Consider the following 54,599-nt stretch of genomic DNA (forward strand, 5'->3'; position numbering starts at 1 on the left):
GGCTTGGCCGAGGGGTTCGTGCCGATGTAGACGGCTTCTTTCACAAAGGTCCTCCGAGGTCGGGCTTTTCCGCTGGTAATCCGGTCCCCGGAGGGCGGCGGATTGGTCCCAGTCGTACACCAACCGCGGACGGCCACGGGTGGGGTACGAGGAGGCGGGCAGGAGGACGGCGGCGAGCCCACCGGGCACTCCTCCGGCCGCCACGTCCTCGACATCCTCAGGACCGCAAGGACGACCTGCCGGACGACGACCACCGGCACATGCGCGAGGCCGTCGGCTACGTCCGCCGCCACCTGGCGCAGCGTCCGTCCGGGGACGTTCGCGATACGCGCCGGCGCCACTCGCTCGAGAACCGGGGCCACGACCCGCTCGCGGGCGGGGGCGACGCGTAGGACCGGCGTCGCGCGACGGGCGGCCCGGCGCCATGGAGGACGAGCTCCGTGGAGGACCGGCGTCGCGCGGCCGGCCGTCACGTCCTAGGGCCTCTCGTCTGGATCAGGCCGGATCAGGGAGCGGGGCCTGGTGCCGTTCATCGCAAGGCGAAGGAGGGCGCCATGGCGGAGCCATGGCAACCGACGACAACGCCGCGAGGGACGGCACCAGGCCCCGCGAGCCCGGCATGATCCAGACGAGAGGCCCTAGTCGTCGCCGCCGCTCGTCGTGGTGCGCTTCTTCCCCGAGGCGCTGCTCAGCAGTTCGCCCGCGGTGAGCGTCACCGTCGCCACGACGCGGACCCAACGGGGCCCGCCGCGGGCCGCCCACACCACACAGACGCACCCTCCGACGGCGAGCGCCAGGACGCCCAGCAGCACCACGACGGCCATGTTCCCCACCCCTGCCTCGTTCCTGCGGTCCGGTGATCATCCCAGGCCGAGGAACGGTCCCTCAAGGGAATGCCGCGCCTTCCCGCGCCCGCGGCACGACCCGCGAGGCCGGATCGGCGCACCGGTACCGCCTTTCTCCACCCCCCTGCAACCTTTCGCGCCCTATGTCCTGAATACGGGGACGAGAGGGAGCGGCGCCGGGCTCAGCGACCCGGCGGCCCACCGTCTTCCCGGCCGGAAAGGAAACGCCATGAGGCTTAGCGACGAGCTTCCCGTCGATCACAAGCTCGCCACGGTCTACCGCTACGGAGCCGCGTTCTGCGGCGTGGTCCTGCTCGTCTTCGGCGTACTGGGCTTCGCGAACCAGCTCGCGCCGTTCAACACCGACGGCGAGAGCCTCGCCGGGCTGACCACCAACGGCGTCCTCAGCCTCGTCTCCGTCGTCGTCGGTCTCGCCCTCGTCGCGGGCGGCGTCATCGGCGGCAACTTCGCCTCCACGCTCAACATGACCGTGGGCACTCTCTTCCTGCTCAGCGGCTTCGTCCACATCTTCATCCTGGACCGGCCCGCCAACGTCCTCGACTTCGGCATGACCAACGTGATGTTCAGCTTCATCATGGGCCTGGTCATCCTGACCTTCGGCATGTACGGCCGCGTCTCCAGCAAGCTGTCCCACGACAACCCCTACTGGCGCCGCCGCCACCCGCGCGAGGCGGCCCGGGAGTCCCTCGCACGCCGGCGGGCGGTCACCGCCGCCGCAAGCCTTCCCGGGGGCCATGCCGACGCCGCGGCGGGCCCCGTCCTGACCGGCCGTGTCAGCCATGCCGAGTGACACCCCGCCCCGGGCCGCCCGGCGGCGCCTGCCGCCGGGCGGCCGTGGAGCGGTGGAGCACCGCTGCGCGCCCGGCCGTCACGGCGACCGGGCGCGCACCGCCCTGCCGCCGGGTTCCCGCTTCGACGGCGAGCGGTTACCGCGACACGCGGGCGGGCACCGCCGCGCGCACGGTGGTGCCCGGCCGGGACGCCGACTCCTCCCCCAGGGCTGCCGACGGCACGGGGACAGCGACTGTCCGCCGACGCCGCGGCGCCGCGACACCGGCAGACCGCCGGCACCGAGCACTTACCGGCCGAACCCCCCGAGGGAAGCGGTCATGACCATCACCCCACCGACGGCGACCCCCATGCGACGCCTCACCGTCTTCCTCCCCTATGATCCGCACGCCCCGCGTACCGCGCGCCGCTACACCACCAGGTGGCTCGCCGCCGAAGCCGGGGGGACGCCCCGCGCCTCGGACGCGGTGCTCATCGTCTCCGAACTGGTCACCAACGCCGTCCACCACGCGCGCGGCCCGTGCGTGCTGACCCTCACCATGCGGGGAACGCTGCTGGACATCGGCGTCGCCGACGAGAGCGAGGACCTCCCCGAGCGGCAGAGCGTGCCCGGGGAGCGGGGCGGCTTCGGGCTGACGCTCGTCGCGCTCCTCGGTGACACCGTCACGGTCGTCCCCGCCCTGGGCGGCAAGACCGTGCACGTGACGCTCGACACGGATGCGGCTACTCCTTGACGAAGGCCAGCAGGTCGGGGTTGAGGACGTCGGGGTGCGTGGTCAGCATGCCGTGCGGCAGCCCTTCGTAGCTCTTGAGCCGGCCGTGCTGCAGGAGTTCGACCGACAGGGGTGCCGAGTCGTCGTACGGCACGATCTGGTCGTCGGTGCCGTGGGCGACGAGGACCGGGACGTCGATCCGCTTGAGGTCCTCGGTGAAGTCCGTCTCCGAGAAGGCCTTGATGCACTCGTAGTGGGCGTTGGCCGCGCCCTGCATGCCCTGCCGCCACCAGTTGTCGACGACGCCCTGCGACACCTGTGCGCCGGGCCGGTTGAAGCCGTAGAACGGACCGGACGGCACGTCGCGGTAGAACTGCGCGCGGTTGGCGACGAGGGCGGCGCGGAAGCCGTCGAAGACCTCCATCGGCAGCCCCCCGGGATTGTCCGGTGTCCGCAGCATGATCGGGGGCACGGCGCCGACGAGGACGGCCTTGGCCACCTTGCCGGGCTCGGCGCGCGCGACGTAGCGGGCGACCTCGCCGCCACCGGTGGAGTGGCCGATGTGGACGGCTCTCCGGAGGTCGAGGGCGTCGATCAGGGCTGCGACGTCGGCGGCATAGGTGTCCATCTCGTGGCCGGTCGGGCTCTGGGACGAGCGGCCGTGGCCCCGCCGGTCGTGGGCGATCACGCGATATCCCTCGTTGAGGAAGAACATCATCTGACCGTCCCAGTCGTCGGCGCTGAGCGGCCAGCCGTGGTGGAAGACGATCGGCTGGGCGTCGCGCGGACCCCAGTCCTTGTAGAAGATGCTGGTGCCGTCGTTCGTGGTGATCGTGCCCATGGCAGATCCTTCCCACTTGTCTTTCCCGATCGGGGGGTTCACGAGAAGCGGCAGTCGCACAGGGCGGTCGGGGCACGTCGACCTGCCGACCGGGACTGTCACGATTGCGGGCAACTCAGGACATTACCCCCTCACCGGAGGGTGTGCTCCCGGGAGCACGGCGCGGGGCGGTGCGCGGTGCTCCCGGAAGCCCGCCCTCAGGCGTCACCCGCGTCGTCGGCGCGACGCGGTCGGACGTCAGCCGGCGGGCGGTGGGACGAGGACGTTGTCACCGGTCCGGCCCGACAGGTGGTCGGCGACGTTGGCGATCGTGGTCCGGGCGATCTGGCCGACGGCGTCCTCGGTGAAGTACGCCTGGTGCGAGGTGATCAGGACGTTGCTGAACGTCATGAGCCTGGCGAGGCGTTCGTCCGTCATCACCTCCAACGACTTGTCCAGGAAGAACACCCCGGCCTCCTCCTCGTACACGTCCAGCCCGACCCCGCTCAGCCGTCCGGCCCGCAGCGTCTCCAGCAGGGCGTCCGTGTCGACGAGGCCGCCGCGGCTGGAGTTGACCAGGATGGCGTCGCTCTTCATCAGGCCCAGGGCCTTCGCGTCGAGAAGGTGGTGCGTCTCGGGCAGCAGCGGCACGTGCAGGCTCACCAGGTCCGCCTCGGCGAACAGCTGCTCCCGCTCCACGTATTCCATGCCGAGGGCCAGGCAGTCGGGGTTCTCGGCGATGTCCCAGCCCAGCAGGCGCATGCCGAACCCGTGGGCGATCCTCGCGAACGCGGCACCGATCTTGCCGGTGCCCACCACCCCGGCCGTCCGGCCGCGCAGGTCACGGCCCATCAGACCGTCGAGCCGGAAGTCGAACTCACGGGTGCGGTGCGCGGCGCGCACGATCCGGCGGTTGACCGCCAGGGCCAGCGTCCAGGCGAACTCGGCGACGGAGTAGGGCGAGTAGTACGACACCCGGGCCACGGTGAGCCCCAGCTCGCGCGCCACGGTCAGGTCGATGTTGTTGTAGCCGGTGGCCCGTTGGGCGATCATCCGCGTGCCGCCGGCGGCCAGGGCGCGCAGCACCTCGGCGTCCAGCGTGTCGTTGACACTGCTGAGGACGATCTCGTGCCCGGCCGCGGTCGGGACGGTGTCCCGGTTCAGGAAGAGCCCCAGGCAGCGCAGGTCGTGACGGTCGGCGAGCACCCGCTCGAACTCCGCCTGCAGCAGCGGCTGCTCGTCCGCCAGGACTCCGTACGCAACGATCTCCACGTGCACTCCTCGGTAGCGGCTGTCGGCCTTCCACCTTAGGCAAGGCGGGCGGCGGCCGGGGACCGGCGCACGTTTCGCCGAGGGGGTCACCGGTGAGCCGCTCACGCGGTCACCGTCCGTGCGTGGCGCTGGTGCCCCGTCGTACGGCTAGTGTGGTCGAACCGGTGACGGAGGCGGTGGTGACGGTGGAGTGGCGTGAGTACGCCGAACAGATGGCCGTGCTCGCGCGGGATCTGCTGGCCCAGGACTCCGTCCAGGCGACCCTGGACGAGATCGCCGCGGCGGCCGTGAAGCTGGTGGACGGCTGCGACGCGGCGGGGATCCTCGCGGTCCGCAAGGGACGGGCCGTGACCCTGGCGGCCTGCGGTGACATGGTCGAGGAGTGCGACCGTCTGCAGGGCCGGCTGGGCGAGGGCCCCTGTTTCGATCTCGCCCGCGGCACGGACGGCGAGCGCGTGTACCGGATCGCCGACCTGAGCCGGCCTCAGCCGGCCTGGCGGCGGTTCGCCACGGAGGCCCACGGGCTGGGTGTGAGCAGCATGACCGGTGTCCTCCTCTACACCGACGACGAGGACTTCGGCGCGCTGAACCTGTACGCCCGCCGCCCCGGAGCCTTCCGCGAGGAGGTGGAGACCGCCGGCTGGCTGCTCGCCTCGCACGCCGCCGTCGCCCTGGCCGGCGCCCGCACCGTGGACCAGCTGGAGCACGCCATGGAGGCCCGGCACGCCATCGGTGAGGCCATGGGCATGCTCAGGGAGCGCCACAAGCTGAGCGAGGCCGACGCCTTCGGCGTGCTGCGCCGGTTCTCCCAGCACCACAACGTCAAGCTGCGTGACGTCGCCCAGCAGATCCGGGCCGAGGGCCCCGAGGACTCCTGATCGCCGGTACCGGCCGGAGCCGGTACCGGCCGGGCGCGGCCTGTCACAGCAGGTCTTCGTCCGGTGTGACCTGGGCACGGAGCCGGTCGGCGAGGCCGCGCAGGCCCACCCGGTGGTGCGGGGTGTCGACCTGGAGGTCCTGGCTCGGCGCCGACAGCCGCGCCACGGACGGGTGCGGTGGCGGAAGCCACGCGTACGGTCCGATCGGCAGCCGGTGCGGGTGCAGTTCCCGCAGACTGTCCACCGCGGGGGTGGCCTCCAGGTCCTCCGGCAGCAGGAGTGCGGCGTCCAGGGCGAGGGTCGTGGGGCGGGAGCCCGCCACGTCGGAGACGTCCCGGATCCGGACGGTGGATTCGACGTGCAGGTGCCTGATCCGCGGACGTCCCTTCAGCAACGACAGGCCGCTCAGGGCGGGGTCGCCGGTGATGACGAGCCGGTCGAGCGCGGTGCGCGGCAGGTGCCGGTCGAGCTGCTCGGCGGTGAACGGTCCGTCCAGGACGACCTCCCAGGGGGCGAACGTACCGGGGGCGGCGCTTCGAAGTGAGCGGACCGGGAAGGGAGTTCGGCGCCGGTGCGTCCGCCGGGGCGGGCCGGTGCGTCCGCCGGGGCGGGCCGGTGCGTCCGCGGTCGGGGGCCGCCCGGCCCCGGGGGTCCGGACCGGACGGCGGTACCGCTCTGTTCTCCCGCTCCTCAGCCGGTCGCGAGTTCCGGGCGGACGAGGGTGCCCGAGCGGCCGTGCACGATCTCGTACGCCGCGTCCAGCGCCCCGATGGCGGCCAGTCCCCCGGTGCGTTCCACGAACCGGGCGGCGGCCTCGGCCTTCGGTCCCATGGAGCCGTCCGGCAACCTCTTGCGGCGCAGCTCCGCGGGGGTGGCGTCGAGGACGGGCTGCTGTGCGGGGGTGCCGTGGTCGTCGTAGACGCAGGGGACGTCGGTGAGGATGAGCAGGAAGTCGGCCTTCAGGCCCTCGGCGAGCGAGGCGGCCGTGAGGTCCTTGTCGACGACCGCCTCCACACCGGTCAGCGCGCCGGTGTCCCGGTCCTCGACGACCGGAACGCCTCCGCCGCCGGCGCAGATCACCAGGGTGCCGCCGTTCAGCAGCTCGTGGACGGTGTCGGTCTCCAGGATCCGTTCCGGTGACGGCGAGGGCACGACGCGGCGCCAGCCGGCGGTGTCCGGGGCGATGTGCCAGCCGCGCTCGCGCGCCAGGGCGCGGGCCGTGTCGCGGGAGTGGACCTGGCCCACGAACCTGGTGGGCCGGTGGAAGGCCGGATCGTCGGCCCGGACGAGGGTGTGGGTGACCAGGGCGGCGACGCGGCGGCCCGGCAGGGCGTCGTGCAGGGCGGTGACCAGCAGGGAGCCGATCATGCCCTGGGTCTGGGCCCCGAGCAGCTGCAGGGGGCAGGGGGCGCCGAGGGCGGGACCGGCGGCGCTCTCCACGGCGAGCGGGCCGGTCCGGGGGCCGTCGCCGTGGGTGAGGACGAGTTCGTGTTCGCGGGCGAGCGCGGCCAGGGCGATGGCGACCCGGTCGATGTTCGACTGCTGGACAGCGGCGTCGGGGCGTTCGCCGCGGCGCAGCAGAGCGTTGCCGCCGAGGGCGACGACTATGCGCATGGCTTCGGTCCTCCAGAGTGGCGACGAGTACGGCCTTGATGGTGTGCGGTCGGTCCGGGGCCCGCTCCTCGCGCGGGGTGACAGCGGCGGGGGCCGCCGGTGCCGTGCCGCCGTACGTCCCCCGCCCCCGTTCCGGCGGCGGTGGCGTCGCGGACGAGGCGTCGCGGGCCGGGGCCTCCGGGGCCGGGCGCAGGCGGTCCGGGCTCTCCCCTCGCTGTGGTGGCGGGCGTCCCTGTGGTCCTGGGCATCCCTGTGGTCCTGGGCATCCCTGTGCTCCTCGGGAACTCGCCGCGGATGATGCGTTCCGTGATCGATGTTCGTCCGCCGCGGTCCGTCGGGGCAGCGGCCGCACGGACCTGCGGCGGTGCCGATGGTCCCTGCCACACGGCCCGTGCGGTCCGGCCGGGGCCGTGCTCGGGGCGAGCGGCGTCCTCGTGGCGCCGCGGGGCCGGAGAGCGGCGGCCGTGCGCCGCGGGGCCGGTTCCCCACGGGTCGGCCCCTGTCCTCCTCCGCCTTCACGGCCCCGTCCCGTCGTCCTCGTCCCCGGCGTCGTCCCCGGCACCGCGTCCTCGGCACCGCCGTCGGCCCCGTGGCCGTCCTAGGAGATGTCCGGTTCGAGGGCCGGGCGGTGCGGGGGCCCGGTGAGCGCGCACCGCACGTCGACCACGCCTTCCACGGACCGCACCAGCCGCACCGCCAGCGGTACGACGGACAGGTCCCGAACGCGGCCGGTGAGCGTGACGACGCCCTCGTGCACTTCCACGCCGACCGACTCGATCGGGTCCGGGAACCGGCCGAGGACCACCTCGCGCCGCACCTCCTCGGCGATGTCCCGGTCGGAGCGGAGGAAGACCCTGAGCAGGTCCGAGCGGCTGACGATGCCCTTCAGCACGCCGTCGCCGTCGACCACGGGCAGGCGTTTCACCCCGTGCCGGGCCATGGCGCGGGCGGCCTGCGCGAGGGTGGCGTCGGGGCGGACGGTGACGGCCGGAGAGGTCATCAGGTCCGCCGCGGTCACGGCCTGTGCCTTCTCGAGGCCGGCCGGGGGCCGGGCCCGCGGTCCCCGGTCGGGGGCGCTGTCCCGGAACTCCTCCTTGCGCAGCAGGTCGGCCTCGGACACGACGCCGAGCACCCGGTTCCCGCTGTCGAGAACGGGCAGGGCGCTGATCCGCTGCACCTCGACGGTCCTCACGATGTCCTTGAACGTCGCCCCGGCGGCGAGTGCGACGACCGTTCGGGTCATGACATCGCTCACGCGGTACTCGGAGCCGGTCATGGTGTCCTCCCACCTGTACGGGCAGCCTGTCGCGACACCTCCAGCCTGTGTCGTCCGGCGGGCGCGGGCATGGGCCGAACGGCCCGCTTCGAGGGGTCGCCCGCCCCTGCCCGCCCGCGGACCGCACCGCCGCGACGACTGCGGGCCCCGGCGGTTCGCCGCCCACCTGGCCCAGTCGGGACCCGGCAGGTGCGCGCCGTGCCCGGCCTGCCGCGTCCCGGCACCGGTGAGGCGCCGTACGACCGTCCCCCGCCCGGCCCGTCCGCGCCGGCCGGACCGCCGAACGGCTCCCCGGCTGGCGCGGTGGCGCGCGGCCCGGCAGCGTGGATACGCGGATACGCAGATACGTAGATACGTAGATACGTAGACAACGACGGCTGAGCGAGGTGACCATGGAATCTGAGCCGGTACCACGGGTGGTCGTGGGTGTGGACGGATCTCCGACGTCGTATGCGGCGCTGCGGTGGGCGGACCGGTACGCACGGGCCGTCGGCGGTGTCGTGGAGGCGGTCCACGTCTGGGACACGCCGTCCTCCGCGGGCTGGAGCGGGCCGGCGATCGATCCCGACTTCGACCTGCAGCAGGCACGGGAGCGCTTCGCGGCGGAGTTGCGCTCCGTCTTCCCCGGGGAGCGTCCGGCGCGGCTGAGGGAGCACCTCGTCGAGGGCGACCCGTCCGAGGCCCTGATCCAGGCCTCGGAGGGGGCCGAACTCCTCGTCGTCGGCCGCCGGGGCCGGGGCGGCTTCGCCCGGGCGATGCTGGGATCGGTGGGCCAGCGCTGCGCCCAGCACGCGGCCTGCCCGGTCGTCGTCGTCCCCCGGGAAGGGGACACGGCTCACTGAGCGCCCGGCGGGAAACCGTCGGGCCCCGGCCTCCTGTGCTCCGTCCTCCCGCCCCTGCTCCGTCCTCCCGCCCCGCGCGGGACGGTCAGCGGGGCGGGAGGGGTACGCCGCCCGCACGAGCCGGCACCGCCCGCCGGGAACCTCGACGCACCTTCCCGGCGGGACGCCGCCGGTTCACCCGCGGGTGCTCGTGCGGGGGCCCGCCTCGGCACCGCGGTCGGCCTCGTCGGCGTCGGCGTCGGCGCAGCGGACCTCGAGCCGTACCTCGGGGGCCTGGGCCAGCGTGTTCGTCACCGTGCAGTGCGAGACCACCGCGCGCAGCGCGGCCAGCCGGTGCGGCGGCAGGCCCGGGGCCAGGACGGTGAGGGAGATCCCGGCCACCCGGGGCGGCCGGTCGTCCGCCATGCGGAACTCCGCACGGACGGACAGGCCGTCCCGGTCGGCGCCGTGGCGGTCGAGGAAGCGACCCGCGTAGTGCGCCGCGCAGGAGGCGACGGCGGCCACGAGGAGTTCCACCGGGGTGGGGGCGGTGTCCTTGCCTCCGTCGGACAGCGGCTGGTCGACCGTCAGGACGTGTCCGCGCACCCGGACCTCGTACGCGTCGCCGGTGATGGGCACCACCTCTGCCGCTCCGGGCCGGCCGCCGGGTCCGGGGTCCACCGCGGCGGCCTGGAACAGCAGCAGTCCGGCGAGCCGCCGGGCTTCCTCGGCCGTGAGCGACGCCCACAGTTCACCGCCCTCGTCGTGGGACTCGAAGGAGGTGTCCAGGACGACGCGGCCCATCGGGGCCGGCAGTCCCTCCGGCGCGAAGCGGGTGACGTTGAGGGTGCGGCCACAGCGCGTCTGCATCTTCATTTCGGCTCCCTGTCGGCTGGTGCCGCCGCGGCGGCCGGGCACTGCGCTTCCCAGTGCACCGCCCGGGTGCGGAGCTGTCCGGGGTCGAACGGTCCCCGCGGGGTCCCCGGACGTCCCGAAGTCGCCGGGAGGCTCCGGGCCGCCTGCCGCCTGCCGCCTAGGGTGTTCAGGCGTCGTCGGCGGAGGTGATGCGGCGGCCGGTCAGCCGTCCGACGGTGATGACCACCCACAGCGTGCGCCGTCCTCCGGCCCAGGGGGCGCTGTGGGCCCGCTCGTCGAGCCCGCGTACCGCGGCAGGATCGGTGACGGCCCGCGCGGGCCCCACCGCCAGGACGCTCCAGCCCTGGCTCATGGCCTCGTCGATGTGGTCGGCCTCGAAGGCCACCTCGTGGCCGACCGCGGCGGCGAGGGTGGTGTCGGGTGCCGTACGGAAGGCGATCGTCCCGTCCACCACCTCGTAGTTGACGGGGAACACGGCAGGGCCGTGCCGCGTGGTCAGCGAGACGCGCCCGACGCCGTGCGTCGACAGCAGGGCCCGGCACTCCTCCTCGTCCAGCTCCCGCAGGCGGGGGTGGTAGAGCGCCTGCCCCTGTCCGGGAGGCCGCTCCTGGCCGCCGCCCTGGAGTTCGCGGAGCGTGGTTTCCATCGCGTCGGCCAGACGCATGAGGGTCCCGGGGCTCGGATCGGCCGGGTGCGTCTCCAGGTAGTCCAGGTAGGCGGGTGAGATACGGGCGCGGTCGGCGGTCTCCGCCAGGCCGAGGCCCCGCCGCCGGCGCGCCTCCGCCACCCGCCGGCCCACGTCGCCGGGGCCGGCGGCGGCCGTCCCACCGCCCCCGGTCTCCGCGTCCGCGTCTCCGGACGCCGGTGCGCCCGGCGCCGCCTCGTCGTGGCCGGGGTGGCCGGGGTGGCCGGGGTGATGGACGTGGGCGTCCGGCCCGGGGAAGACGAGCGTGATGTCGCCCGTGTCCGACCACTGCACGTCGTACGGCGGGGTCCCGTCCTCGTGGTGGAGGCCGACGATCTCCCCGTCGCGCCGGACGATGCCCGTGGCCGGACTCTCGACGATCAGCCGGTCCCCAACATGTGCGTGCATGACCGTGCCCTCTCGCTGCGGATCCCCTTCCAGCATCGCTCCGCGGCGCCGACCGCACCACAGGGCCGATGGTCCCGTCCCGCCCGGGCGCTCGCGGGCGGCGCGGGGCTCAGCGGCTGCGCAGAGCGGCGAGCGCCGCGTCCAGGTCGGCCGCGCGCGGGCGGTTGTGGGGCAGCTTGCCGAGCAGGGCCGCCATGCCGCAGGTGTTCGTCAGGGCGGAGAAGACCAGGCCGCCCGCGATGCCGGCGGAGACGAGCAGGAGGGCCGGGTGCACGAGCAGGCCGAGGAGGAGGCCGAGCAGGACCAGGCTGCCGGCGGTGAAACGGACCTGGCGTTCCATGCTCCAGCCCGCCCGCGTGTCGCATGCGGCCGGTGTCTGCAGGTCGTGCCCCTCGGCGGCCCAGGCGCCGGTGCCGCCGACCAGGGTGGCGGTGTCGATGCCCTGCTCGGCCAGGAGCTTGCAGGCGTTCTCGGAGCGGGCGCCGGAGGCGCACACCACGAGGACGTCGCCGCGCTCGGCGGCGTGCCGGATCTCCGGCAGCGCGCGCCGGATGTGGTCGAGGGGGATGTTCACCGCGCCGGGCAGGTGGCCGGAGACGTACTCGGCGGGCGTGCGCACGTCGATCACGGTGAACTCGTGCAGCCGGGTGCGGGCCTCGTCGGTGCGGAGGGCGGAGGGGGTGGAGGGACTGGTCATGGCAGAGGGGGTCCTTGAGGGTCGGTACCGGGCGGTGATCCGGCGAATCGGACGTACAATACCCCTAGGGGTATTGATCGAGGGGTACGCACCGAGGAGTGGCCGTGGAACTGGAGCTTGCGGGCGCGGACCTGGCGGCCGTGCTGAACCGGCTGCGCCGTGCGCAGGGTCAGATATCCGGTGTGATCCGGATGATCGAGGAGGGACGCGACTGCGAGGACGTCGTCACGCAGCTCTCCGCGGCCTCCCGCGCCCTCGACCGGGCCGGTTTCGCGATCATCGCGACCGGCCTGCAGCAGTGCGTGGCGGACATCGACTCGGGGCGCGGGGGCGGAGAGGACCCGCACGCGGTGCGCACCCGGCTGGAGAAACTGTTCCTGTCGCTGGCGTGAGCCGGCGTGCCGCGGCGGCCGTCACAGCAGCGCGTCGATCAGCATGAACGCCGCCACGGCCAGCAGCACTCCGGCGAAGATCCGCTGAAGCGTGTCGCCGGTGACCTTCGCGGCCAGCCGTTTCGCGTCCCACGCGCCGAGGACCGCGGCCCCGACGAACGGGCCGACGACCGCCCAGTCCAGCTGCTGGACGGTAGCCGCGCGCGTCGCCAGCGCCGCCACCGAGTTGACGGTGATGACCAGCAGGCTGGTGCCCACCGCGTTGCGCATCCGCAGCCCGACCACGCCCACCAGTGCCGGTACGGCGAGGAAGCCGCCGCCCACGCCGAGGACGCCGGTGACCGCGCCGAGCCCGGCACCGGCCCCCGCGGCGCGCGCCTGCCGGACCGGCACGGCGCCCGCCTCGGCCGGCGCGGACCGCATCATGCGCAGGGCGGCCACCGCCGCGACGAGGGCGAAGGCCCCCGTCAGCACGGCGGCCGGCACCCGGGCGGCGAGCGCGCCGCCCAGCATGGCCGGGCCGATCCCGGCCGCCGCGAACAGCAGCCCCGTACGCCAGCGCACCTGACCGTCGCGGGCGTGCGCGAGCAGCGCGGTGGCCGAGGTCAGGGTGACGATGACCAGGCCGGCGGTCGTGGCCCCGACCGGGCTGAAGCCGAGCAGGTAGATCAGGGCGGGCACGGCGAGCACACTCCCGCCGCCCCCGAGCGCGCCCAGCGCCACACCGATCACGGCGCCGGCGACGAGGGCGAGGACGACCGCGCTCACGCGACGGTGCCGTTTCCGCCGCCCGCGTCCACCACCGGCAGCCCCTCCTCCGCCCAGGAACGCATCCCGCCGATCACGTCCACGGCCACCGCGCCGCGGGCCGCCAGCAGGTCGGCGGCCTGCCGGGAGCGGTTGCCGGAGCGGCAGATCACGACCAGGGGCCGCGCCTGCGCGTGAGAGGGCAGCGCCGCCCCGGCGGCCAGCGCGGACAGCGGCAGGTGCAGGGCGCGGGGGGCGTGCCCCGACTGCCACTCGTACGGCTCGCGCACGTCCAGCAGCACGGCGTCACCCGCGCTGTCGGCGGTGCCGTGGCCGGTGCGCGCGGCCGCTTCCCGCGCGGTCACCCGGCCAGGACCCCCCTGGTCCCGTCGGAAGATGCTCATGTGGTTTCTCGCTCCTGTTTCCCGTGTCGGTACGGTCGGCTCGGTACAGCTCGGCTCGGTACGGACGGTCGGCTCGGTACGGACGGTCGGCGGGGGCCGGTGCGGCGCCCGGCGCCGTCAGGGGTTGCGGATGGTGAGTCCCGCGGCCGCCGCGGCGTCGAAGGAGTCGTCCACGGCGACGACGTCGCGGCCGGCGGCGTCCAGCAGGGAGGCGGCGATGGCGGCCCGCGCGCCGCCCGCGCAGTGCACCCACACCTCACCGTCGGGGACCTCCGCCAGGCGGCGGTGCAGGGTGTGGACCGGAATGTGGACCGAGCCCTCGATGTACCCGCCCGCCCGCTCCGCGCCACGCCGGACGTCGAGGACGACGACTCCCTCCGCCGGGTGCCGGCCCGCGAGGTCGGCGAAGTCCGCCCGCGGGAAGGAGACCGGCGCCTCGCCCTCGCGCACCCACCGGGCGGGCTCGCCGGTGGCGGCGGCGGCCGGCCTGTCGATGCCGACCCGGACCAGCTCGCGCTGGGCCGCGGCGAGTTGGGCGGGTGATTCGGCGAGCAGGGTCACCGGCTTGCCCCACGGAATCAGCCAGGCCAGGTAGGTGGCGAGTTGACCGTCGGCCTCGAAGTTGAACGAGCCGGACACATGCCCGGCGGCGAAGGCGACACGGTTGCGCAGGTCGACCACCCACTCCCCCGCGGCCAGCCGGGCGGCGATCTCCTCGGCGTCGGCCACCGCGGGCAGGGTGAGGTCGACGGGAGCCGGTCCGGCGGCGTTGGCCGGACCCATGTGCGCGTAGTAGGCGGGAATGTCGTCCAGGCCGGCCAGCAGCTCGGCGACGAAGGTGTCCACGTCCCGGACGAGGGCCTCGTTGGACGCCTTCTCCTTGCCGATGGTGGTGGCACCGCCCTCCGCCTGGGAGGAGGAGCAGAAGCTGCCGAACCCGTGGGTGGGGAGCACCGCCGCCTCCTCCGGCAGTTCGGCGGCCAGCCTGTGCACGGAGGCGTGCTGCGCACGCGCGAGGTGCTCGGTCAGCCGCGGTTCGACGAGGTCGGGGCGGCCGACGGTGCCGATCAGCAGCGAACCGCCGGTGAACACCGCGACCGCCGTCCCGCCCTCCTCCAGCGCGTAGGAGGTGTGGTGCGGCGTGTGGCCGGGCGTGGCGAGCGCGCGCAGGGTCAGGCCGGCGTCGACCTCGGCACGGTCGCCGTCGTGCACCGGCACCCGCGCGAAGGAGACCCGGGCCCCGGCGGGGACGTGGTAGGCCGCCCCGGTGATCCGGGCCAGCTCCAGGCCGCCGGTCACGTAGTCGTTGTGCACGTGCGTCTCCACGACGTGGGAGATCCGCACCCCACGCCGTACGGCCGCCGCGATCACCTGGTCGACGTCGCGCGGCGGGTCGACGGCCACCGCCGTCCGCTCGCCGCCGGCGAGATAGCTCCGGTTGCCGAGACCCTGCACCTCGATCGTGTCGACGAAGAACACGCGGTACTCCCTTCCAGTGGAAAATTACCCCGGGGGGTATACATACGAAGGTAACACGAGTACCCCGGGGGGTATTTTGGAGAGCGGGGAGAGTCCCGGGAAACACCCCACGGACCGCTCGCCCGCACCGGACACCCGTCCGCTGCCGCGCCAGCCACGAGAAGGGCCGTCCTCATGCGCTACGACCGCACCGTCCACCTCGACACCGACTTCGCCACCGCCGTCGCCCGCACCCGCGACGCCCTCGCCGCCCAGGGCTTCGGCATCCTCACCGAGATCGACGTCACCGCCACCCTCAAGGCCAAGCTCGGCCACGCCGCGGAGGGCATGGAGGACTACCTCATCCTCGGCGCCTGCAACCCGCCCCTCGCCCACCGGGCCCTGGAGACCGACCGCAGCATCGGCCTGCTCCTGCCCTGCAACGTCGTCGTCCGCCGCGACGGCGACCGCACCGCCGTACAGGCCCTCGACCCGGACACCATGGTGACCCTGACCGGCAGCGACGCCCTCCGCCCGATCGCCGAGGAGGCCGGGCGGCGCCTCGACGCCGCCCTCGCCGACCTCACCGCGACGGACCGGGAAAGCTGACGGCGGGCCGGATCAGGCTCCGGCTCCGCCCGGGACCCGCCGACGGAAGCTGACGGCACGTCGATCGAAACCCGGTGGAACAGCGCCCCCGCGCGACCGGTCGCCCGACCGGCGGGCCCGTCCTGTCGCCACACGCGTTTGCCCACCGTCGGCAGCGGCAACCCGTACCCCTACGATCCGCCCCGCCGCCGTCGGCACCCGCGTCACGTGCGACGGCCGGCGGACGAGCCGGGGCGGTACACACGGGTCCGACAAGGGGTTGGGTGATGACGGTAGCGGCACAACAGGGTGGCGGCGGAGGTTCCAGCGGGCTCTACGACGTACTGGAACTGATCCTCGACCGCGGGCTGGTGATCGACGCCTTCGTGCGGGTCTCCCTCGTGGGCATCGAGATACTCAAGATCGACATTCGGATCGTGGTCGCCAGCGTCGACACGTACCTGCGGTTCGCCGAGGCGTGCAACCGTCTCGATCTCGAGGCCGGGCCGCGCAAGCCGGCGGGCCTCACGGAGCTGCCCGGAAAGATGATGGAGTCCGGCGCCAAGGGCAAGACGAAGGGCGTGCTGTCCGGCGCCGCGGAGACGGTCGCCGAAGCCTTCCAGCAGGGCCGCGGCCAGAGCCGGAGCCAGGCGGGACGGTCCGGCACGCGCAGGAGTGCCGACTGAGCGACGACCTCTGACCGACCCCCGCCGTCGTCGCGTGCCGTCCCGGGGCGACGACCCGTTCGCCTCGCGCCACCCCCGCCTCCGCGCCCCCGGCCGTGCCCCCGGTCCGGGGGCACGGCCATGTCCGCACGCCGGTTCCACCAGGCCGCGCCCACCGCCGGTGGATCACTCGTGCGGACGACGCCCCTGATCGGCCAGGGATGTCTCGACCGGTTGCGGAAAGACGTAGGGGCGACCAGTCAGGAGGTTGTCATGGCCGATGAGTTCGCGTTGGGAGAAGTCCTGGCGGCTGCCGAGGACGCCGCGCCGATGGATTCCGTCGACGTCGTCGCCCGCAACGTGCAGAAGCGCTTCGGGGCAGTCTCCGTCTCCTTCCTGTTCCTGGACTTCGTCGGCCAGGAACTGGTGCGGCTCACCGCTGCCGACGACGCCGAGGCCGGTGGGACCAGCCCCGTGCGCATCCCCGTGCAGGGCAGCGTCTACCAACGGGTCCTCCACGAGCAGCGACTGCACCGGCAGCGGGACACCGAGGGCCGGCACCGGGTCATCGCGCCGGTCACCAACCGTGGCGACTGCATCGGCGTCCTCGAGATGACACTCCCCCACACCGACGGGGACGTGCTGCGGCACGTGGCGGAGGCGGCCCACGCCCTCGCGTACATCATCGTCACCGACCGCCGCTTCACGGACGCCTACCAGTGGGGGCAGCGCACCAAGCCCCTGACGCTCGCCGCGGAGATCCAGCACCAGCTGCTGCCCTCCGCCTCCTGCTGCGAAGCGCCGCAGTTCACCGTGGCCTGCGCGCTCGTCCCCGCGGACGACATCGGTGGGGACACCTACGACTACAGCCTGGACCGCGACACCCTGCACCTGTCGCTGACCGACGCCATGGGCCACGACGTGGACTCCGCCCTGCTGGCCACCCTGCTGCTCGGCGCCCTGCGCGGCGCCCGGCGCGCGGGGTGCAACGTCGGCGAACAGGCACGTCAGGCCCACCAGGCACTGCTGTCCCACGGACGCGGCACCATGGCGACCGGGCAGCTGCTCTGCGTCGACCTCGTGCAGGAGCGCGTGGAGCTGATCAACGCCGGCCATCCCTGGCCCCTGCGCCTGCGTGACGGCGTCGTGGAGGAGATCCCCCTCACCATCAACCTGCCCTTCGGCGTCCCCTCGCCCATCCCCTACCGCGTGCAGAAGCTCGACCTGCGCCCCGGCGACCGGCTCATACTGCTCACCGACGGCATGCAGGACCGGGAAGCGGCGGCGGTCGACCTGCCCGCGCTGCTCCGCCGGACCCGCCGTCTGCATCCCAGACAGGTGGTGCAGACGCTGACGGAGGCGGTGAAGAACGCCTGCCACGGCCGCCCTCAGGACGACGCCAGCGTCATGTGCCTGGACTGGCACGGCCGGATGGGCACCGCCTGAGGCGGCGCGGCCGGCGCATCCCACCGCGCGTCCCTCTCGTTTCGACGGCAGGCTGGCCGTATGAACGGCACACGGCCCATCGTGATCTACCCGCCCGCCGAGGACGGCGGCAGACGCGTCCGCGTCGATGAGCATTTCGTCGGGCTGGCGTACGGGCTGCTGGACGTCGTCGATTTCCTGCGCCTCGTCGGCCTGGACGACGTCGACGACGCCTGGGTGCGGCAGTCGGAGACGGTCGAGTGGCGCGGTGGCGGCCCGGAGGCTTGGACGCACTGACGCACCGTCCGGCCGAGGGACCACGGACGCCGAGATGCCCCCACCCCACCCCCACCCACCGAGGCCGTCCGGCGGCGAAGGCTCCGATCGCCGGGGGGGAGGCCGCCGCGCCGGTCCGCTTCCCTCGGCGGCCCGGCCACCGAGGGGAGCGCTTCGGTTCCCCGGGGCACCGGGTCGTAGGATCCTGAGTGCCGGGACGACCGTGCGCGGCACGTGCGTTCGCGTGCGGAAAGGGCTGCTCCGGCATCATGCGGAAGGTGCCGCCGGCGCCTTCCGGGAGGGAGCGGGAATGGCGGAGACTCCGGCGCGGGAGGGCAGGCCGACGGCGCCCCACCTGAGGCTGGACGAGCTGCTGGACGGGCTCCAGGCGCAGGTCGCGCAGGTGCGCGCCACCCGGGACCGGGTGTCCACGCTGCTGGACGCGGTCCTCGCCATCGGCTCCGACCTGGATCTCGACGTGGTGCTGCGGCGGATCGCCGAGTCGGCCGTGACCCTGGTGGACGCCCGGTACGGGGCGCTGGGGGTGCTGGGTGACGAGGGCCGGATCAGGCAGTTCATCACGGTCGGCATGGACGAGGAGACCGTCGGCGCGATCGGCCACCGCCCCGAGGGCCGGGGCATCCTGGGGCTGCTGGTCAGGAACCCGGAGCCACTGCGCCTGGCCGATCTGGGCGGCCATCCCGAAGCGGTGGGCTTCCCGGAGGGGCATCCGGCGATGACCACGTTCCTGGGGGCGCCGGTCCGGGTGCGCGAGAAGGTCTTCGGGAACCTGTACCTCACCGACAAGCGCGGTGGCGCGGAATTCGACGAGGAGGACGAGGCGGTGCTGCGCACGCTCGCGGCCGCGGCCGGTGTGGCGATCGACAACGCCCGCCTGTACGAGGACACGCGGCGCAGGGAGCAGTGGCTGGAGGCGAGCAGCGAACTGACCCGCAGCCTGCTGTCGGGCACCGACCCCGACCTCGTCCTGCACCAGGTCGCCGCCACCGTCAGGGCGCTGTCCGGGGCGGATCTGGTGACGGTGGCGGTGCCGTTCGACGGCGGCGACGGGCTGGTGGTCGAGGCCGCCGAGGGAGAGGGCGCCGAGCGGGTGCGCGGGCTGGTGCTGTCCCCGGCCACGCGGGCCGCCGGGGTGTACCGCACCGATGAGCGCGTCACCAGCGGCGCGCTGTCCGACGAGCAGCGGGGAGACGGCGGCTGCGCGGCGAAGGTCGACCTGGGGCCCGGCTTCCTGCTCCCGCTGGGAGGCGGCGAGCACGTGCGCGGCGTGCTGGAGGTCGCCAACCGTCCGGGCGGCCCGGAGTTCTCCGAGGCCGCCATGACCATGATCAGCGGTTTCGCCGACCAGGCCGCGCTGGCCCTGGAGATCGCCGAGCACCGGCGCGAGGCCGAGCACCTCCTGGTCCTGACCGACCGCGACCGCATCGCCCGCGACCTGCACGACCTGGCCATCCAGCGGCTGTTCGCCTCCGGACTGACCCTGAACTCGGTGCTCGGCCGCGTCTGTGACCGGCCCCAGGTCGCCGAGCGGATCCAACGGGTCGTCGAGGACCTCGACGACACCATCAAGACCGTGCGGGGCACCATCTACGCCCTGGGCGAGCGGGACCGCCCCGGATCCCGCGGCGGGCTGCGCGCCAAGCTGCTCGCCGAGACCGACCGGGCCGCCGGCGTCCTCGGTTTCAGCCCCGCGCTGCGCATGACCGGTCTGTTGGACACCGACGTGCCCGCCGGTCATGCCGGGCACCTGCTCGCGGTCCTGCGCGAGACGCTGTCGAACGCCGCCCGCCACGCGCGGGCCACCGCGGTCGAGGTGACCGCCGAGACCGACGGCACCCGGCTGCGGCTGCGCGTCGCCGACAACGGACGCGGGGTCGACCCGGCCGTCACCCGCCGCAGCGGCCTGGACAACCTGCGCCGGCGCGCCGCCGACCTCGGCGGCACCTTCACGCTGACGCCGAACGAGCCGACCGGCACCGTCGCGGAGTGGACGGTCCCCCTCCCCGCACCGGCACCGTCGTGAGCCGGAGCCGGAGCCGGAGCCGGAGCCGGACGGTGGGCCGGTCCGTCGCTCACGATCCCGTGCGTTCCCAGCCACGGCGCGGGGTCCGGGCGCCGAGGCGGCTCTCGTCGCGGCTGCGGTAGACGATGTAGGGGCGGGTCAGGTAGCCCAGCGGCGCGGTGAGCATGTGGACGAGCCGGGTGAAGGGCCAGAACGCGAAGAGCAGGAGCGCGCTGAGGGCGTGCAGCCGGAACAGGATCGGGGTGCCGGCCATCAGGTCCGGGTCGGGCTGGAGGGAGAAGACCGACCGGAACCAGGGAGAGATGGTCTCGCGGTAGTTGTAGCCGCCGCCGACGAGGTTGGCGGCCACGGTGGCGGCGAGCCCCAGGCCGATGGTCAGGGTCAGGGAGACGTACATGGCCTTGTCGTTGCGGGTGGTGGCCGAGAACACCGGCCCGACGGTACGACGCCGGTAGACCAGGATGGCGAGTCCGCCCACGGTGGCGACGCCCGCGAGGGTGCCGAGCACGACGGCGGACACGTGGTAGGTGTGCTCGCTGATCCCCGCGGCGTCGGTCCAGCTCTCGGGGACGACGAGGCCGCCGATGTGGCCGATCAGGACGACGAGGATGCCGAAGTGGAACAGCGGGCTGCCGATGCGCAGCAGGCGCCGTTCGTAGAGCTGGGAGGATCGGGTCGTCCAGCCGAACTTGTCGTAGCGGTAACGCCAGACGTGGCCGAGGACGAACACCGCCAGCACGACGTACGGCAGGGCGACCCACAGCAGGATGTCGCCGGTGCCGGTCTCGGCCGCGAGGGTGGCGTACTGCGCCGAGGCGGTCATCGGGGTCCTCCTACGACGGGGTCCGGCAGGAACACCGGGGAGGCGTACGGGTCGAGGCCCACCTGCTCCTCGGGCGGGCCCTGGGCGGCGAGGCGCAGGACGGCCTCGCGGTCGTCTCCGGCCAGTGGGGGCAGGGTGGCCGACACGGAGGCCAGGACGTCCGCCCAGGGTGAGTCCTCGTCGGCCAGGGCCAGGCGCAGCAGTTCCAGACCGGCGCGGTGTTCGGTGAGCAGCGTCGCGCCGGTGTCCGGGACGGTGGCGGCGAACTCGAGGACGACGGCGAGGTGGTCGGGGAGTTCGTCGTCGGCGAGGCGCCATCCGGCCGCGGTGTAGGTCTGCTTCAGCCGCAGCAGCGCGAGGCCGCGTTTGCGGGTGTCGCCGTGGGCGTAGTACGTCAGGTACGGGCAGCAGCGTCTGCGGTGGTCGAAGGTCTCCACGTAGGCGGTCGCCAGTTCGTCGGCGGGGGTGCGCCCGGCGTGCCGGGTGAAGCGGATCAGGGGGTCCCCGACCTCGGGGGGCAGTGCGGCGGCGGCCCGGTGCGCCAGGTCGAGGCGGGGGCGGAACCGGTCGTCGGGATAGGCGAGCAGCAGGGACTGGGTCTGCCAGGCCAGGGGGAGCCAGGGCTTCGTGCGCGGGGTGCGTTCGGTCTTCCTTCTCATGGTTTCGGCTCCGTCTCTCCGCCGCCGTCCCCGTCGGCGGTGCCGGTGTCGGTGCCGCCGGTTCGTCTGTCCGGGAACAGGCCGGGCGGGGAGCTCTTGCCGTCCCAGTTGAGGAGGTTGACCCGGGTCGCCTTGTCGGTGGGCGCCGCGGGGGTGTCGGAGGTCTGCCGGTCGCGCAGGGCGTGGAAGTTCTCCACCGCGATCGGAGCGGCGCCGCCGGAGGTCTCACCGAAGGGGCCGGAGCCTCCCATGCCGGGGCCGCCCTCGTAGTCCAGGCTGCACTCGGTGGCCAGTTCCTCCAGCTTGTGCGCCTGTTCGGCGTGGGCGGGCGGGATGACGTAGCGCTCGTCGTACTTCGCCAGGGCCAGCAGCCGGTACATGTCGTAGACCTGCTCGCCGCTCATGCCGACCGACTCCGGGATGGTGTCGTCCGGCTCGCGGCCGAGGTTGATGTCGCGCATGTACGCACGCATGGCGGCCAGCCTGCGCAGTACCGCGTCGACGGGCGCCGGGTCGCCGGCGGTGAAGAGTTGCGCGAGGTAGTCCACGGGGATGCGCAGGGTGTCGACCGCGGCGAAGAGGTTGCGGTGGTCCTCGGCGTCGCGGCCGGTGTCGCGGACGGCGTCGACCACCGGGGAGAGCGGCGGGATGTACCAGACCATCGGCATCGTCCGGTACTCCGGGTGCAGGGGCAGGGCCACCTTGTAGGTGTTGATCAGGGCGTGGATCGGGGAGCGCTGGGCGGCCTCGATCCAGTCCCGGGGGATGCCGGCCCGCTCCGCCCCGGCGACGACCCGCGGGTCGTTCGGGTCGAGGAAGACGCCGCGCTGGGCCTCGTACAGTCCGGTGTCGTCGGGGGTGGAGGCGGCTTCCAGGACGCGGTCCGCGTCGTAGAGGACGAGGCCGATGTAGCGCAGCCGTCCGACGCAGGTCTCGGAGCAGACGGTGGGCAGGCCGACCTCGACGCGCGGGAAGCAGAAGGTGCACTTCTCGGCCTTGCCGGTGCGGTGGTTGAAGTAGACCTTCTTGTACGGGCAGCCCGTGACGCACATCCGCCAGCCGCGGCAGCGGTCCTGGTCGACCAGGACGATGCCGTCCTCCTCCCGCTTGTAGATGGCGCCGGAGGGGCAGGAGGCCGCGCAGGAGGGATTGAGGCAGTGCTCGCAGATGCGCGGCAGGTAGAACATGAAGGTCTGCTCGAACTCGAACCTGATCTTCTCGGACACCTCGTTCAGCAGCACGTCCTTCTCGCTGGTCGCGGCCGAGCCGCCGAGGTCGTCGTCCCAGTTCGCCGACCACTTGATCTTCATGTCCTTGCCCGTGATGAGGGACTTGGGGCGGGCGACCGGGGTGTGCTCCTGCAGCGGGGCGTTGGTCAGCGTCTCGTAGTCGTACGTCCAGGGCTCGTAGTAGTCGTCGAGGGACGGCAGTTTGGGATTGGAGAAGATCTGGATCAGTTTCTTGAACCGGCCGCCGGCCTTGAGTTCGAGGCGGCCGCGGCGGTTGACCTCCCAGCCGCCCTTCCAGGTGTCCTGGTCCTCGTACCGGCGGGGGTAGCCCTGGCCGGGCCGGGTCTCGACGTTGTTGAACCACACGTACTCGACGCCGGTGCGGTTGGTCCACGCCTGCTTGCAGGTGACCGAGCAGGTGTGACAGCCGATGCACTTGTCGAGGTTCATCACCATCGCCATCTGTGCCATGACGCGTCCGATGGCGGCTTCGCCGCGGGGCATCAGTACGTCACCTCCTGGTTCGTACGGCGACGGATGACGGTGACCTCGTCGCGCTGGTTGCCGGTCGGACCGAGGTAGTTGAAGGCGTAGGAGAGCTGGGCGTAGCCGCCGATGAGGTGGCTGGGTTTGATCAGCAGACGGGTCAGGGAGTTGTGGATGCCGCCGCGCCGGCCGGTGGTCTCGGTGCGGGGCACGTCGATGAGGCGGTCCTGGGCGTGGTGCATGTAGACGGTGCCCTCGGGCATGCGGTGCGAGACGACCGCGCGGGCGGCGACCACACCGTTGCGGTTGACCGCCTCCACCCAGTCGTTGTCCCCCACCCCGACCTTGGCCGCGTCCTGCGTGCTCATCCAGATCGTCGGGCCGCCCCGGGACAGCGAGAGCATGAACAGGTTGTCCTGGTACTCGGAGTGGATGGACCACTTGTTGTGCGGGGTCAGGTAGCGCACGGTCACGCCGAGCTCGCCCGTCTCCCCGACGCGGGGCTCGTCGAAGAGCGCATGCATGTTCAACGGGGGCCGGTACACGGGAAGTTGCTCACCGAGCGCGGTCATCCAGTCGTGGTCGAGGTAGAAGTGCTGGCGGCCGGTGAGGGTGTGCCAGGGTTTGAGGCGCTCGACGTTGACGGTGAACGGGGAGTAGCGGCGGCCGCCGGTCTCCGAGCCGGACCACTCGGGTGAGGTGATGACGGGGACCGGCGCGGCCTGGGTGTCGGCGAAGGTGATCTGCTTGCCCTCGTGTTCGGCGGCCAGGTCGGCGAGTCGGGTGCCGGTGCGGGCTTCGAGGGTGTGGAAACCCTGCGTGGCGAGATGGCCGTTGGTGGTGCCGGACAGGGCGAGGATCGCCTCGCAGGCGTGCGTGTCGCGGGCGATCGAGGGCCGCCCGTCGGCCGCGCCGCCGCGCACGGTGCCGTTCTTGTGGCGCAGGTACTCCAGTTCGCGGTCGACCTTGAAGGTGATGCCCTTGGTGGTCGCGCCCAGGGTGTCGAGCAGGGGGCCGAGGGCGGCCATCCTGTCGGCGACGGCCGCGTAGTCGCGCTCCACCGTCACGAGTTTCGGCATGGTGCGGCCGGGGACCGGCTCGCACTCTCCCGCCTTCCAGTCGAGCACCCGGCCGTGCGGGTTGGCCATCTCGTCCGGGGTGTCGTGCAGCAGGGGCGCGGCGACGACGTCCGTGCGGACGCCGAGGTGGCCGGCGGCCTGGCGGCTGAACTCCTTGGCGAGGGTGTGGAAGGCGTCCCAGTCGGTGCGGGTCTGCCAGGGCGGGGCGATCGCCGGGTTGAAGGCGTGCACGAAGGGGTGCATGTCCGTGCTGGACAGGTCGTGCTTCTCGTACCAGGTGGCGGCGGGCAGGACGACGTCGGAGAAGACGGTCGTGCTGGTCATGCGGAAGTCCAGGGTGAGCAGCAGGTCGAGCTTGCCCTCGGGGGCGTCCTCCCGCCACACCACGTCCCGTGGGCGGGCGTCCGGCGGCGCCTCGGCCGCCCGGACCGCGTGGTCGGTGCCGAGCAGGTGTCTGAGGAAGTACTCGTTGCCCTTGGCCGAGGAGCCCAGCAGGTTGGCCCGCCAGATGGTCAGCACCCGGGGGAAGTTCTCCGGTGCGTCCGGGTCCTCACCGGCGAACCGGAGCCGTCCCGCCTTCAGTTCGTCCACGATGTGCTCGGCGACCGGACGGCCCGCGGCGCCGGCCTCGTCGGCCAGGTCGAGGGGGTTGCGGTCGAAGGTCGGGTACGACGGCATCCAGCCCATCCGCGCCGACTGCGCGATGACGTCCGCCGTGGTCCTCCCGGCGAACGGGCCGCCCGTGCCCGGGCCGGCCGCCGCGAGGGTGTCGGCGGAGAACGGGTCGTAGCGGAACTGGTCGGCGTGCAGGTACCAGTAGGCGGTCTGGATCATCAGCCGGGCCGGCCGGTTCCAGTCGGCGGCGGTCGCGATCGCCGAGTAGCCGGTGATCGGGCGGACCTTCTCCTGGCCGACGTAGTGGGCCCAGCCGCCGCCGTTGACGCCCTGGCAGCCGGTCAGCGTCGTCAGGGTCAGGAAGGCGCGGTAGATGGTGTCGGAGTGGAACCAGTGGTTGGTGCCCGCCCCCATGATGATCATCGAACGGCCGCGGGACTCCTCGGCGTTCGCGGCGAACTCGCGCGCGATCCGCGCCGCCCGGTCCGCGTCCACTCCGGTGATCGCCGCCTGCCAGGCCGGGGTGTACGGCTCGGCCGCGTCGTCGTACGAGGAGGGCCACCGGCCGGGCAGGCCCGCACGGGCCACCCCGTACTGCGCCAGCATCAGGTCGTACACCGTGGTCACCAGGCGTCCGGCCACCCGGCGCACCGGCACGCCGCGCAGCAGCCGTCCCGCGCCGCCGTCGGGGGCGTCGAAGCGCGGCAGGCCGACCGCGACCGGTGTCTCGCCGCCGCCCTCGGCGGACAGCAGCGGGTCGGTGTCCCCCAGGTCGAGGTTCCACTTCCCGGCGCCGGCCTCGCCGTAGCGGTCGCCGAGCGTGCCGTTGGGGACCACCGGCAGCCCGGTGGCGGCGTCCAGCAGCACCGTGCGGAACTCGGCGTGCTCCGCGGTGGCCGCGGCCCCGCCGAGGTCGGCGGCGGTGAGGAACTTGCCGGGGGTGTAGGTGCCCGGTTCGCCGGCCGCCTCGTCGAGGGTGACCAGGAACGGCAGGTCGGTGTACCGCTTGACGTAGGAGGTGAAGTACTCCGTCTCCCGGTCGACGAAGAACTCCTTGAGGACGACGTGGCCCATGGCCATCGCCAGCGCGCCGTCGGTGCCCGGCTGGGCGGGCAGCCACTCGTCGGCGAACTTGACGTTGTCCGCGTAGTCCGGGGACACCGCGACGACCTTCTGGCCGCGGTAGCGGGCCTCGGCCATCCAGTGCGCGTCGGGCGTGCGGGTGACCGGGATGTTGGAACCCCACATGATCAGGTAGCCGGCGTCCCACCAGTCCCCCGACTCGGGTACGTCGGTCTGGTCGCCGAACACCTGCGGCGAGGCCACCGGCAGGTCCGCGTACCAGTCGTAGAACGACAGCATGGCGCCGCCGAGCAGCGAGTAGAAGCGGGCACCGGCGGCGTGCGAGACCATCGACATGGCCGGGATCGGCGAGAAGCCGGCGAGCCGGTCGGGACCGTGGGCCTTGATCGTGTGCACGTGCGCGGCCGCGACCATCTCCACCGCCTCGTCCCAGCTCGCCCGCACCAGGCCGCCCTTGCCGCGGGCCCGCTTGTAGCGGCGGGCGCGTTCCGGGTCGGTGACGATGTCCGCCCAGGCCGCCACCGGGTCGCCGAGGCGGGCCTTGGCCTCGCGGTACATCTGCAGCAGCACGCCGCGTACGTACGGGTAGCGCACCCGGGTGGGCGAGTAGGTGTACCAGGAAAAGGCCGCCCCGCGCGGGCAGCCGCGCGGCTCGTACTCGGGGCGGTCGGGTCCCACCGACGGGTAGTCGGTCTGCTGGGCCTCCCAGGTGATGATGCCGTCCTTGACGTACACCTTCCACGAGCACGAGCCGGTGCAGTTCACCCCGTGGGTGGAACGCACCACCTTGTCGTGCGACCAGCGGTCCCGGTAGAACTCGTCGGCCTGCCGGCCGCCCTTTCTGTGCAGGGTGCGCAGGTCGTCGGAGACCTCCGCCCTGGTGAAGAACCGGCGGCTGCGCACCAGCGCCTCCGCCAGATCGCCGTCCATGCCCGCCCGCTGCTGCTCCCGGCTGGTCTCCTTGCTCACCGCGCCACTCCGCCCCGAACGCCATGAGCGTCCGTTCGAATCGTGATCGGTTCCGGCCGCAGTCGACTCTACGAGGGTGATCCCCCAGAAGGTCAACACCACGCCACGGAACAACACGCGTCACACAGGAGACCGTCCGCGGACGGGGGCACGCCGGCTCCGTGCGGTCGGGGCCGGACCGGCGGAGCCGGCGTGCCCCGCCCGGAACGAGCGGGGCACAGGGCTCCGGGGAGTCGTCGCCGCGCCGGGAACGGCGGGCGGGACCCGTCAGGCCGCCGGCCGGGACAGGGTGCTGCCCGCCCTGGTCCGGGCGGCCTCGACCGCCTCCCATTCCTCGGTGCTCAGGTTGGCGAGCGCGGCCGGGAAGACGCCGTCCTGTTCCTTGAGGATGTGGTCGCGCAGCACGGCCATGGCGTCCATCAGCCGGTCCGGCCAGTCCGGGTCCGAGGGAGTCGCACCGTCGGCGGCCTCGGCCAGAACCGACTCGACACGGCGGTGCTCGGCCTCCAGGGCGGCGATCTGGTCGGGGAAGTCCCCGGCCAGCGCCGGGAACAGGCCTCCCTCCTCGACCTGGGTGTGCGGGCCGAGCACCCGCGCGATCTCACGGGCGGTCTGCGCCATCCGGGTCGTCTCGCCGCTCCGGTGGGCCGGGCGGAGGTGACTGATCAGTCGCAGGACCTCCTCGTGCTCCTGGGTCAGTTCGTCGATGGTCTCCAGGGCCTGGCAGCCGCAGTACTCGCACATCGGTCTTCTCCGTAATTCCTCGGTCCGTGGGTTCTTCGGCCTGTCGGTCCTGGGCCGGACAGTTCCGGGTCCGTCCGTCCTGAGGCCGTCCGTTCTGGGCCTGTCCGTCGTCGGACCGTCGCTTCCGGTCCGCCGGTCCGCCTGTCCGCCTGTCCGCCTGTCCGCCTGTCCGGCGGTCCGGCGGTCCGGCGGTCCGGCGGTCTGCCGGTCTGCCGGTCTGCCGGTCCTCAGGCGGTGGTGTCCGCGGGGCGGTGGCCGCGACGGCGGCCGGTGTTCCGCTTCCGCTCGTCGCCGCCCGCGGCCGCGCGGATCCCGGTGAGGGTGTAGGCGAGCGCCGCGGCGGCCACGACGGCGAGCAGGGCGAGACCGGCGGCATAGGTGCCGTACGCGCCGTACAGCGAGCCCATCACCAGCGGCGGCAGGAATCCGCCCAGGCCGCCCGCGGCGCCGACCACACCGGTGACGGAACCGACCTGGCTGGCCGGGGTGAGGAGGGCCACCAGGGCGAAGGTGGCGCCGCTGGCCGCGCCGAGCGCGGCGCCCATGGCCAGGAAGGCGACGGTGCCGACCGGTGCCAGTGGCGGGGTGAACGACTGGGTGACCGCGCCGGCCACCACCACGGCCAGTGAGCCGGCCAGGACCCGGACCGGGCCCGTGCGGTCCGACAGCCAGCCGCCGACCGGACGCATCGCCACCGCCAGCAGCACGAACCCGGCCATCCGGTTCGCGGCGTCGGCCTGGGTGAGCCCGTAGCCGGTCTTGAGGTAGGTGGGAAGGTAGACGGAGAAGGCGACGTAACCGCCGAACGCGACCGCGTACAGCGCCGACGCCTGCCAGGTGATGGGCAGCCGGGCGGTGGCGGCCAGCCGGCGGGCCAGCGGCTCGGTCGGCACGGTGCGGCCGGGCGCGTCGCGCAGCAGCAGCGCGGCGGTCACCGCGTACACGGCCAGCACCGCGGCGGTGATCAGGAACGGGGTGGACATGCTGTTCGCGTCGACCAGCTTCACCGTGGTCAGGGCGCTGATGGCGGTGCCGCCCATGCCGGCGCCGAAGACGCCGATGGCGAGACCCCGCCGCTCGGGCGGGAACCAGGCGTTGACGAGCGGCACGCCGACGGCGAAGGCGGTGCCGCCGATGCCGAGGAAGAACCCTCCGACCAGGAGGGCCGCGAGGGAGGAGTGACCGGCCAGGCCGAGGTAGAGCACGGGCACGATGGTGGCCGCCGACACGATCGGGAACATGACCCGTCCGCCGAACCGGTCGGTCAGGGCACCGACCGGGATGCGGCCCAGCGACCCGACCACGACCGGGACCGCCACCAGCAGCGACTGCTCGAAGGACGACAGGTCGAGGCTGTCCTTGAACCGCGGGCCGAGAGGGCTGAGCAGCGCCCAGGCCCAGAAATTCACCGCGAAACCCACGGTGGACAGCGCCAGCATCAGCCATGCCCGGCGGGACACCGGCGCTGGCGATGCCGAGCTGCCGCTCTTCGACTTCGACGGCTGGACCATGTCGTCCATCCCTTCCCTCTCCAAGGTGGTGCTGCGCACCGGGAATCGCACACGCCCCGCGGGCCTCTTGCCCGGGAAACGGAATCCCGTCACCACTGTCCGCGCCGGGGCACGTCGAAGGCATGGGCCAAGGGTCCCTGTGGAAGGACGGACGGTCCTCACCTTCGGGGCCGGCCGTCCCCCTACGGCTCCGTCCCACCGGCTCGCCCTCACGGCTCCCGTGGAACGACGGCCGGGTCCGGCGGTCCGGACGGTGGGGGGGTAGGGTCTTTCGGCCCTACCCCCGCACCACGGGCGCGGGGACGATGGACGGATGTCCCAGAACGATGCCTTTCGCGCACTCGACCGGCAGGAGTGCCTGCGCCTGCTCTCCAAGGTCCCGGTCGGTCGCGTGGTCTACACACGGCAGGCACTGCCCGCGGTCCTCCCCATCAACTTCTCCCTGGACACCGACAACTCCGTGCTGCTGCGCACCTCGCCGGACTCCGACCTCGTCCGCGCCATCGACGGCGTCGTGATCGCCTTCGAGGCCGACGAGTTCGACGCGGCGACCCAGTCCGGCTGGAGTGTCGTCGTCACGGGACGGGCCACCGTGGTGACCGACCCCGCCGAGCACGAACGGCTGTCACAGTCGGGCCCCGTCTCCTGGATGCCCCTGCGCGACGGGGTGTTCGTACGGATCGACTCCGAGATCATCAGCGGACGCGAGCTCAAGGGAACGCCCGCCGTCCTGTGACGGGCGGCCCGCGGGGTCCCTGGACACGCCGAGCGTGAGGGCCGGGCCGACGGTACGGAACCGTCGGCCCGGCCCTCGTGCGGCACCCGGTGCGGGAAGCCCCGGCCGCGAGGCCGCCGGCCCCGTCCGGTGCTGCGGGGTCAGGGGTGCGGCGTGCCCGCGCGGGGGGTGCGGCCGCCCTCGGGGCCGTACCCGAAGCGGATCAGCAACTGCGGGCAGCAGCGCCGCCTCGGGCCGGCGATCGCGGCCCGCAGGTCCGGCCATTCCATCGCCTGGTGCAGCATCGACGTGCGCAGCCCGTGCCGGGTCGCCGTGAGCAGCACGCGTTCCAGCGCCTGGCCCGCCCGCACCCAGTCCTCCCGCCGGTCCCGGGGCGTCCACAGCAGCGCCACCTGGGCGTGGCGCTCGAACCGCAGGGCGGGCAGCAGGCGGGCGGGCAGCGCCCCGGTGAAGTCCCGCACCGGCATCCGCCCGGAGGCGTCCAGCGGCCCCAGCGCCGTGGCCGGGATGCCGTAGGAGGCGTCCGTTCCCGGCGCGGTGATCCAGCCGCGTGCCTCGGCCACCCGGTCCCGGTGGAGGGCGTTGCGCATCTCCGCCGCCTGGGTCAGGCGCAGCAGGCGGCGGGTTCCCAGGATGTCGGGCACCTCCAGGTGCGCGCCCTCGGCGCGGGCGGCGCCGATCATCTCGGTCACGACCGGCTCCGGGACCGGGCGTCCGGTGAACGGCATCCGGCTCGTGTGGCGTCGCTCGACCGCGTCGTACAGATCGAGCAGGGGCAGCGGCGGGTCCGCGCGGTGCCCGGCCAGCTGCACCGTGGCCAGCAGGTCGGGGTCGTCCACCGCGGGCAGCAGCCGGACCAGGGGGTCCCAGCCCAGGTGCGCGGCGGCCACCCGGAGGTTGAGGACGGCCGCGCCCACCGACAGGTGCAGGGCGCGCAGATCGGGGTCGGCCATCGGCAGTCGCCTCCGCCGGTCCACCCGGACCTCGATCGACCGGCTCTCCGGGTCCAGGCCGAACCGCCAGGGCTGCGTGTTGTGGATCGAGGGCGCGGCCACCGCCGCGGCCAGCAGGGCCTGAACGGCTGCGGCGTCGACGATTTCCCTGGTCTGCATCACGGCTCCTTCACACGCTTTCCTCTGTACCCCCGAGCCTGCGTCGCCGCGCCCGGCCCGCGGGAGGGTTGACCGGCCCCGTTCCGGGGGCCGTACGTCCCCGGCGTCCGGCGGCGCCCGTGGCTCCCCGCCCCCGCCGTGGCCGCCGCTCAGGTGGCGGGCAGGGCCGTGGCGAGCAGGACGACGCCGAGCGAGCCGACGAGGGAGACGACCGCCAGGGCGCGGGCCAGGGCGGCGCGGCCCCTGGCGTGGGCGATGCCGTGTCCCGCCGCGGCGAGCATCACGACCGCGAAGAGGGCGAGTTTGGTCGCCAGGGTGCGGCCGTAACCGGGTTCGGCGAGCGAGGCCCAGGTGACTCCCCGGTGCCAGGCCATGGCCCAGCCCGTGCCCAGTTGCACGGGCAGGAACACGGCGCCGGTCAGGAGGCCGAACCGGCGGCCCGCCGCGGCGGTGAAACGGTCCTTGGCGTCCGGGGCGAGCAGGTGACGGGCGAGCGGCAGGACCACCAGGGAGAGGGCCAGTTGGCCGCCGACCCACAGGGCGGCACCGGCCACGTGCGCGAACCGCACCAGGGACCACAGGCCGACGGTGTCCATCAGCCGCTCACCTCCACCATGCCGTGGGCCCCGGCTTCGGCGTGGCGCATGTCGTGGTCGACGAAGGGGTAGTGGCCGGCCGCCGGGAACGTCGTCTCCACGAAGCCGCCCTGCGCGGTGGCCAGGTCCAGTACCTGCGCGCCGCCCGCCCCGCCCGGTTCGAGGAGGTAGGCGCCCTCCTTGTACACGGTGTCGAACACGGTGCCGACGATGTGGAAGGCGACGCCGTCGGAGGGCCCGGCGGCGACCACCCAGAAGCGGGCCCGCTCACCGGCGCGCAGCTTCAGGGGCCGCTTCGCGTACTGGTTCGCCATGCCGTTGAACACCCAGGCGTCCGGCGTGTTCTGCCGCATCCTGGTCACCTGGGCGGTGCTGCCGGGGGTGCCGAGGTACAGCTCGGAGGAGACCAGCACGTATGCGTGGTCCACCTCCGCCAGGCCGGGCGGGTCGACGACGACGGCGCCGTACATGCCGTTGCCCATGTGCTGGAGCATCGGTGCGGTGCTGCAGTGGTACAGCCAGGCCCCGGCGTGCTCGGCGCGGAAGCGGTAGACCAGGCGCTCGCCGGACTGGATCGTGCGCATGGGCCGGTCGGGGGCGAGGGAGCCGGCGTGGAAGTCGATGCCGTGCCCCATGCCCGGGTCGTCGTTGACGAGGGTGACCTCGAAGACGTCGCCGACCTTGCCGTGCAGGGTGGGGCCGGGGGCGGTGCCGCCGAAGGTCCACATCTGCTGCTTCACGCCCGGTGCCACTTCGACGGTGGTGTGCGCAGCGTGCAGTTCGACCCGGTGGACGGTCCCGCCGGGCGCGGGCGCCAGCGCCGCGTCGCGCGGCCGCCAGCCGGCGGAGTAGTCGGCGGAGAGGTCGAGGGCGCCGTGGTCGTCGGGGGCGGCGGCCTGGGTGTGGCCCTGGTGGCCGGCGGTGTCCGTCGCCGCGGCGTCCTTCACGACGATGTCCATGGTCATTCCGGCCGCCCGGTGGCCCGGCAGGGTGCACCAGGCGCGGCTGTCGCGGGTGACCGGCCCGAGGTCGAGGACGCGGGTGTCGCCCTTGGCGAGCATCGGGGTGGCGGGACCGTCCTCGACCTTGAGGTCGTGGCGCTGGGCGTCGTCGTTGGTGACCTCCAGCCGCAGCGAGGTGCCCGCCGCGACCTCGACGCGGGCCGGCCGGATGCGCATGTCGGCCATGGTGACGGCGACCGTGCGGGTGGTGCCGGAGCCCGCGCCCGCCGTCCCGGCGGCGTTCGTCGGGCCGGCCGGGTCTCCTCCGCTGTTGGCCACCAGCACGGCCAGCACGGTCAGGACGACACCCGCGGCGGTGCCCCACAGCGCCGGGCGCCGTGACCCGCCGTCCGCGTCCGACGGCAGCCCCTTGCCGCCGCGGACGAGCACCGGCACGACCAGGGCGAGGAACGCGCCTCCGGACACCGCCGCCAGCAGCAGACCCGCCGCCGGCGCCGCGCCGGGCAGCGGGAGGGCCGCCAGCGCGACACCGGTGTTGAGCGCCGCCGCCCTCGCCTGCCAGCCCCGTTCGAGCAGCGCCCGTACGGCCGCGCGGTCACGCGGACCCGTGCTGAGGACGACGGGCAGCAGGTAGGTGAGCGCGCCGATCAGGACCTGGGCGACGAAGCCGACGAGCAGGACGGGCAGCAGGGCGTCGATCGCGGTCTGCGCCGCGGCGAGCGGCGCGGTGGCCAGCCGGGCGAGGTCCGCCGTCACCGCGACCGCCAGCCAGCAGGTGGCGGCGGCGAGCGTCCAGGCCGCCGCCGCGGAGACGGGCCGGCCGCGGCGCACGGTACGGGCGAGCAGATGGGCGGCGAGGGCCACTCCCGCCAGGTAGAGGGCGAGGCCCGCCACGGCCGGCCAGCGCCGGCCGAGTGCCAGGGCGGTGACCGCCGTCAGCAGTCCGCTGCCGGTGAGCCACAGCACCTGCCGGGACACCTTCGTGGTGCGGTCCCTCATCCGCACTCCCAGCACGGTGGGCCACAGCATGAACAGCGTGCCGAGGACGGGCAGCCCGATCCAGCCGAGCAGCGTGACGTGCAGGTGCGCCAGGCGCAGCCCGGCGTACCGGTCGGGCCCGCCGGCCCCGCCGGTGGCCAGCAGCGCGCCGAGGACGGTGCCCGCGATCAGGGCGGCCGTGGCCGTCCGGTAGTAGGAGACGATCGGCTTGAGCCGTCCGCCGAGCGCGCCCCGGCCGAGGCGGACCAGCACGACGAGGTGCGCGGTGGCGGCGGCGACCAGTGACACGGCGGCGACGGCGGTCAGCAGCGGCCGGGCGGCCCACACCCCGGCGAGCAGCCCGGCCACGGCGAGGTTGGCCGTGGCCAGCCGGGCGGTGCTCCAGCGCTCGTCGGGGATCCTCGCGTGCAGCAGGGCGACGGCGAAGTGCTCGCTCCAGATCAGGACGGCGGTGGTGACGGCGCCGAGCAGGAACATGTGCACGGCCAGCCAGCGGGCCACCGGCAGCGACTCCTGCGCCGCGACCGCCGCCAGGGCCAGGGCCAGCCATGCCACGACCAGGACGTGGGCGCGCAGGTGGCGGGCCTTCACCCCGGACGCCCGGAACCGGCTCGGGTACCTGCCGGCTCCGCTCGCGTCACCGGTCGGGGGCGGCCCACCGACGACGGCGGTCATGCCGCTCCCCCGCGGCCGGTCGTGCCCGTGCCCGTGTCGCCGTCCTGCCGCGGCGCGGCGCCGCCCACGCGCGGGCGGGGCGGCCCGCCCTCCGGAGCGGTGCCGGACAGCAGCGCGGCCAGTTCCCGGCGGCGGGGGAAGGAACCGGGGACGTAGCCGCACCACGGCTCCTCGGCGTACGGGTCGCCGGTGACGCCGTAGGCCCGGGACCGCGAGCCACCGCAGACCCGGCGGAACTCGCACGCGCCGCACCGGCCGCCCAGCCGGTCGGCGTCCCGCAGACCGGTGAACAGCTCCGAGGTGCGGTAGATCTCCGTCAGCGGTGTCTCGCGGACGCTTCCGGCGCCCAGCGGCAGGAATCCGCTGGGGTGCACGGTGCCGGTGTGGGACACGAACACGAATCCGCGGCCCGCGTTGACGTCGAGCGGCGGGCGGCGTGTCCGGCGCGCTCCGGTGTCCAGGCCCAGTGCGGCGGCCCGGTCGCGCAGCTCCCGGTACAGCGGGCCGAGTCCGAGGACCGCCACGTGGTCGTCGCCGGCGGCGGCCAGGACCTGGCGCTGCAGGGCGACGCGGCGGAAGTGGTGGGCCTCGGTGGTCTTGGCCGGCACGGTCAGGCCCACGTCGTGAACGAAGTTGAGGACGTCCTCCACCTCGCCCGGAGTGAGCGCACCGAGGCTGCGGCCGCGGCCGGTGGGGACCAGGAAGAAGGCGCTCCACAGCATCGCGCCGTGCTCGGCGACGAGGCGGACGATGTCGGGCAGGTCGTGCAGGTTGTGCCGGGCGACCGTGGTGTTGATCTGCACCTTCATGCCGAGGGCGCGGGCGGTGTCCCAGGCGTCCAGGGTCCAGCGGAACACTCCGGGCACCCCGCGGAAGGTGTCGTGGACCTCGGCGGTGGAGCCGTCCAGACTCAGGGAGAGGCCGACCGCACCGGCCGCGTGCAGGTCCCGCAGCCGCTCCGCGGTGAGCGTCGGGGTACCGGACGGGGACACCGCGACCCGGACGCCGATCTCGCGGCCGTGAGCGACGAGTTCGTTCAGGTCCGGGCGCTGGAAGGGGTCGCCGCCGGTGATCACGAACAGCGGGGCGGGCTGCCCGAAGGCGGCCACCTGGCCCAGCAGGTCCTTGGCGGCGGCGGTGTCCAGTTCGCGCGGATCACGGTCGGGCACGGCCTCGGCCCGGCAGTGCAGGCAGGCCAGCGGGCAGGCCCGGGTGGACTCCCAGATGACGATGAAGGGCCGCTCCCCCGCGTCGTGGCGCTGACGGCGGATGGCACGGGCGGCGGCGGCACGGGGGACACCGGGTCGGGTGGCGTCGGCACCGGTGGCGCCGGGCCGGGCGGTGTCGGGCCGGGCGGTGTCGGGCCGGGCGGTGTCGGGCCGGGCGGTGTCGGGCCGGGCGGTGTCGGGCCGGGCGGTGTCGGGCCGGGCGGTGTCGGTCATCGTACGGCCCTGCCCAGCGCCCTGAGGCTGTGTCCGGCCGCCCTGGAGTCAGGGCAGACGAGGCGGGCGGCCGGACGGTGACCGGGCCGGACCGTGCGCGGCACCCACCGCGGGTGGCATCGATGGGCTCGGCCTCGAGGGCGGTCGACGTGGTCGTGCACGGTGTACCTCCGGATCGGTCGCCGTCAGCATCCACCGGCGGCGGTGGCCGGCGCCGCGGCCGATGGTCTTCTCCCTCAGGGCCGACAGTCCCTCTCCGGCAGGCGTGAACAGGGCCGAACGGGCCGTCGCTGCCGTCGGGGCGGGCGGACGGGGATGCGGGTGCGGGTGCGGGTGCGGGTGCGGGCCGAGGGGTCACCGCGTACGGGGGGCAGCATGCCGACGGGCCACCGCGTACCGAGAGGCAGCATGCCGAGGGGGGGCACCCCCGGGCATGCCGCCCGGGGGTGCCCCCCCTCGGACGGGATCCGCGGCCCCGTCGTGCGTGCCGCCGTCGCGGGTTCAGGCGCGGGGCGAGGAGCGGGTGGTCAGGGCGTCCGCGGTGGCCACCAGGGTGACGCCCAGGCCGGTCAGCGCGGCGCCCAGGCCGGTGACCAGGGTGGTGAGGTGCCATGCCTGGTACGCGGACATCAGGGAGGCGCGCAGGGACTGGCCCATGAAGGCGGTCTGGCGCAGCTCCGCGAGTTTCTCGTCGTCGCCCGCGGCGTGCAGTTCCGCGCTGAGTTCGGCGTAGGTGCGGCCGCCGGTGGCGTGGGCGAGATTGCCCTTGATGAACTCGGCGTACGCGTGCGCGTCGGGGCCGGTTTCCACCGGGCGGCCGGCATGGGCGGCGAGTTCGGCGGGCAGGCCGCGGTCCGGGAAGGTGATCTTCTGGGCGGCCAGTTCGTCGCGTATCTCCTTCCTGCCGCTGCGGCCGCGCCACAGCATGACCGGTCCGGCGACTGCCAGGGCCGTCCCGACGGTCCCGAGCAGGATGCCGGCCCGGCGTGGTGATCCGTCCATGACGTGTCGTCCCTCTTTCCTCGTGTTCCGGGTGTTCGGGGTGTTCGGGCGGGTACGGAGCCGTCCCGCCGTCGGCGGCGACGTCCGTGGGCCGCCGCCGATTCGGGTGGGGGCGGCTCAGCGGTGGCCGAGCCGCAGCCGCCAGGCCTCGGGGCCGCTCTCCAGGTACTCCACCGAGAAGACTCCCGGGCTGCGCTGCTCGATCTGGGCGAGCAGCGGCAGCGGGTCGTGCGGGGCGACCAGGATCACCGCGGTGCCCGCCGGGACGGCGTCGAGCGCACCGAAGACCGCCGCGTGCCGCAGCGAGTGCGGAACCTCCCGCACGTCCAGCTCGGGCTCGGCCGCCTCCTGCGCACCCCCGCAGCCGCAGACCCCACCGCAGCCGCCGGTCTCGTCGGTCCGCCGTCCTCGCATGTCGTGTCCTTCCTCGTCGTCCTGCGCCCGGGGGGCACCGCCGTCGACCGCCGTACCGTTCGCGAGCCGGTGGTGCATGTCCGCGAGCAGCGACGCCAGGGAGATGTCGGGCGTCATGGCGAGCAGGGGGAGCACCAGGCCGTTCTCCTTGGCCACGTGCTCCTCGAACAGCACCTGCAGGGCCCGGGCGTCCGCCGCCGCGCCGGCCGGGCCGGGTGCGGAGCGCAGGGCGTCGACGAGCGCGGTGAGACAGCGGTGTTCGCCGACGAGGCTCTCGATGAGCAGGCGGGCCTCGGGCAGGCGGTGGGCCGCGGGGTAGAGCGCGGCCTCCTCTACGGCGGCGTGCGGCAGCAGCGAGCGGTCGCAGAAGGCGACGAGACCGGCGTGGATCCGCTCGGCGGCGACCGGGTCCCGGTCCACGGCGGTCAGCAGCATCGTCACCCGCCCGGCCAGCTCACCGGCCAGGCGGGCGTGGTGCGCCTCGGCTCCTTCGAGGGCCGCGGCGTCCTCGGGGGCCGAGGCGAGGGTGAGCATGCTCATGGGTGTCTCCAGCAGGTCACGGTCGGCTCGGCCGGCCGGTGGCGGGTGGCGGATGGTGGGGGGCCGTTCGGTCGCGGGTGGACGGGTGGGACGTTCGGCGGCGGGTGGATGGACGGACGGGTCCTCCACCTCCGGGTCCTGCGGCCCGTTCGTGACTGTTCGTGACTGTTCGCGGCCGTACGGGACACCCGGTGCCTTCGCGGCTGTCGGCGCCGGTCGGGGTACTGCTGCGTCCGGCCGCGAGGTGCGGCCGGACGCGCGACCGAACCGGGCCGCGCTCCGTGCGCGCTGCGCCCGCGGCGGCCGGGGACGGGGGATTCGGCCGCCCGGCAGGCGCTGGATGCGGTCGTCCGGACGGGCCTGCGCGGTTCGATCAGTGCCCAGCATGCACCTCCGGACCCACCCGTTCCCCGGCCGACCGGCCCCCGCCGGGAGGACCGTTCGGCCCTATTGCGGTCGGCCGGATAGGGCCGGAAGGTCGTCCGGCAGGGACCGCCGGGCCCAGGTGCGCCGGAGTGCGCGCCCCCTAGCGTTCCGGCCATGGAGAACGATCAGAACGCGCGGCGTCAGGCGCCGCGCACCGGTGAGGGCTGGCCGCTGGCCGCCCGCAGGCTGCTCACCCGCCGCGAGGTGTCCGCCGACGGGCGTGCCGTGTTCGGCGAGGGGGACCCGGCCTGGGAGGGCTTCTACCGCGACCGCTGGGCGCACGACAAGGTGGTGCGCTCCACGCACGGGGTCAACTGCACCGGTTCCTGCTCGTGGATGGTGTACGTCAAGGACGGGATCATCACCTGGGAGCACCAGGCCACCGACTATCCCTCGATCGGCGCGGACTGTCCCGAGTACGAGCCGCGCGGCTGTCCGCGCGGCGCCTCCTTCTCCTGGTACACGTACTCGCCCAGCCGGGTCCGCTACCCCTACGTCCGCGGCGCCCTGCTCAAGCTGTGGCGCGAGGCCAGACGGCGCCTCGGCGACCCCGTGGCGGCCTGGGCCGAGATCACCTCCGACCCGGCGAAGGCCCGCGCCTACAAGCGGGCCCGCGGCAAGGGCGGCCTGGTGCGCGCGGACTGGGACGAGGTGAGCGAGCTGGTCGCCGCCGCCCAGGTGCACACCGTCAAGGAGTACGGCCCCGACCGGGTCGCGGGCTTCTCCCCCATCCCGGCGATGTCGATGGCGTCGTTCGCGGCGGGCGCCCGGTACCACTCGCTGATCGGCGGCACCCTGCTGTCCTTCTACGACTGGTACGCCGACCTGCCGATCGCCTCGCCGCAGGTCTTCGGCGACCAGACCGACGTACCGGAGGCGGCGGACTGGTGGAACGCCGGCTACCTGATCATGTGGGGCTCCAACATCCCCGTCACCCGCACGCCCGACGCGCACTTCCTGACCGAGACCCGCTACAACGGCACCAAGGTCGTCGCGGTCAGCCCCGACTACGCCGACAACGTCAAGCACGCCGACGAGTGGCTCGCCCCGCACCCGGGCACGGACGGGGCGCTGGCGATGGCGATGGGCCACGTGATCCTGCGCGAGTTCCTGGTCGACCGCGAAGTGCCCTACTTCCGGGACTACCTGGGCAAGTTCACCGACGCCCCGTTCCTGGTGACCCTGCGCGAACACGAGCGCGGGCTCGTCCCGGACGGGTTCCTGACCGCCGCCGACCTCGGACACGACACGGAGAACGCCGGGTCCAAGACCGTCCTCGTCGACTCGGCCACCGGTGAACCGGTCGTGCCCAACGGCTCCCTCGGCTTCCGCTGGGGCGAGACGGGGCAGGGCAGCTGGAACCTCGACCTGGGCGACACCGTGCCCGAGCTGAGCCTGTTCGAGAGCGCGGAGGACACCGCGGCCGTGGCGCTGCCCCGCTTCGACGAGGGCGGCACCGAGGGCGGCTCGGTCATGGTCCGCGGGGTGCCGGTACGGCGGATCGGCGGGCGCCTGGTCACCACGGTCTTCGACCTGATGCTGGCGCAGTACGGCGTCGCGCGCCCCGGCCTGCCGGGCACCTGGCCCACCTCGTACGACGACGCGGCCGAGCCGTACACGCCCGCCTGGCAGGAGACGGTCACCTCCGTCCCCGCCGAGCAGGCGGCGCGCATCGCCCGCGAGTTCGCCCGCAACGCCGAGCGCACCAACGGCCGTTCCATGATCGCGCTCGGGGCCGGCACCAACCACTGGTTCCACTCCGACACCATCTACCGGGCCTTCCTCGCGCTGACGACGATGACCGGCTGCCAGGGCGTCAACGGCGGCGGCTGGGCACACTACGTCGGCCAGGAGAAGGTCCGCCCGCTCACCGGCCTCCAACACCTCGCGTTCGCCTTCGACTGGCAGCGCCCCACCCGGCACATGGCGGGCACGTCGTACTGGTACCTGAACTCCGACCAGTGGCGCTACGAGGCGTTCGGGCCGGACGAGCTGGCGTCGCCGCTGGGCGAGGGCCGCTTCAAGGGCAAGGGCTTCGCGGACACCCTGGCGCAGGCCGTGCGGCTGGGCTGGACGCCCGGTCACCCCGGCTTCAACCGCAACCCGCTCGACCTGACCGACGAGGCGGCCGCCGCGGGCCGGCCGGTCGCCGAGCACGTCGTCGACGAACTGAGGTCCGGGCGGCTGCGGTTCGCCGCCGAGGACCCCGACGACCCGGCCAACTTCCCGCGGGTGCTGACCGTGTGGCGGGCCAACCTGCTCGGCTCCTCCGGCAAGGGCAACGAGTACTTCCTGCGCCACCTGCTGGGCACCGACGCGGCGGTGCGCTCCGAGGAGACCCCGCCCGAGGGCCGGCCCGAGGAGGTGGTGTGGCGGGAGGAGGCCCCCGAGGGCAAACTCGACCTGCTGGTCACCATGGACTTCCGGATGACGTCCACCGGCCTGCTCTCCGACGTCGTCCTGCCGGCCGCCACCTGGTACGAGAAGGACGACCTGTCCAGCACGGACATGCACCCCTTCGTGCACGCCTTCACCCCGGCCATCTCCCCGCCCTGGCAGGCCCGCACCGACTACGACACGTTCCTGACCATCGCCGACAGGTTCAGCGACCTGGCCGCCGAGCACCTCGGCGCCCGCACCGACGTCATCGCCGTGCCGCTGCTGCACGACACCCCGGACGAACTCGCCCAGCCGGGCGGGGTCGTCCGGGACTGGAAGGCCGGCGAGTGCGAGCCGGTTCCCGGGCGGACCATGCCCAAACTGGTCGTCGTCGAAAGGGACTACGCCGCCACCGCGCAGAAGATGCGCGCCGTCGGCCCCCTCCTCGACACGCTGGGCACCACCACCAAGGGCGTCACCGTCCACCCGGACCAGGAGATCGACGAGCTGCGGCGGCGCTGCGGGACCGTCCGCGACGGTGTCGCCGCCGGGCGGCCCTCGCTGGCCACCGCCTCCGACATGTGCGAGGCGATCCTCGCGCTGTCCGGCACCACCAACGGGCGGCTGGCCACCGAGGGGTTCCGCGAACTGGAGCGGCAGACCGGCAGCGAGGGGCTGGTCGAGCTGGCCTCGGAGCGGGAGGCGGAACGGATCACCTTCGCCGACACCCGCACCCAGCCGCGTGCCGTGATGACCTCCTACGAGTGGTCAGGCAGTGAGACCGGCGGGCGCCGCTACTCGCCGTTCGTCATCAACACCGAGCACAAGAAGCCCTGGCACACACTCACCGGCCGGCAGCACTTCTTCGTCCAGCACGACTGGATGACCGAGCTGGGTGAGCAACTGCCGGTCTACCGGCCGCCGTTGAACACCCCGCGGCACTACGGCGACGAGCACCTGCACGAGGACGGCCGGGCGGAGGTCACGGTCCGCTACCTGACCCCGCACTCGAAGTGGTCCATCCACTCGAACTACCAGGACAACAAGTACATGCTCGACCTGTCCCGCGGCGGCCCGGTCATCTGGATGTCGCTGGAGGACGCCGAGAGGATCGGCGTCAAGGACAACGAGTGGATCGAGGCGTACAACCGCAACGGCGTCGTCGCCGCCCGCGCCGTGGTCACCCACCGCATGCCCGCCGGCACCGTGTACATGTACCACGCCCAGGACCGCAACGTGAACGTCCCGAAGACCGAGGTCAGCGGCAGGCGGGGCGGCATCCACAACTCGCTGACCCGGCTCCTGCTCAAGCCCACCCATCTCGCGGGCGGCTACGCCCAGTTCACCTACGCCTTCAACTACTACGGCCCGACCGGCAACCAGCGCGACGAGGTCACCGTCATCCGCCGCCGCAGCCAGCAAGTGGAGTACTGACATGAGGGTCATGGCGCAGATCGCGATGGTGATGAACCTCGACAAGTGCATCGGGTGTCACACCTGTTCGGTCACCTGCAAGCAGACGTGGACCAACCGCACCGGAGTCGAGTACGCCTGGTTCAACAACGTCGAGACCAAGCCCGGCGTCGGCTACCCGCGCCGCTACGAGGACCAGGAGCACTGGAAGGGCGGCTGGATGCTCGACAAGCGCGGACGCCTCGTCCTGCGCTCCGGCGGACGGCTGAAGCGCCTGCTGTCGCTGTTCTCCAACCCCGACCTGCCGTCCATCGAGGACTACTACGAGCCGGTCACCTACGACTACGACAACCTGATCAGCGCCCCGGCCGGGCCCGACATGCCGGTCGCCCGCCCCCGCTCGGTCCTCACCGGCAAGCCCACCGCCATCACCTGGGGAGCCAACTGGGAGGACGGCCTCGGCGGCGCGGCCGAGAACGCCGGCGCCGACCCCAACCTCACCGGGGAGTGGGCCGAGAAGGTCAAGTTCGAGTTCGAGCAGACCTTCCTCTTCCACCTGCCCCGGCTGTGCGAGCACTGCCTCAACCCGGCCTGCGTGTCGGCCTGTCCGTCCGGCGCGATGTACAAGCGGGTCGAGGACGGCATCGTCCTGGTCGACCAGGACAAGTGCCGCGGCTGGCGGATGTGCGTGACGGCGTGCCCCTACAAGAAGGTGTACGTCAACCACGCCACCGGCAAGGCCGAGAAGTGCACCTTCTGCTTCCCGCGCATCGAGGCCGGCCAGCCCACCGTCTGCTCCGAGACCTGCGTCGGACGGCTGCGCTACCTCGGCCTGCTGCTCTACGACGCCGACCGCGTCGGCGAGGCCGCGGCCACCCCGGACGAGAAGGACCTGCTGGACGCGCAGCGCGGTGTCTTCCTCGACCCGCACGACCCCGAGGTCGTCGCCGCCGCGCGGGAGTCCGGCATCCCCGAGGACTGGCTGGACGCCGCCCGCCGCTCCCCCGTGTACGACCTGGTCACGCGGTACAAGGTGGCCCTCCCGCTGCACCCGGAGTACCGCACGCTGCCCATGGTCTGGTACGTCCCGCCGCTCTCCCCCGTCCTGGACGCCGTGGACGCGGCGGGCGGCAACCAGGACGACCCGGACCACGTCTTCGCCGCCGTCACCCGGCTGCGCATCCCCCTGGAGTACCTGGCGGAGCTGTTCGCCGCCGGCGACGCCGACGTCGTCGCCGGGGTGCTGATGAAGCTCACCGCGCTGCGCTCGTACATGCGCGAGCGCTCCCTCGGCGAGGAGGGCGACGAGTCCGTGCTGAAGGCCGTCGGCCTCACCGTCCGGGAGGCCGAGGACATGCACCGGCTGCTCGCCGTCGCCAAGTACTCCGACCGCTACGTGGTGCCCGCCGCGCACAAGGAGGACGCGGCCGCGCTGAGCGCGATGGAGAACCGCTGCCCGGTCGAGTCGTCCGGCGAACCGGCCGACGCCGGTGGCCGACGGGTGATGCTCGGCATCCCCACCCTGCGCCGCAAGTCCACGGGAGACCCCGCATGAGTCCGCTGCCCTCCACGATCCCCGCCCTGGTCCGCACCCGTGTCCGGGCGGCCGTGCGCCGCCCGGCCCGGCTCACCCCCGAAGAGGCCGAGGCGCGCACCCTGGTGCTGCGCATGTGCTCCCTGCTGCTGCAGTACCCGGACGCCGAACTCGTCGCGGCCCGGCCGGTGCTGACGGCCGCCGCCGAGGCGCTGCCGGCCACGCCCGCCGCCGGACACCTGGCCGACTTCGCCTCCTGGTTCGCCGGGCAGGAACCGGAGGACCTTGAGCGGCACTACGTCGAGATGTTCGACCTGCGCCGCAAGAGCAGCCTCTACCTCACGTACTACCTGCACGGCGACACCCGCCGCCGGGGCATGGCCCTGCTCACCCTGAACCAGCGGTACAAGGCCGCCGGCTGGGACACCGACGGCGGCGAGCTGCCCGACCACCTGCCGGTCGTGCTGGAGTTCGCCGCCCTGGCCGGCCCCGGCGGCGGCGAGGCCCCGCTGCGCCAGCACCACCGCGGCCTGGAGCTGATCCACCGGGCCCTCACCGACGCCGGCTCGCCCTACCGGCACGTCCTGGCCGCGCTGCTCACCCTGCTGCCGCCGCCCACCGAGGCGGACCGCGCGGCGGTGGCCCGGCTCGTCGCCGAGGGCCCGCCGAACGAGGACGTCGGCCTCGACCCCTACGGCACCTACGGAGACGGGGAGTTCGCCCCTCCGGGCACCTTCGTGCCGCCGGTACCCGCTCCGCCGACCCGTGTGCCGCCCGCCCCGACCATCCGTACGGAAGGCCCCCGATGAACGCCGCGCTGTCCCCCTCGGCCGCCGCCCCGGCAAGCGGCGCCGATCTCCTGCTGTGGGTCGCCGTGCCCTACGTGTGCCTCGCCGTGTTCGTGGCCGGGCACGTCTGGCGCTACCGCCAGGACCAGTTCGGCTGGACCTCGCGCACCAGCCAGCTCCTCGAACACCGCTGGCTGCGCTGGGGCAGTCCGCTGTTCCACCTCGGCGCCTTCATGGTCATCGCCGGGCACGTGGTGGGGCTCGCCGTTCCCGACACGTGGACCGAGGCCGTCGGCATCACCGAGCACGCCTACCACACCACGGCCGTCTGGGCCGGTTCGGTGGCGGGCGTCGCCATGGTGACCGGGCTGGGCATGCTGTGCACCCGCCGGCTCCTGACCCGGCAGATCCGCCTGGGCACCGACCGCAGCGACAAGGTCCTCTTCCCGCTGCTGTCGGCGACCGTCCTGCTGGGCATCACGGCCACGGCCGCGCACAACGTCTTCGGCGCCGGCTACGACTACCGCGCGACCGTCTCCGTCTGGTTCCGCGGCCTGTTCGTCCTCCAGCCGCAGCCGGAGGCGATCGCCGGGGCCCCGCTGCTGTTCCAGCTGCACGCCCTGTCCGCCTTCCTGCTCTTCGCGGCCTGGCCGTTCACCCGGCTCGTCCACGTGTGGAGCGCGCCGATCGGGTACCTCGCCCGTCCGTACCTGGTCTACCGGCGGCGAACCGCGCCGGCACCGGCTCCGGGCGCGGGGGCGAGGGCGGGCGGCCGCGGCCGGACGGCGGCGGGCTCCCGGCGAGCCGCATGAGTCACGGACGCGCGCTCGCTCCCGACGCCCCGGCCGTCCGGCGCCCGTCCGCGGTGGGGGCGGGCCGCCGCACGGGATGGGTGATGGTCCTCACCGGGGCCGTCGGCTGGCTGGCCTCCTTCCAGCTCACCGTGGACGACTGGCGGCTGCTCCGCGACCCGTCCTACCGGCCGCCCTGCAACATCAGTCCCGTGGTGAGCTGCGGCAGCGTCATGTCCAGCCCCCAGGGCAGTCTGTTCGGCTTCCCGAACATGCTGCTGGGGCTGGGCGCGTTCGCCGCGGTGACCGCCCTGGGGGCCGCCGTGCTCTCGGGGGCACGCCTGCACCGCCGGCTGTGGCTCGCGCTCACCACCGGGGCGCTGGTGGGGGTGGTGTTCGTCCACTGGCTGATCGGCCAGTCGCTGTACACGCTCGACAAGCTCTGCCCCTACTGCGCCGTCGTGTGGGTCGTGACCATCGCCCTGTTCTGGTACACCGCCCTGCACTGCCTGGAGCGCGGGATCGTCCGCGTCCCGCCGGGGGCGTGGGCGGTCCTGCGGGACACGCACTGGATGCTCCTGGGGGCCTGGTACGGAGTGATCGCGCTGCTCGTCCTCACCCGGTTCTGGCCGTACTGGAGCAGCCTGCCGTGACGGGCCCGGCCGACGCCTCCGCCCTGCCCGTGGTCGTCCAGGTCGTCCGGGGCAGGCACGGCCTCAGCCTGGGCGAGGAGAGGACGTGGGCGGGTCCGGGGAGCTGGATCCACCCTCCCCTCTGCCCGCCCGCCTGCCTGCCTGCCCGCCGCACACGGTGTGCGCCACCGAGCCCAGCGTCATGCCGCTGACCATGCTGCCCGCCCCGGAGCCGTCCGGACCCGGGACGCCCTCCGCGGCCTGACCCGCGCCCGCCGCCGCGCCCGCCGCCGCGCCCGCCGCCGCGCCCGCCGCCGCGCCCGGCCCACGCCGGCTCGTGCCACCGGCCGAGGGGGGGGGCCCCCCCCCCCCGGGGGGCCCCCCGCCCGGGGCCCCCCCCCCCGGCCCCCCCCCCGCCCCCCGCCGCCCCCGCCCCCGCCCCGCCCCCCGCGCCCCCCGCCCCCCCCGCCCCCCCCGGGCGCGGCCCCCGGCCCGCGGGGCCCCCCCGCGCCCCGGGGGGCCCCGATCGGCCGGTCCCGCTCACGCGAGCTCCAGCACGTCCCGGACCGGGCGGCGGGGGGTGGCCGGGCCCCGCGGTCCGTAGCCGAGGCGCAGCACCATCTGCACGCTGCCGGTGTCCGATCCCGGGTCGCGGGTCAGCAGGCGCAGGGTGCGGTCCTCCAGGGAGTGGGAGCTCAGGGAGGTGGCCAGGTCCGCCAGCGTGGCCTCCAGCAGCACGCGTTCCATGGCCTGCCCGCCCCGCAGCCAGTCGGCGGGACCGTCCCCCGGGGTGCTCAGCAGGGCGAGCAGCGGGGTGCGCTCGAAGTCGGTGGTGCCGCGGTCGGCCACCTGCCGGCGGCCCGTGAAGTCCCGTACCGGGGCCCTGCCGTCCCGTCTGCGCGGCCCGAACGCGTACTCGGGGACACCGTCGACGGCGGTGTCGGCCTCGGCTCCGAGCCGCGTCCAGCGGACCAGGTCCTCGTTGACGTGCGGGTCGATGACGTCACGGCTCTCGGCGTCGCGCACCAGGCCGAGCACGGTCTCGGAGTGCCACGGGCCGGGGAAGTCCAGCGCGGCCCCCTCCCGCGCGGCGACGTCCCGCAACGCGGCCCGCACCTCCTCGGGGATGTCCTTCTCGGCGAAGGGATGGCGGCTGGTGTGCCGCTGCCGGATCGCCGGGTGCAGCCGCACCAGTTCCTCGTCGCCCGTGGCGCCGGCCGCGTCGGCCAGCCGGACGGCGGCGAGCAGCAGCGGGTCGTCCGGCTCGGGCAGCAGCGTCGTCCGCGGCGCGAGGTCCGCGTGGGCCGCGGCGACCCGCAGGTTGAACAGGGCGGCCCCGCACCCGATGTACAGCGCCCGGTTGTCGGGATCGGAGCGGGGCATGGCCCGCTCGAGGTCGGCCCGCAGCAGCAGGACGCGCTCGCCGCTCAGCCAGCGGAACCGCCAGGGCTGCGCGTTGTGCATGGACGGCGCCGTGGCGGCCTCGGCCACCAGCGCGCTCACCGTGTCCGCGTCGAGCGGTCGCTCGGCCATGGCATCCTCCTCGCACGGCACCGGGACGGCACCGGTCCCCGGTACCGGGTACCCCGGCCGGCGGGACCGCGTGCGTTCCGGCGCACCGTCGGTGCTCCTGCGTCGTTCCTGCCCTCCACACATCACGCGGAGGGCGGGACGCGCAACGTCCCCATGGTCCCCGAGCCGGGGCCGGTCGGCCCTCCCGTCCGCGCGCGGCCGCCGCCGGAGGGGGAGGCACCGGGTCCCGGACGGCGCACGCACCGACGCCCCCTCCGGCGCGCTCATGGCGCGGGGCCGGACGGGGCGGGGGGACGTGGCGGGGCGGGGGCGGGACCTGGCCGGGCGGAGGAATCCGGCCGGGCGGAGGAATCCGGCCGGGCGGAGGAATCCGGCCGGGCGGAGCCGGGAGGCCTCCGGCCCCACGGCTCGCCCGGCGGCGTCAGCGGCCTTGGTGCCTGAGCCGGTCCTGGGCCTGGGTGGCGATCACGGCGGCCTGGATGCGGCGCTCCACCCCGAGCTTGGCCAGCAGCCGGGAGATGTGGTTCTTCACCGTCTTCTCCGCCAGGTACAGCCGCTGGCCGATCTGGCGGTTGGTCAGCCCCTCACCGATGAGGGCCAGGATCTCCCGCTCCCGCTCCGTCAGTCCCGGCAGGGCGTCGGGCTCGGGCTCCGGCTCCTGGCCCTGGCGCAGGCGGGCCATCAGCTTGGCGGTGGCGCTGGGGTCGAGCAGGGACTGGCCGGCGGCTACCGTCCGCACCGCCGACACCAGGTCGGAGCCCTGGATCTGCTTCAGCACGTAACCGGAGGCGCCCGCCATGATCGAGTCCAGCAGTGCCTCCTCGTCGTCGAACGAGGTGAGCATCAGGCAGGTCAGTTCCGGCATCTGGGAGCGCAGCTCCCGGCACACGGACACGCCGTCGCCGTCCGGGAGGCGCACGTCGAGCACGGCGACCTGGGGGCGCAGTGCGGGCACGCGCACCAGGGCCTGCTCGGCGGTGGCGGCCTCGCCGACCACGGTGATGTCCGGCTCGTCGTCGAGCAGGTCGTGCACCCCGCGCCGAACCACCTCGTGATCGTCCAGCAGGAAGACCCGGATCGGGTTGCCGGGTCCGGGCTGCTCGCCGTCCGCCATCAGATACTCCTCGTTCCGCATTCGTTCTGCATCGTCCGAATTCCGGCCGGGCCTCGCCCGAACGGGTACTGCCGGCCATTGTCGCAGTAGATCCTGCTCGACACCGGGCCGAAGGGCCAGGGCCGACCGGCCCTACTCGCCCAGGTGCCCCGTTGACCGCCCGGCCACCCGATCGTCCCATTGCGGGCCGCGCCCGGACCGGCCGGGGGCCACGAACGACCGGAAGCACCGCCGCCGGTGGGCGGAGGTGCTTCCGGTCCGTGCGATCACGCGGGTCCTCACAGGAGCCAGCGGTTACGGCTGACGAAGGGAAGCCGCGCCCAGACCCTGCCCAGGCCCCAGGTGGCTCCGGCGCCCGCGGCCGCGAGGGCGATGAGGACGACGGCGTAGACGAGGTGGTAGTCGGCGAACGGGTTGGTCGACATGCTCGCCGACCCGTCGGAGAGGTGCTGGGCGGGCGGCCACTCCGCGACCCACATGAGCGCCATCATCACGGTTCCGGCGACCGCGGCGAGCCGCAGGCCGATGCCCGCGATCAGGGCGAGGCCGATGCCGAGCAGACCGAGCATGAACAGCCAGTCCGCCCAGGCAGCGCCGGCCCAGTCGTGGAAGGTGGACTCCATCGGGCCCACGGCGACGGAGCCGAGGAATCCCTTCGTGGGCGAGCCGCCGTCGATCCACCCCTTGCCGGAGCCGGTGGCGTAGCCGAGGCCGAAGGTCTTGTCGAGGAAGGCCCACAGGAAGACGAAGCCGGTCAGCAGGCGGAGCCCGGCGAACACGTGCGCCCGCGTCGCGGTGGCCGCGGCGGTCGCCTCGTCGGCGGAGGCGGGAGCCGTCGAGGTCCGCGCCGGGGAGGGGAAGCGGAATCCCAGGTGCCGGTGCGGGTGGTCGTGGAGTGCCATGATGCTCATCCCTTTCGAGGGGGGAGGCGCCGGTTGTGGTGGACTCTCGTTGCACCTTCAATGTCCCGCGTCGTCAACTCCCCCGAGAGGGGCTGCAGGACCCCGGACCACGGGCCGAACGTCCCGTGTGCGCGGGGCTGTTCGGGATCGGGGACCGGGGTTCAGGCGATGAGGTGCAGCCCGTACGGGGGGCGGCCGGCGGCCAGCTCCCGCCCGGTGACCAGCTCGGGTTCGATGCGGACGAGGACCTCCTGCGGCGCGGGCACCCAGGAGTCGGGGCCGGTGCGGGCCAGGCGGTCGCGTTCGGCCGGGTCGGTCACCACCGTGGCCCGCCCGGTGACGACGACGCTCCAGCCGGAGCGCCGGGCGACGTCGACCTCGTCGGTCTCGAAGGCCACCACCGCGCCGTCGACGGCGCGGGCCAGCTCCGAGGCCGCGGAGGTGCGCAGCAGGACGGCGCCGTCGCGGTCCAGGGCGAAGTCGACCGGCAGCACGGCGGGCAGGGCCCGTCGGGTGTAGACGACGCGGCCGACGGGCGCCCGGGCCATCAGCCGCAGGCAGTCGTGCCGCTCGAGTTCGCGGAAGCCGTCGTCGGAGTACATGGGGCAGACCGTCCTTCGCCTGGTCCAGCGGTGTCACGTCCCTCCACTGTGCGCCGGAGGAGTTCCCGGGAACGAGGGCCATGGGTCCCGGCCGGGCCGGAGAACGCCCCGTCGTCGCACGGCCGGTCGGTACGGTGTCCCGCTCCTCGAACCGGGGAGCCGGGGGATTACGTTGGGCGCATCGACGCAGGACATCGGGCGAGGGAGACGGCATGACCGACAAGAGGACGGCGAAGGTGCCCCGCGCGGCGTACGAGCGGGAGCTGCTGCGCCTGCAGACGGAGCTGGTGAAGCTCCAGGAGTGGGTGCGCGCCGAGGGCGCCCGGCTGGTCGTGGTGTTCGAGGGCCGGGACGCGGCGGGCAAGGGCGGCACCATCAAGCGGGTCGCCGAGAACCTCAACCCCCGCGTGGCGCGGATCGCGGCGCTGCCCAAGCCGACCGAGCGCCAGCGGACCCAGTGGTACTTCCAGCGGTACGTGGAGCATCTGCCGGCCGCCGGGGAGATCGTCCTGTTCGACCGTTCCTGGTACAACCGGGCCGGCGTCGAGCACGTGATGGGCTTCTGCACCAAGGAGGAGCACCAGCTGTTCCTGCGGCAGTGCCCGATCTTCGAGCGGATGCTGGTCGAGGACGGCATCCTGCTGCGCAAGTACTGGTTCTCGGTGAGCGACACCGAGCAGCAGGAGCGTTTCCGGCGGCGGTTGGAGGATCCCCTGCGGCGCTGGAAGCTGTCCCCCATGGACCTGGAGTCGATCACCCACTGGGAGGCGTACTCCCGGGCCAAGGACGAGATGATGGTGCACACCGACATCGTCGAGGCGCCGTGGTTCGTGGTGGAGAGCGACGACAAGCGCCGGGCGCGGCTGAACATGATCGCCCATCTCCTGGACTCCGTGCCGTACCACGAGGTGCCGCCGCCGGTGCTCGAACTGCCGCCCAGGCCGTCGTCGACCGGCTACGAGCGCTCGCCGCGCGATCTGCGGACCTACGTCCCCGACCACGCGGCGAACCTCTGAGCTTCCCGTCCGGACCGGACCGGGCTCGCCGCCCCGGTCCGGACGAAAGACCCCGGGCCGCCCGGTGGGGGTCGGGTCACCGGTGCGGTACGACCCCCACCGGGCAGGCGGAGCGGCGCAGCGCCTCGTGGGCGACCCGGCCGAGCCGGAGGCCGAGGCGCCCCTCACGGCGGGTGGCCCCGACCACCAGCAGGCCGGCCTCGCGCGAGGCGTCGAGCAGGACCTGACGGGCGGGGACCGGGGTTCGGGCCCCAGGGTGGCGCCGGGAGCGGGGGCGGTGCAGAGACCGCGGGCCCCCGGGGCCACCGTCGGTACCGCGTCGCACCGCCGCGTACGGCCTGCCCGGGGTGCCGACGTCCGTGAGATCCTTCGGCCCGAGGAGGATCATGTCCGAGAGTTCCGTCCGCCACGGCCACGGGTGGCGCCGTCTGCTGCCCGGACTCGGTGCGCTGCGCGGCTACCGGCGCGCGTGGCTGAAGGGCGACGTGCTGGCCGGGGCGACCGTGGCCGCGTATCTCGTGCCCCAGGTGATGGCGTACGCCGGTGTGGCCGGCCTGCCGCCGGTCGCCGGACTGTGGGCGATCCTGCCCGCGCTCGGCCTGTACGCCGTGTTCGGCTCGTCCCGTCTGCTGTCGGTCGGCCCGGAATCGACGACCGCGCTGATGACGGCGACCGTGGTGGGGCCGCTCGCCGCGGGCGATCCGGCCCGGTACGCGGCGCTGGCCGCCGCCCTGGCCGTCACGGTCGGCCTGCTGTGCGTGCTGGCGTGGGCGGCGCGGCTCGGCTTCGTCGCGGACCTGCTGTCCCGGCCGGTGCTGATCGGCTACCTGGGCGGCGTGGCGCTGATCATGATCGTGGACCAGTTGCCCAAGCTGACCGGTGTCCGCACGACGGGTTCCGCCTTCTTCCCCCAGCTGTGGTCGTTCGTCACGCACGCGGGGGACGTGCACACGGCCACGGTGCTGGGTGCCGCCGTGGCGCTCGTGGTCCTCTTCACCGTGGCCCGGCTCTTCCGCGCCGTCCCCGGTCCCCTGCTCGTCGTGGTGGCCGGAACGGCGGCGGTCTCCCTCTTCGGCCTGGACGACCGGTTCGGCCTGAAGGTGATCGGCGACGTCCCCTCGGGCCTGCCCGCCGCGGCCCTGCCGAGCCTGACGGACCTGCCCCGGCTGGTGCTTCCCGCCGTCGGGGTCCTCCTGGTCGGCTACACCGACTTCATCCTCACCGCGCGGGCCTACGCCCGGCGCGACGACGAGGGCCCCGGGCTCGACGCCAACCAGGAGTTCCTCGCCCTCGGGGCCGCCAACCTGGGCGCCGGCGCACTGCAGGGCTTTCCGGTCAGCAGCAGCGCCAGCCGCACCGCGCTCGCCGCCTCGGCCGGCGCGCGCAGCCAGGCGTACTCGCTGGTCGCCGGGGTGGGCGTCCTCTCCGTGCTGCTGTTCCTGAGCCCGCTGCTGTCCCGGACCCCCACGGTGGTCCTCGGGGCGCTCGTCGTCTACGCGGCCGTGCGCATGATCGACCTGGCGGGGTTCCGGCGCCTGGCGGGGTTCCGGCGCCGCGAACTCCTGCTGGCGCTCGGCTGCCTGACCGGGGTCCTCGCCCTGGACATCCTGTACGGCGTGCTGGTCGCCGTCGGCCTGTCCGTGGCCGAGCTGCTCTCCCGGGTGGCCCGCCCGCACGACGCCGTCCTGGGTCTGGTCCCCGGTGTCGCGGGCATGCACGACGTCGACGACTACCCGCAGGCCCGCACGATCCCCGGTCTGCTGGTCTACCGCTACGACTCCCCCCTCTTCTTCGCCAACGCCGAGGACTTCCGCCACCGCGCCCTGGCCGCCGTCGACGAACAGCCGGAGCCGGTCCGCTGGTTCGTCCTGAACGCCGAGGCCAACGTGGAGGTCGACATCACCGCTCTGGACGCGCTGGACGCCCTGCGCCGCGAACTCACCCACCGCGGCGTCGTCTTCGCCCTGGCCCGTGTCAAGCAGGACCTGCTGGACGACCTGACGGCGTACGGCCTCACCGAGGCCGTGGGCCACGACCGCGTCTTCCCCACCCTGCCGACGGCCGTGGCCGCGTACCGGACGTGGTGCCGCGACCGGTAGGCCGCCGGCCGGGGTGCGCCCCGGCGTACACCCCGGCGGGGCGCGGGACAGGGCCGGGCGGGAGGCCGTCCCGGGGCCGACCGGTCCCGTGCCGGAGCGGACCGCGGGGGCCGATGTGCCCGAACCGCGGGGCCGTTCGGCCCTGCTTCGCCCGGTGGCGCGAAACAGCGCCGAAACACGGCCGGGTGCCTGCTACACAGAAGGTGCCGCCCGACGCGACGCGGCGCACTTCCCCCTCGTCCCCCTGCCCGGGAGGCTCCATGCTGTCCGCAGAATCCGCCGCCGTGATCCGTGCGACCCTGCCCGCCGTGGCCGGCGCGCTCGACGAGATCACCACCCGCTTCTACGGCGCGATGTTCCGCGACCGGCCCGAACTGCTCGACGGGATGTTCAACCGCGGCAACCAGGCCAGCGGAGCACAGCGCCGCGCCCTCGCCGGTTCGATCGCCGGGTTCGCCACCGCGCTCCTCGACGACCCGGACACCCGCCCGGACACCCTGCTGGACCGCATCGCCCACAAGCACGCCGCCGTCGGTGTCACCGACGACCAGTACACCATCGTGCACAAGTACCTCTTCGGCGCGATAGCCGAGGTTCTCGGCGACGCCGTCACCGCGGAGGTGGCGGCCGCCTGGGACGAGGTGTACTGGCTGATGGCCGGCGCCCTGATCGGCCGGGAGGCCCGCCTGTACCAGGACGCGGGCGTGGAGCCCGGCAAGGTGTGGCGGCGGTGGACGGTCGTCGAACGCCGGACCGAGACCCCGGACGTGGTGTCCTTCCTGCTGCGTCCCGCCGACGGCCGGCCGGCGCCGCGCGCGCGGGCGGGCCAGTACGTGAGTGTCCGGGTCCGGATGGCCGACGGCGTGCACCAGCTGCGCCAGTACAGCCTGTCCGGCGAACCGGGCGGCGACCTGCGGCGGATCACCGTCAAGCGGGTCGCCGGGGCGGCCGGAACGCCGGACGGCGAGGTCTCCGGCCTGCTCCACGAGCAGGTCCGCGAGGGCGACGAGCTGACGCTCTCCGCGCCCTTCGGCGATGTCTTCCTCGACGACCCGGCCGACGCCGGCACCCCGGTCACGCTGGTCTCCGCGGGCATCGGCGGCACCCCCATGACCGGCATCCTGGCCCACCTCGAAGCCCTGGGTTCGACCCGCCCGGTGCTCGTCCTGCACGCCGACCGCTCCCCCGCCGACCACGCCCTGCGCGCCGACACCCGCGGGCTCGTCGAGCGGCTGCCGAACGCGCGCGCCGTGTTCTGGTACGAGCGTCCCGGTGCGGAGGAACCCGACGCCCGCGAAGGCCTGATGAACCTCGACGGCATCGACGTGCCCGCCGGTTCCACGGTGTTCCTGTGCGGCCCGCTGCCGTTCATGCGCGAGGCACGCGCACAGCTGCTGCGCGCCGGGGTTCCGGCACGCGGCATCCGCTACGAGGTCTTCGGCCCCGACCTGTGGCTGCCCGGCACGGCGGCCTGACAGCGGGGGGAGGACACCGCGGAGTGGGGCCGCGGTGGACACGGGCCCGGTCGGTGACGGTTCACCGGCCGGGCCTTTCGCGTGCCCGCCCGACGGCGACGTCGGGGCCGTTCGGACCGCACCGGTGACCAACGGCCCCCTGACGGCGCCGACCGGCGCGGGAGAGGCTGTGGCCGTGGGTCACCGGCCGGGTGACCGGAACGAGGAGTGGTGTGCGATGGCCAAGGCGTATCTGGTGGGCAGCGGGATGGCGGCACTCGCCGCGGCCACGTTCCTGATCCGCGAGGGCGGGTTCGACGGTGCGGACATCCACCTCTTCGAGGAGAAGCGCGACATCGGCGGCAGCCTGGACGCGGGCGGCACTCCCGAAGCCGGCTACACCATGCGCGGCGGGCGGATGTTCGAGGCCGAGTACCGCTGCACGTACGACCTGCTGTCCGGCATTCCCTCCCTCGACGACCCCTCGGTGTCGGTCACGCAGGAGATCCTCTCCGGGCACGAGGAG

Annotated in this window: 50 protein-coding genes and 1 pseudogene (2 of these 51 running past the window's edge); 21 read left to right on the forward strand and 30 right to left on the reverse strand. The window is 73.9% G+C overall.

Going from position 1 to position 54,599, the window contains the following annotated elements; genetic code table 11:
- Positions 1–44, reverse strand: the 5' end (the start) of a protein-coding gene (locus ACH4N1_RS17530) for a sigma-70 family RNA polymerase sigma factor (RefSeq protein ID WP_398098009.1). The gene continues 541 nt to the left of window position 1, outside the view; only the first 44 of its 585 coding nucleotides appear in the window; the start codon lies at positions 42–44; the stop codon falls past the left edge of the window.
- Positions 45–153: 109 nt separating this feature from the next.
- On the opposite strand from ACH4N1_RS17530, the pseudogene ACH4N1_RS17535 reads away from it, so the two are divergent.
- A pseudogene (locus tag ACH4N1_RS17535) lies at positions 154–392 on the forward strand (DUF3140 domain-containing protein); the annotation flags it as partial.
- Positions 393–638: 246 nt separating this feature from the next.
- On the opposite strand, the gene ACH4N1_RS17540 reads toward ACH4N1_RS17535, so the two are convergent.
- On the reverse strand, positions 639–824 hold the full coding sequence (locus tag ACH4N1_RS17540) for a hypothetical protein (RefSeq protein ID WP_398098011.1): 186 nt from the start codon (positions 822–824) through the stop codon (positions 639–641).
- Between the two features lie 250 nt (positions 825–1,074).
- On the opposite strand from ACH4N1_RS17540, the gene ACH4N1_RS17545 reads away from it, so the two are divergent.
- The gene (locus ACH4N1_RS17545) at positions 1,075–1,656 is read left to right on the forward strand and encodes a DUF4383 domain-containing protein (RefSeq protein ID WP_398098012.1); all 582 of its coding nucleotides are present in this window, start codon (positions 1,075–1,077) and stop codon (positions 1,654–1,656) included.
- Between the two features lie 319 nt (positions 1,657–1,975).
- Positions 1,976–2,389: an ATP-binding protein gene (locus ACH4N1_RS17550; RefSeq protein ID WP_398098014.1), complete on the forward strand. Its 414-nt coding sequence runs from the start codon at positions 1,976–1,978 to the stop codon at positions 2,387–2,389.
- On the opposite strand, the gene ACH4N1_RS17555 is transcribed toward ACH4N1_RS17550, so the two are convergent.
- Both ACH4N1_RS17555 and ACH4N1_RS17560 read right to left on the reverse strand, forming a co-directional pair.
- Positions 2,379–3,209, reverse strand: a complete 831-nt coding sequence (locus ACH4N1_RS17555; protein ID WP_398098015.1) for an alpha/beta fold hydrolase — start codon at positions 3,207–3,209, stop codon at positions 2,379–2,381. The genes ACH4N1_RS17550 and ACH4N1_RS17555 overlap by 11 nt on opposite strands.
- Positions 3,210–3,446: 237 nt before the next feature.
- Entirely contained in the window at positions 3,447–4,460 is a 1,014-nt protein-coding gene (locus ACH4N1_RS17560) for a 2-hydroxyacid dehydrogenase (protein WP_398098017.1), read from the reverse strand.
- Positions 4,461–4,672: 212 nt separating this feature from the next.
- Between ACH4N1_RS17560 and ACH4N1_RS17565 the strand changes: the two genes are divergently transcribed.
- Positions 4,673–5,338 (forward strand): GAF and ANTAR domain-containing protein, encoded by a 666-nt coding sequence (locus ACH4N1_RS17565; protein ID WP_398098346.1) that lies wholly within the window; start codon positions 4,673–4,675, stop codon positions 5,336–5,338.
- Positions 5,339–5,381: 43 nt separating this feature from the next.
- Here ACH4N1_RS17565 and ACH4N1_RS17570 read toward each other — a convergent pair whose 3' ends face one another.
- From ACH4N1_RS17570 to ACH4N1_RS17580, 3 genes are all read right to left on the reverse strand, one after another.
- Positions 5,382–5,732, reverse strand: coding sequence for a hypothetical protein (locus tag ACH4N1_RS17570; RefSeq protein ID WP_398098019.1), 351 nt, complete (start codon positions 5,730–5,732; stop codon positions 5,382–5,384).
- Between the two features lie 296 nt (positions 5,733–6,028).
- Entirely contained in the window at positions 6,029–6,952 is a 924-nt protein-coding gene (locus ACH4N1_RS17575; protein WP_398098020.1) for a carbamate kinase, read from the reverse strand.
- A gap of 598 nt (positions 6,953–7,550) precedes the next feature.
- Complete coding sequence (locus tag ACH4N1_RS17580) at positions 7,551–8,228, reverse strand: CBS domain-containing protein (protein ID WP_398098022.1); 678 nt, start codon at positions 8,226–8,228, stop codon at positions 7,551–7,553.
- Positions 8,229–8,620: 392 nt separating this feature from the next.
- On the opposite strand from ACH4N1_RS17580, the gene ACH4N1_RS17585 reads away from it, so the two are divergent.
- Positions 8,621–9,070, forward strand: coding sequence for a universal stress protein (locus ACH4N1_RS17585; RefSeq protein ID WP_398098024.1), 450 nt, complete (start codon positions 8,621–8,623; stop codon positions 9,068–9,070).
- Positions 9,071–9,244: 174 nt separating this feature from the next.
- On the opposite strand, the gene ACH4N1_RS17590 is transcribed toward ACH4N1_RS17585, so the two are convergent.
- From ACH4N1_RS17590 to ACH4N1_RS17600, 3 genes are all read right to left on the reverse strand, one after another.
- Positions 9,245–9,925: an OsmC family protein gene (locus tag ACH4N1_RS17590; RefSeq protein ID WP_398098026.1), complete on the reverse strand. Its 681-nt coding sequence runs from the start codon at positions 9,923–9,925 to the stop codon at positions 9,245–9,247.
- Between the two features lie 166 nt (positions 9,926–10,091).
- Positions 10,092–11,018, reverse strand: coding sequence for a pyridoxamine 5'-phosphate oxidase family protein (locus ACH4N1_RS17595; protein ID WP_398098028.1), 927 nt, complete (start codon positions 11,016–11,018; stop codon positions 10,092–10,094).
- Positions 11,019–11,127: 109 nt separating this feature from the next.
- Positions 11,128–11,715, reverse strand: a complete 588-nt coding sequence (locus tag ACH4N1_RS17600; protein ID WP_398098030.1) for a rhodanese-like domain-containing protein — start codon at positions 11,713–11,715, stop codon at positions 11,128–11,130.
- Between the two features lie 104 nt (positions 11,716–11,819).
- On the opposite strand from ACH4N1_RS17600, the gene ACH4N1_RS17605 reads away from it, so the two are divergent.
- A complete protein-coding gene (locus ACH4N1_RS17605; protein ID WP_398098032.1) occupies positions 11,820–12,107 on the forward strand; it encodes a metal-sensitive transcriptional regulator in 288 nt (95 codons plus the stop codon).
- A gap of 21 nt (positions 12,108–12,128) precedes the next feature.
- Here the strand turns inward: ACH4N1_RS17605 and ACH4N1_RS17610 are convergent, their stop codons facing one another.
- The 3 genes from ACH4N1_RS17610 to ACH4N1_RS17620 all read right to left on the reverse strand — a co-directional run bounded on the left by ACH4N1_RS17610 (position 12,129) and on the right by ACH4N1_RS17620 (position 14,737).
- Positions 12,129–12,875, reverse strand: a complete 747-nt coding sequence (locus ACH4N1_RS17610) for a sulfite exporter TauE/SafE family protein (protein ID WP_398098033.1) — start codon at positions 12,873–12,875, stop codon at positions 12,129–12,131.
- A complete protein-coding gene (locus ACH4N1_RS17615) occupies positions 12,872–13,258 on the reverse strand; it encodes a rhodanese-like domain-containing protein (protein WP_398098034.1) in 387 nt (128 codons plus the stop codon). Before ACH4N1_RS17615 ends, ACH4N1_RS17610 begins: the two co-directional genes overlap by 4 nt.
- A 117-nt stretch (positions 13,259–13,375) precedes the next feature.
- On the reverse strand, positions 13,376–14,737 hold the full coding sequence (locus tag ACH4N1_RS17620) for a rhodanese-like domain-containing protein (protein ID WP_398098036.1): 1,362 nt from the start codon (positions 14,735–14,737) through the stop codon (positions 13,376–13,378).
- Positions 14,738–14,911: 174 nt separating this feature from the next.
- On the opposite strand from ACH4N1_RS17620, the gene ACH4N1_RS17625 reads away from it, so the two are divergent.
- The 5 genes from ACH4N1_RS17625 (at position 14,912) to ACH4N1_RS17645 (ending at position 19,714) form a co-directional block, all read left to right on the forward strand.
- Positions 14,912–15,325: a DUF302 domain-containing protein gene (locus ACH4N1_RS17625; RefSeq protein ID WP_398098037.1), complete on the forward strand. Its 414-nt coding sequence runs from the start codon at positions 14,912–14,914 to the stop codon at positions 15,323–15,325.
- Between the two features lie 266 nt (positions 15,326–15,591).
- Complete coding sequence (locus tag ACH4N1_RS17630) at positions 15,592–15,990, forward strand: gas vesicle structural protein GvpA (RefSeq protein ID WP_398098039.1); 399 nt, start codon at positions 15,592–15,594, stop codon at positions 15,988–15,990.
- A 252-nt stretch (positions 15,991–16,242) separates the two neighbouring features.
- Positions 16,243–17,415 carry a PP2C family protein-serine/threonine phosphatase gene (locus ACH4N1_RS17635; RefSeq protein WP_398098040.1) on the forward strand — a complete coding sequence of 391 codons (1,173 nt, stop codon included), beginning with the start codon at positions 16,243–16,245 and terminating at the stop codon, positions 17,413–17,415.
- Between the two features lie 60 nt (positions 17,416–17,475).
- Positions 17,476–17,691 (forward strand): hypothetical protein, encoded by a 216-nt coding sequence (locus ACH4N1_RS17640; RefSeq protein WP_398098041.1) that lies wholly within the window; start codon positions 17,476–17,478, stop codon positions 17,689–17,691.
- Between the two features lie 289 nt (positions 17,692–17,980).
- Entirely contained in the window at positions 17,981–19,714 is a 1,734-nt protein-coding gene (locus ACH4N1_RS17645) for a GAF domain-containing protein (RefSeq protein ID WP_398098043.1), read from the forward strand.
- A gap of 49 nt (positions 19,715–19,763) precedes the next feature.
- Here the strand turns inward: ACH4N1_RS17645 and narI (ACH4N1_RS17650) are convergent, their stop codons facing one another.
- The 6 genes from narI (ACH4N1_RS17650) to ACH4N1_RS17675 all read right to left on the reverse strand — a co-directional run bounded on the left by narI (ACH4N1_RS17650) (position 19,764) and on the right by ACH4N1_RS17675 (position 28,912).
- A complete protein-coding gene (narI, locus tag ACH4N1_RS17650; RefSeq protein WP_398098045.1) occupies positions 19,764–20,537 on the reverse strand; it encodes a respiratory nitrate reductase subunit gamma in 774 nt (257 codons plus the stop codon).
- Positions 20,534–21,196: a nitrate reductase molybdenum cofactor assembly chaperone gene (gene narJ, locus ACH4N1_RS17655; protein WP_398098046.1), complete on the reverse strand. Its 663-nt coding sequence runs from the start codon at positions 21,194–21,196 to the stop codon at positions 20,534–20,536. The genes narI (ACH4N1_RS17650) and narJ (ACH4N1_RS17655) overlap by 4 nt, the downstream gene beginning before the upstream one ends.
- Positions 21,193–22,929, reverse strand: a complete 1,737-nt coding sequence (narH, locus tag ACH4N1_RS17660; protein WP_398098048.1) for a nitrate reductase subunit beta — start codon at positions 22,927–22,929, stop codon at positions 21,193–21,195. The genes narJ (ACH4N1_RS17655) and narH (ACH4N1_RS17660) overlap by 4 nt, the downstream gene beginning before the upstream one ends.
- Complete coding sequence (locus ACH4N1_RS17665) at positions 22,929–26,618, reverse strand: nitrate reductase subunit alpha (RefSeq protein WP_398098347.1); 3,690 nt, start codon at positions 26,616–26,618, stop codon at positions 22,929–22,931. The genes narH (ACH4N1_RS17660) and ACH4N1_RS17665 overlap by 1 nt, the downstream gene beginning before the upstream one ends.
- 306 nt (positions 26,619–26,924) lie before the next feature.
- On the reverse strand, positions 26,925–27,401 hold the full coding sequence (locus ACH4N1_RS17670) for a hemerythrin domain-containing protein (RefSeq protein ID WP_398098050.1): 477 nt from the start codon (positions 27,399–27,401) through the stop codon (positions 26,925–26,927).
- A gap of 227 nt (positions 27,402–27,628) precedes the next feature.
- Positions 27,629–28,912 (reverse strand): nitrate/nitrite transporter, encoded by a 1,284-nt coding sequence (locus ACH4N1_RS17675; RefSeq protein WP_398098349.1) that lies wholly within the window; start codon positions 28,910–28,912, stop codon positions 27,629–27,631.
- Positions 28,913–29,225: 313 nt separating this feature from the next.
- Here ACH4N1_RS17675 and ACH4N1_RS17680 point away from each other — a divergent pair, with 313 nt between their 5' ends.
- Positions 29,226–29,648, forward strand: a complete 423-nt coding sequence (locus ACH4N1_RS17680; protein WP_398098051.1) for a pyridoxamine 5'-phosphate oxidase family protein — start codon at positions 29,226–29,228, stop codon at positions 29,646–29,648.
- A gap of 140 nt (positions 29,649–29,788) precedes the next feature.
- On the opposite strand, the gene ACH4N1_RS17685 is transcribed toward ACH4N1_RS17680, so the two are convergent.
- The 6 genes from ACH4N1_RS17685 to ACH4N1_RS17710 form a co-directional block, all read right to left on the reverse strand.
- Positions 29,789–30,760: an Acg family FMN-binding oxidoreductase gene (locus ACH4N1_RS17685; RefSeq protein WP_398098053.1), complete on the reverse strand. Its 972-nt coding sequence runs from the start codon at positions 30,758–30,760 to the stop codon at positions 29,789–29,791.
- Between the two features lie 149 nt (positions 30,761–30,909).
- Complete coding sequence (locus ACH4N1_RS17690; protein ID WP_366056802.1) at positions 30,910–31,356, reverse strand: hypothetical protein; 447 nt, start codon at positions 31,354–31,356, stop codon at positions 30,910–30,912.
- On the reverse strand, positions 31,356–33,992 hold the full coding sequence (locus ACH4N1_RS17695) for a multicopper oxidase domain-containing protein (protein WP_398098054.1): 2,637 nt from the start codon (positions 33,990–33,992) through the stop codon (positions 31,356–31,358). Before ACH4N1_RS17695 ends, ACH4N1_RS17690 begins: the two co-directional genes overlap by 1 nt.
- A complete protein-coding gene (locus ACH4N1_RS17700; RefSeq protein WP_398098056.1) occupies positions 33,989–35,434 on the reverse strand; it encodes a TIGR04053 family radical SAM/SPASM domain-containing protein in 1,446 nt (481 codons plus the stop codon). Before ACH4N1_RS17700 ends, ACH4N1_RS17695 begins: the two co-directional genes overlap by 4 nt.
- Before the next feature lie 501 nt (positions 35,435–35,935).
- Positions 35,936–36,436 carry a hypothetical protein gene (locus ACH4N1_RS17705; RefSeq protein WP_398098057.1) on the reverse strand — a complete coding sequence of 167 codons (501 nt, stop codon included), beginning with the start codon at positions 36,434–36,436 and terminating at the stop codon, positions 35,936–35,938.
- 117 nt (positions 36,437–36,553) lie between these two features.
- On the reverse strand, positions 36,554–37,390 hold the full coding sequence (locus tag ACH4N1_RS17710) for a DUF2249 domain-containing protein (RefSeq protein WP_398098058.1): 837 nt from the start codon (positions 37,388–37,390) through the stop codon (positions 36,554–36,556).
- Positions 37,391–37,930: 540 nt separating this feature from the next.
- Here ACH4N1_RS17710 and ACH4N1_RS17715 point away from each other — a divergent pair.
- Genes ACH4N1_RS17715 through ACH4N1_RS17735 form a run of 5 tightly spaced genes read left to right on the forward strand, consistent with a single transcriptional unit; the run spans position 37,931 to position 45,374 of the window.
- Complete coding sequence (locus tag ACH4N1_RS17715) at positions 37,931–41,629, forward strand: nitrate reductase subunit alpha (RefSeq protein WP_398098059.1); 3,699 nt, start codon at positions 37,931–37,933, stop codon at positions 41,627–41,629.
- Between the two features lies 1 nt (position 41,630).
- Complete coding sequence (gene narH, locus ACH4N1_RS17720) at positions 41,631–43,163, forward strand: nitrate reductase subunit beta (RefSeq protein ID WP_398098060.1); 1,533 nt, start codon at positions 41,631–41,633, stop codon at positions 43,161–43,163.
- Positions 43,160–43,951: a nitrate reductase molybdenum cofactor assembly chaperone gene (narJ, locus tag ACH4N1_RS17725; RefSeq protein WP_398098062.1), complete on the forward strand. Its 792-nt coding sequence runs from the start codon at positions 43,160–43,162 to the stop codon at positions 43,949–43,951. The genes narH (ACH4N1_RS17720) and narJ (ACH4N1_RS17725) overlap by 4 nt, the downstream gene beginning before the upstream one ends.
- A complete protein-coding gene (narI, locus tag ACH4N1_RS17730) occupies positions 43,948–44,742 on the forward strand; it encodes a respiratory nitrate reductase subunit gamma (RefSeq protein ID WP_398098063.1) in 795 nt (264 codons plus the stop codon). Before narJ (ACH4N1_RS17725) ends, narI (ACH4N1_RS17730) begins: the two co-directional genes overlap by 4 nt.
- Positions 44,739–45,374 (forward strand): vitamin K epoxide reductase family protein, encoded by a 636-nt coding sequence (locus ACH4N1_RS17735; protein WP_398098065.1) that lies wholly within the window; start codon positions 44,739–44,741, stop codon positions 45,372–45,374. Before narI (ACH4N1_RS17730) ends, ACH4N1_RS17735 begins: the two co-directional genes overlap by 4 nt.
- A gap of 519 nt (positions 45,375–45,893) precedes the next feature.
- Here the strand turns inward: ACH4N1_RS17735 and ACH4N1_RS17740 are convergent.
- From ACH4N1_RS17740 to ACH4N1_RS17755, 4 genes are all read right to left on the reverse strand, one after another.
- Positions 45,894–46,886, reverse strand: a complete 993-nt coding sequence (locus ACH4N1_RS17740; RefSeq protein ID WP_398098067.1) for an Acg family FMN-binding oxidoreductase — start codon at positions 46,884–46,886, stop codon at positions 45,894–45,896.
- 421 nt (positions 46,887–47,307) lie between these two features.
- Complete coding sequence (locus tag ACH4N1_RS17745; RefSeq protein WP_398098351.1) at positions 47,308–48,000, reverse strand: response regulator; 693 nt, start codon at positions 47,998–48,000, stop codon at positions 47,308–47,310.
- Positions 48,001–48,278: 278 nt separating this feature from the next.
- Positions 48,279–48,902, reverse strand: a complete 624-nt coding sequence (locus ACH4N1_RS17750; protein WP_398098068.1) for a hypothetical protein — start codon at positions 48,900–48,902, stop codon at positions 48,279–48,281.
- A 161-nt stretch (positions 48,903–49,063) separates the two neighbouring features.
- Positions 49,064–49,504 (reverse strand): pyridoxamine 5'-phosphate oxidase family protein, encoded by a 441-nt coding sequence (locus tag ACH4N1_RS17755; protein ID WP_398098070.1) that lies wholly within the window; start codon positions 49,502–49,504, stop codon positions 49,064–49,066.
- 212 nt (positions 49,505–49,716) lie between these two features.
- On the opposite strand from ACH4N1_RS17755, the gene ppk2 reads away from it, so the two are divergent.
- Positions 49,717–50,520, forward strand: coding sequence for a polyphosphate kinase 2 (gene ppk2 / locus ACH4N1_RS17760; protein WP_398098072.1), 804 nt, complete (start codon positions 49,717–49,719; stop codon positions 50,518–50,520).
- 76 nt (positions 50,521–50,596) lie between these two features.
- Here the strand turns inward: ppk2 and ACH4N1_RS17765 are convergent, their stop codons facing one another.
- Positions 50,597–50,908 (reverse strand): universal stress protein, encoded by a 312-nt coding sequence (locus ACH4N1_RS17765; protein WP_398098073.1) that lies wholly within the window; start codon positions 50,906–50,908, stop codon positions 50,597–50,599.
- Between ACH4N1_RS17765 and ACH4N1_RS17770 the strand changes: the two genes are divergently transcribed.
- From ACH4N1_RS17770 to ACH4N1_RS17780, 3 genes are all read left to right on the forward strand, one after another.
- A complete protein-coding gene (locus ACH4N1_RS17770; protein ID WP_398098074.1) occupies positions 50,907–52,619 on the forward strand; it encodes a SulP family inorganic anion transporter in 1,713 nt (570 codons plus the stop codon). The genes ACH4N1_RS17765 and ACH4N1_RS17770 overlap by 2 nt on opposite strands.
- Positions 52,620–52,879: 260 nt before the next feature.
- A complete protein-coding gene (locus ACH4N1_RS17775) occupies positions 52,880–54,094 on the forward strand; it encodes a globin domain-containing protein (RefSeq protein ID WP_398098076.1) in 1,215 nt (404 codons plus the stop codon).
- A gap of 217 nt (positions 54,095–54,311) precedes the next feature.
- A protein-coding gene (locus tag ACH4N1_RS17780) for an oleate hydratase (RefSeq protein WP_398098078.1) crosses the window boundary here: on the forward strand, positions 54,312–54,599 show its beginning. The gene runs 1,284 nt beyond the window's last position; the window shows 288 of its 1,572 coding nt (coding positions 1–288); it begins with the start codon at positions 54,312–54,314; the stop codon falls past the right edge of the window.

It is taken from the genome of Streptomyces sp. NPDC017202 (genome assembly GCF_044331705.1).
In the GTDB taxonomy this organism is placed as follows: domain Bacteria; phylum Actinomycetota; class Actinomycetes; order Streptomycetales; family Streptomycetaceae; genus Streptomyces.

What these genes read in the sequence shown, in the direction of transcription:
- ACH4N1_RS17765 (WP_398098073.1), bottom strand. Translation starts at nt 50,908, where the DNA reads ATGATCCTCCTCGGGCCGAAGGATCTCACGGACGTCGGCACCCCGGGC.
- ACH4N1_RS17595 (WP_398098028.1), bottom strand. Translation starts at nt 11,018, where the DNA reads ATGCACGCACATGTTGGGGACCGGCTGATCGTCGAGAGTCCGGCCACG.
- narJ (WP_398098062.1), top strand. Translation starts at nt 43,160, where the DNA reads ATGAGTCCGCTGCCCTCCACGATCCCCGCCCTGGTCCGCACCCGTGTC.
- ACH4N1_RS17695 (WP_398098054.1), bottom strand. Translation starts at nt 33,992, where the DNA reads ATGACCGCCGTCGTCGGTGGGCCGCCCCCGACCGGTGACGCGAGCGGA.
- ACH4N1_RS17690 (WP_366056802.1), bottom strand. Translation starts at nt 31,356, where the DNA reads ATGGACACCGTCGGCCTGTGGTCCCTGGTGCGGTTCGCGCACGTGGCC.
- ACH4N1_RS17615 (WP_398098034.1), bottom strand. Translation starts at nt 13,258, where the DNA reads ATGAGCATCTTCCGACGGGACCAGGGGGGTCCTGGCCGGGTGACCGCG.
- ACH4N1_RS17740 (WP_398098067.1), bottom strand. Translation starts at nt 46,886, where the DNA reads ATGGCCGAGCGACCGCTCGACGCGGACACGGTGAGCGCGCTGGTGGCC.
- ACH4N1_RS17645 (WP_398098043.1), top strand. Translation starts at nt 17,981, where the DNA reads ATGGCGGAGACTCCGGCGCGGGAGGGCAGGCCGACGGCGCCCCACCTG.
- ACH4N1_RS17735 (WP_398098065.1), top strand. Translation starts at nt 44,739, where the DNA reads ATGAGTCACGGACGCGCGCTCGCTCCCGACGCCCCGGCCGTCCGGCGC.
- ACH4N1_RS17540 (WP_398098011.1), bottom strand. Translation starts at nt 824, where the DNA reads ATGGCCGTCGTGGTGCTGCTGGGCGTCCTGGCGCTCGCCGTCGGAGGG.
- ACH4N1_RS17550 (WP_398098014.1), top strand. Translation starts at nt 1,976, where the DNA reads ATGACCATCACCCCACCGACGGCGACCCCCATGCGACGCCTCACCGTC.
- ACH4N1_RS17590 (WP_398098026.1), bottom strand. Translation starts at nt 9,925, where the DNA reads ATGAAGATGCAGACGCGCTGTGGCCGCACCCTCAACGTCACCCGCTTC.
- ACH4N1_RS17575 (WP_398098020.1), bottom strand. Translation starts at nt 6,952, where the DNA reads ATGCGCATAGTCGTCGCCCTCGGCGGCAACGCTCTGCTGCGCCGCGGC.
- ppk2 (WP_398098072.1), top strand. Translation starts at nt 49,717, where the DNA reads ATGACCGACAAGAGGACGGCGAAGGTGCCCCGCGCGGCGTACGAGCGG.
- ACH4N1_RS17585 (WP_398098024.1), top strand. Translation starts at nt 8,621, where the DNA reads ATGGAATCTGAGCCGGTACCACGGGTGGTCGTGGGTGTGGACGGATCT.
- ACH4N1_RS17665 (WP_398098347.1), bottom strand. Translation starts at nt 26,618, where the DNA reads ATGGACGGCGATCTGGCGGAGGCGCTGGTGCGCAGCCGCCGGTTCTTC.
- ACH4N1_RS17640 (WP_398098041.1), top strand. Translation starts at nt 17,476, where the DNA reads ATGAACGGCACACGGCCCATCGTGATCTACCCGCCCGCCGAGGACGGC.
- ACH4N1_RS17710 (WP_398098058.1), bottom strand. Translation starts at nt 37,390, where the DNA reads ATGAGCATGCTCACCCTCGCCTCGGCCCCCGAGGACGCCGCGGCCCTC.
- ACH4N1_RS17755 (WP_398098070.1), bottom strand. Translation starts at nt 49,504, where the DNA reads ATGTACTCCGACGACGGCTTCCGCGAACTCGAGCGGCACGACTGCCTG.
- ACH4N1_RS17670 (WP_398098050.1), bottom strand. Translation starts at nt 27,401, where the DNA reads ATGTGCGAGTACTGCGGCTGCCAGGCCCTGGAGACCATCGACGAACTG.
- ACH4N1_RS17580 (WP_398098022.1), bottom strand. Translation starts at nt 8,228, where the DNA reads ATGACCGGCTCCGAGTACCGCGTGAGCGATGTCATGACCCGAACGGTC.
- ACH4N1_RS17685 (WP_398098053.1), bottom strand. Translation starts at nt 30,760, where the DNA reads ATGCAGACCAGGGAAATCGTCGACGCCGCAGCCGTTCAGGCCCTGCTG.
- ACH4N1_RS17675 (WP_398098349.1), bottom strand. Translation starts at nt 28,912, where the DNA reads ATGGTCCAGCCGTCGAAGTCGAAGAGCGGCAGCTCGGCATCGCCAGCG.
- ACH4N1_RS17775 (WP_398098076.1), top strand. Translation starts at nt 52,880, where the DNA reads ATGCTGTCCGCAGAATCCGCCGCCGTGATCCGTGCGACCCTGCCCGCC.
- ACH4N1_RS17630 (WP_398098039.1), top strand. Translation starts at nt 15,592, where the DNA reads ATGACGGTAGCGGCACAACAGGGTGGCGGCGGAGGTTCCAGCGGGCTC.
- ACH4N1_RS17705 (WP_398098057.1), bottom strand. Translation starts at nt 36,436, where the DNA reads ATGGACGGATCACCACGCCGGGCCGGCATCCTGCTCGGGACCGTCGGG.
- ACH4N1_RS17715 (WP_398098059.1), top strand. Translation starts at nt 37,931, where the DNA reads ATGGAGAACGATCAGAACGCGCGGCGTCAGGCGCCGCGCACCGGTGAG.
- ACH4N1_RS17545 (WP_398098012.1), top strand. Translation starts at nt 1,075, where the DNA reads ATGAGGCTTAGCGACGAGCTTCCCGTCGATCACAAGCTCGCCACGGTC.
- ACH4N1_RS17745 (WP_398098351.1), bottom strand. Translation starts at nt 48,000, where the DNA reads ATGGCGGACGGCGAGCAGCCCGGACCCGGCAACCCGATCCGGGTCTTC.
- ACH4N1_RS17635 (WP_398098040.1), top strand. Translation starts at nt 16,243, where the DNA reads ATGGCCGATGAGTTCGCGTTGGGAGAAGTCCTGGCGGCTGCCGAGGAC.
- narI (WP_398098063.1), top strand. Translation starts at nt 43,948, where the DNA reads ATGAACGCCGCGCTGTCCCCCTCGGCCGCCGCCCCGGCAAGCGGCGCC.
- ACH4N1_RS17750 (WP_398098068.1), bottom strand. Translation starts at nt 48,902, where the DNA reads ATGGCACTCCACGACCACCCGCACCGGCACCTGGGATTCCGCTTCCCC.
- narH (WP_398098060.1), top strand. Translation starts at nt 41,631, where the DNA reads ATGAGGGTCATGGCGCAGATCGCGATGGTGATGAACCTCGACAAGTGC.
- narI (WP_398098045.1), bottom strand. Translation starts at nt 20,537, where the DNA reads ATGACCGCCTCGGCGCAGTACGCCACCCTCGCGGCCGAGACCGGCACC.
- narH (WP_398098048.1), bottom strand. Translation starts at nt 22,929, where the DNA reads ATGCCCCGCGGCGAAGCCGCCATCGGACGCGTCATGGCACAGATGGCG.
- ACH4N1_RS17770 (WP_398098074.1), top strand. Translation starts at nt 50,907, where the DNA reads ATGTCCGAGAGTTCCGTCCGCCACGGCCACGGGTGGCGCCGTCTGCTG.
- ACH4N1_RS17625 (WP_398098037.1), top strand. Translation starts at nt 14,912, where the DNA reads ATGCGCTACGACCGCACCGTCCACCTCGACACCGACTTCGCCACCGCC.
- narJ (WP_398098046.1), bottom strand. Translation starts at nt 21,196, where the DNA reads ATGAGAAGGAAGACCGAACGCACCCCGCGCACGAAGCCCTGGCTCCCC.
- ACH4N1_RS17555 (WP_398098015.1), bottom strand. Translation starts at nt 3,209, where the DNA reads ATGGGCACGATCACCACGAACGACGGCACCAGCATCTTCTACAAGGAC.
- ACH4N1_RS17565 (WP_398098346.1), top strand. Translation starts at nt 4,673, where the DNA reads ATGGCCGTGCTCGCGCGGGATCTGCTGGCCCAGGACTCCGTCCAGGCG.
- ACH4N1_RS17600 (WP_398098030.1), bottom strand. Translation starts at nt 11,715, where the DNA reads ATGACCAGTCCCTCCACCCCCTCCGCCCTCCGCACCGACGAGGCCCGC.
- ACH4N1_RS17680 (WP_398098051.1), top strand. Translation starts at nt 29,226, where the DNA reads ATGTCCCAGAACGATGCCTTTCGCGCACTCGACCGGCAGGAGTGCCTG.
- ACH4N1_RS17700 (WP_398098056.1), bottom strand. Translation starts at nt 35,434, where the DNA reads ATGACCGACACCGCCCGGCCCGACACCGCCCGGCCCGACACCGCCCGG.